Origin of the sequence: Methyloprofundus sp., assembly GCF_965251085.1 — a bacterium.
In the GTDB taxonomy this organism is placed as follows: domain Bacteria; phylum Pseudomonadota; class Gammaproteobacteria; order Methylococcales; family Methylomonadaceae; genus Methyloprofundus.
The window spans coordinates 3056589-3114259 of record NZ_OZ252594.1 but is presented as its reverse complement, the minus strand read 5'-3'; the positions used below and the strand labels follow the sequence as shown (position 1 = coordinate 3114259).

General features: G+C 42.3%; 42 protein-coding genes and 1 pseudogene (2 of these 43 cut by a window edge). 35 read left to right on the top strand and 8 right to left on the bottom strand.

The window, feature by feature from the left end:
* From rsxC (ACQY3F_RS14430) to ACQY3F_RS14415, 4 genes are all read right to left on the bottom strand, one after another.
* On the bottom strand, window positions 1-1123 hold the 5' portion of the coding sequence (gene rsxC, locus ACQY3F_RS14430) for an electron transport complex subunit RsxC (RefSeq protein ID WP_428355608.1). Its footprint begins 224 nt before the window's first position; 1123 of the gene's 1347 nt are visible here — the first part of the coding sequence; it begins with the start codon at window positions 1121-1123; its stop codon lies off the left edge, out of view.
* A gap of 100 nt (window positions 1124-1223) precedes the next feature.
* Window positions 1224-2570 (bottom strand): electron transport complex subunit RsxC, encoded by a 1347-nt coding sequence (gene rsxC / locus ACQY3F_RS14425; RefSeq protein WP_428355607.1) that lies wholly within the window; start codon window positions 2568-2570, stop codon window positions 1224-1226.
* Window positions 2571-3389: 819 nt separating this feature from the next.
* Window positions 3390-8420 carry a 2-oxoacid:acceptor oxidoreductase family protein gene (locus ACQY3F_RS14420; RefSeq protein ID WP_428355605.1) on the bottom strand — a complete coding sequence of 1677 codons (5031 nt, stop codon included), beginning with the start codon at window positions 8418-8420 and terminating at the stop codon, window positions 3390-3392.
* A 403-nt stretch (window positions 8421-8823) separates the two neighbouring features.
* On the bottom strand, window positions 8824-9708 hold the full coding sequence (locus tag ACQY3F_RS14415) for an RnfABCDGE type electron transport complex subunit B (RefSeq protein WP_428355603.1): 885 nt from the start codon (window positions 9706-9708) through the stop codon (window positions 8824-8826).
* Window positions 9709-10157: 449 nt separating this feature from the next.
* Here ACQY3F_RS14415 and ACQY3F_RS14410 point away from each other — a divergent pair, with 449 nt between their 5' ends.
* The 5 genes from ACQY3F_RS14410 to ACQY3F_RS14390 all read left to right on the top strand — a co-directional run bounded on the left by ACQY3F_RS14410 (window position 10158) and on the right by ACQY3F_RS14390 (window position 16396).
* Entirely contained in the window at window positions 10158-10406 is a 249-nt protein-coding gene (locus ACQY3F_RS14410; protein WP_428355602.1) for an OadG family protein, read from the top strand.
* A 62-nt stretch (window positions 10407-10468) separates the two neighbouring features.
* The gene (gene oadA / locus ACQY3F_RS14405) at window positions 10469-12259 is read left to right on the top strand and encodes a sodium-extruding oxaloacetate decarboxylase subunit alpha (protein WP_428355601.1); all 1791 of its coding nucleotides are present in this window, start codon (window positions 10469-10471) and stop codon (window positions 12257-12259) included.
* 262 nt (window positions 12260-12521) lie between these two features.
* Window positions 12522-13649 (top strand): sodium ion-translocating decarboxylase subunit beta, encoded by a 1128-nt coding sequence (locus tag ACQY3F_RS14400; RefSeq protein ID WP_428355600.1) that lies wholly within the window; start codon window positions 12522-12524, stop codon window positions 13647-13649.
* Between the two features lie 1575 nt (window positions 13650-15224).
* The gene (locus ACQY3F_RS14395; protein ID WP_428355599.1) at window positions 15225-15470 is read left to right on the top strand and encodes a hypothetical protein; all 246 of its coding nucleotides are present in this window, start codon (window positions 15225-15227) and stop codon (window positions 15468-15470) included.
* A 17-nt stretch (window positions 15471-15487) separates the two neighbouring features.
* A complete protein-coding gene (locus tag ACQY3F_RS14390; RefSeq protein WP_428355598.1) occupies window positions 15488-16396 on the top strand; it encodes a hypothetical protein in 909 nt (302 codons plus the stop codon).
* Between the two features lie 198 nt (window positions 16397-16594).
* Here ACQY3F_RS14390 and ACQY3F_RS14385 read toward each other — a convergent pair whose 3' ends face one another.
* Window positions 16595-17956 carry an IS1380 family transposase gene (locus tag ACQY3F_RS14385; protein ID WP_428352972.1) on the bottom strand — a complete coding sequence of 454 codons (1362 nt, stop codon included), beginning with the start codon at window positions 17954-17956 and terminating at the stop codon, window positions 16595-16597.
* A 79-nt stretch (window positions 17957-18035) separates the two neighbouring features.
* On the opposite strand from ACQY3F_RS14385, the gene ACQY3F_RS14380 reads away from it, so the two are divergent.
* Genes ACQY3F_RS14380 through ACQY3F_RS14360 form a run of 5 tightly spaced genes read left to right on the top strand, consistent with a single transcriptional unit; the run spans window position 18036 to window position 21768 of the window.
* Window positions 18036-18464: a hypothetical protein gene (locus ACQY3F_RS14380; RefSeq protein WP_428355596.1), complete on the top strand. Its 429-nt coding sequence runs from the start codon at window positions 18036-18038 to the stop codon at window positions 18462-18464.
* Window positions 18464-19120, top strand: a complete 657-nt coding sequence (locus ACQY3F_RS14375) for a hypothetical protein (protein WP_428355595.1) — start codon at window positions 18464-18466, stop codon at window positions 19118-19120. The genes ACQY3F_RS14380 and ACQY3F_RS14375 overlap by 1 nt, the downstream gene beginning before the upstream one ends.
* 1 nt (window position 19121) lies before the next feature.
* The gene (locus ACQY3F_RS14370) at window positions 19122-20117 is read left to right on the top strand and encodes a multiheme c-type cytochrome (RefSeq protein ID WP_428355594.1); all 996 of its coding nucleotides are present in this window, start codon (window positions 19122-19124) and stop codon (window positions 20115-20117) included.
* 2 nt (window positions 20118-20119) lie between these two features.
* Window positions 20120-21001 carry a hypothetical protein gene (locus ACQY3F_RS14365; protein ID WP_428355593.1) on the top strand — a complete coding sequence of 294 codons (882 nt, stop codon included), beginning with the start codon at window positions 20120-20122 and terminating at the stop codon, window positions 20999-21001.
* 23 nt (window positions 21002-21024) lie between these two features.
* Complete coding sequence (locus ACQY3F_RS14360) at window positions 21025-21768, top strand: 4Fe-4S binding protein (protein WP_428355592.1); 744 nt, start codon at window positions 21025-21027, stop codon at window positions 21766-21768.
* Here ACQY3F_RS14360 and ACQY3F_RS14355 read toward each other — a convergent pair.
* Window positions 21747-22751, bottom strand: a complete 1005-nt coding sequence (locus ACQY3F_RS14355; RefSeq protein WP_428353111.1) for an IS630 family transposase — start codon at window positions 22749-22751, stop codon at window positions 21747-21749. The genes ACQY3F_RS14360 and ACQY3F_RS14355 overlap by 22 nt on opposite strands.
* A gap of 116 nt (window positions 22752-22867) precedes the next feature.
* Between ACQY3F_RS14355 and ACQY3F_RS14350 the strand changes: the two genes are divergently transcribed.
* The 23 genes and pseudogenes from ACQY3F_RS14350 (at window position 22868) to ACQY3F_RS14240 (ending at window position 50037) form a co-directional block, all read left to right on the top strand.
* Window positions 22868-23179, top strand: a complete 312-nt coding sequence (locus tag ACQY3F_RS14350) for a hypothetical protein (RefSeq protein ID WP_428355591.1) — start codon at window positions 22868-22870, stop codon at window positions 23177-23179.
* Between the two features lie 28 nt (window positions 23180-23207).
* Window positions 23208-24695, top strand: coding sequence for a hypothetical protein (locus tag ACQY3F_RS14345; protein ID WP_428355589.1), 1488 nt, complete (start codon window positions 23208-23210; stop codon window positions 24693-24695).
* Window position 24696: 1 nt separating this feature from the next.
* On the top strand, window positions 24697-25521 hold the full coding sequence (locus ACQY3F_RS14340; RefSeq protein WP_428355588.1) for a multiheme c-type cytochrome: 825 nt from the start codon (window positions 24697-24699) through the stop codon (window positions 25519-25521).
* Window positions 25522-25640: 119 nt separating this feature from the next.
* Window positions 25641-26984, top strand: coding sequence for an NHL repeat-containing protein (locus tag ACQY3F_RS14335; protein WP_428355587.1), 1344 nt, complete (start codon window positions 25641-25643; stop codon window positions 26982-26984).
* A gap of 83 nt (window positions 26985-27067) precedes the next feature.
* Window positions 27068-28264 (top strand): ISAzo13 family transposase, encoded by a 1197-nt coding sequence (locus ACQY3F_RS14330; RefSeq protein WP_428352931.1) that lies wholly within the window; start codon window positions 27068-27070, stop codon window positions 28262-28264.
* Window positions 28261-29592: a cytochrome c3 family protein gene (locus ACQY3F_RS14325; RefSeq protein ID WP_428355585.1), complete on the top strand. Its 1332-nt coding sequence runs from the start codon at window positions 28261-28263 to the stop codon at window positions 29590-29592. Before ACQY3F_RS14330 ends, ACQY3F_RS14325 begins: the two co-directional genes overlap by 4 nt.
* Before the next feature lie 218 nt (window positions 29593-29810).
* The gene (locus tag ACQY3F_RS14320) at window positions 29811-30518 is read left to right on the top strand and encodes a superoxide dismutase (RefSeq protein WP_428355584.1); all 708 of its coding nucleotides are present in this window, start codon (window positions 29811-29813) and stop codon (window positions 30516-30518) included.
* A gap of 545 nt (window positions 30519-31063) precedes the next feature.
* A pseudogene (locus tag ACQY3F_RS14315) lies at window positions 31064-32560 on the top strand (ISNCY family transposase).
* Between the two features lie 426 nt (window positions 32561-32986).
* Window positions 32987-33712, top strand: a complete 726-nt coding sequence (locus ACQY3F_RS14310; RefSeq protein WP_428355583.1) for a hypothetical protein — start codon at window positions 32987-32989, stop codon at window positions 33710-33712.
* A 329-nt stretch (window positions 33713-34041) separates the two neighbouring features.
* On the top strand, window positions 34042-35724 hold the full coding sequence (gene gspE / locus ACQY3F_RS14305) for a type II secretion system ATPase GspE (RefSeq protein WP_428355582.1): 1683 nt from the start codon (window positions 34042-34044) through the stop codon (window positions 35722-35724).
* 1 nt (window position 35725) lies between these two features.
* Window positions 35726-36943 carry a type II secretion system F family protein gene (locus ACQY3F_RS14300; RefSeq protein WP_428355580.1) on the top strand — a complete coding sequence of 406 codons (1218 nt, stop codon included), beginning with the start codon at window positions 35726-35728 and terminating at the stop codon, window positions 36941-36943.
* Window positions 36944-36975: 32 nt separating this feature from the next.
* Complete coding sequence (gene gspG / locus ACQY3F_RS14295; protein WP_428355578.1) at window positions 36976-37401, top strand: type II secretion system major pseudopilin GspG; 426 nt, start codon at window positions 36976-36978, stop codon at window positions 37399-37401.
* Complete coding sequence (locus ACQY3F_RS14290; RefSeq protein WP_428355576.1) at window positions 37392-37919, top strand: GspH/FimT family pseudopilin; 528 nt, start codon at window positions 37392-37394, stop codon at window positions 37917-37919. Before gspG ends, ACQY3F_RS14290 begins: the two co-directional genes overlap by 10 nt.
* A complete protein-coding gene (locus ACQY3F_RS14285; protein WP_428355575.1) occupies window positions 37909-38313 on the top strand; it encodes a type IV pilus modification PilV family protein in 405 nt (134 codons plus the stop codon). Before ACQY3F_RS14290 ends, ACQY3F_RS14285 begins: the two co-directional genes overlap by 11 nt.
* The gene (locus ACQY3F_RS14280; RefSeq protein WP_428355574.1) at window positions 38310-38990 is read left to right on the top strand and encodes a prepilin-type N-terminal cleavage/methylation domain-containing protein; all 681 of its coding nucleotides are present in this window, start codon (window positions 38310-38312) and stop codon (window positions 38988-38990) included. Before ACQY3F_RS14285 ends, ACQY3F_RS14280 begins: the two co-directional genes overlap by 4 nt.
* 83 nt (window positions 38991-39073) lie before the next feature.
* The gene (locus ACQY3F_RS14275) at window positions 39074-40270 is read left to right on the top strand and encodes an ISAzo13 family transposase (protein ID WP_428352931.1); all 1197 of its coding nucleotides are present in this window, start codon (window positions 39074-39076) and stop codon (window positions 40268-40270) included.
* A gap of 63 nt (window positions 40271-40333) precedes the next feature.
* Complete coding sequence (locus tag ACQY3F_RS14270) at window positions 40334-41251, top strand: general secretion pathway protein GspK (RefSeq protein WP_428355572.1); 918 nt, start codon at window positions 40334-40336, stop codon at window positions 41249-41251.
* A 1-nt stretch (window position 41252) separates the two neighbouring features.
* Window positions 41253-42356, top strand: coding sequence for a PilN domain-containing protein (locus ACQY3F_RS14265; protein ID WP_428355571.1), 1104 nt, complete (start codon window positions 41253-41255; stop codon window positions 42354-42356).
* Window positions 42340-42921: a type II secretion system protein GspM gene (gene gspM / locus ACQY3F_RS14260; protein ID WP_428355570.1), complete on the top strand. Its 582-nt coding sequence runs from the start codon at window positions 42340-42342 to the stop codon at window positions 42919-42921. Before ACQY3F_RS14265 ends, gspM begins: the two co-directional genes overlap by 17 nt.
* Window positions 42921-43514, top strand: coding sequence for a hypothetical protein (locus ACQY3F_RS14255; protein WP_428355568.1), 594 nt, complete (start codon window positions 42921-42923; stop codon window positions 43512-43514). The genes gspM and ACQY3F_RS14255 overlap by 1 nt, the downstream gene beginning before the upstream one ends.
* Before the next feature lie 224 nt (window positions 43515-43738).
* Entirely contained in the window at window positions 43739-45820 is a 2082-nt protein-coding gene (gspD, locus tag ACQY3F_RS14250; RefSeq protein ID WP_428355567.1) for a type II secretion system secretin GspD, read from the top strand.
* 368 nt (window positions 45821-46188) lie between these two features.
* Window positions 46189-48243: a hypothetical protein gene (locus tag ACQY3F_RS14245; RefSeq protein ID WP_428355565.1), complete on the top strand. Its 2055-nt coding sequence runs from the start codon at window positions 46189-46191 to the stop codon at window positions 48241-48243.
* 111 nt (window positions 48244-48354) lie between these two features.
* Window positions 48355-50037 carry a glycosyltransferase family 2 protein gene (locus ACQY3F_RS14240; protein WP_428355564.1) on the top strand — a complete coding sequence of 561 codons (1683 nt, stop codon included), beginning with the start codon at window positions 48355-48357 and terminating at the stop codon, window positions 50035-50037.
* A 174-nt stretch (window positions 50038-50211) separates the two neighbouring features.
* On the opposite strand, the gene ACQY3F_RS14235 is transcribed toward ACQY3F_RS14240, so the two are convergent.
* Window positions 50212-50931, bottom strand: coding sequence for an IS4 family transposase (locus tag ACQY3F_RS14235; RefSeq protein WP_428355562.1), 720 nt, complete (start codon window positions 50929-50931; stop codon window positions 50212-50214).
* 35 nt (window positions 50932-50966) lie between these two features.
* On the bottom strand, window positions 50967-52394 hold the full coding sequence (locus tag ACQY3F_RS14230) for an IS4/Tn5 family transposase DNA-binding protein (RefSeq protein WP_428353744.1): 1428 nt from the start codon (window positions 52392-52394) through the stop codon (window positions 50967-50969).
* A gap of 331 nt (window positions 52395-52725) precedes the next feature.
* On the opposite strand from ACQY3F_RS14230, the gene recC reads away from it, so the two are divergent.
* On the top strand, window positions 52726-55881 hold the full coding sequence (gene recC / locus ACQY3F_RS14225) for an exodeoxyribonuclease V subunit gamma (RefSeq protein ID WP_428355561.1): 3156 nt from the start codon (window positions 52726-52728) through the stop codon (window positions 55879-55881).
* On the top strand, window positions 55868-57671 hold the 5' portion of the coding sequence (gene recB, locus ACQY3F_RS14220; protein ID WP_428355559.1) for an exodeoxyribonuclease V subunit beta. Its footprint extends 1715 nt past the window's final position; the window shows 1804 of its 3519 coding nt (coding positions 1-1804); the start codon lies at window positions 55868-55870; the stop codon falls past the right edge of the window. Before recC ends, recB begins: the two co-directional genes overlap by 14 nt.

Genomic DNA, 57671 nt, shown 5'->3' with positions numbered 1-57671 from the left:
TTATACATGGCAATATATCATCACGTTTCGTGGCTCGTTCATCAAGTACCAAAACTCCACCGGTGCCTTTGGTTATCGGCACATCCAGCGAGCGTATCGGAGTACCCATCATTGGTCCACCAAGAATCAGCCCGGCTTCATCACCCTTAAAACCAGCATGCTGCAGAATATAGCGTAAAGGCGTACCAATAGGTGCTAAATAATTCCCCGGGTTTTCTAAGCTATCACCGGTAATAGTGATAATGCGCTCAATCAGGCCATGCCCTTTAGGTAATAATGCACCGATTTTTGCCAATGTAGCGACATTGAAAATAGCTAAACCGGCTTCCGATGAGCGACTTCCTGATGGGATTTCGATACCCAATAAGGAATAGGCCAGCATTTTTTGTGCGCCCTGTGGATATTTAGTAGTAATGGCTTTAATGCTGATACTGTTATCGTCAGGCAAAAGCGGCTCAATCGCGTGTAACACGTCCATCTTATTGTCTTCTATGCCGATAATCGCCTTAGGCGCGTCCACACATTTCATGCTGATGCGAATGCCATGTAATAGGTCTTCTATTCTTTCTAACATCAGGCGATGGTCAGTGGTTAGAAAGGGTTCACACTCACAGCCATTCACCAAAACCGTGTGAATAGAGCAATCTTCTGGCGTCTGCATTTTTACATGAGTTGGAAAAGCAGCTCCTCCCAGGCCTACTACGCCAGTATTTTGTACCGCCTGAATAAGTTCCTCGCGGGACATCTGCTGGTAATCTTGATGTATTTCAGAGTCGATAATATGCTGCCCGGAGCTCAGCGAAGTAGTGATGATAATCGCTTCCTGTTTACCCCCCTGAGCTGTTTTAGCCAGACCAATTTCCTTAATTGTTCCAGTAACAGGTGCATGAATAGGTACCGACATAAAACCGTCAGCCTCAGCAATTAGCTCGCCGCGGTTAACCTGCTGGCCTTTGTACACCAGCGCTTTTGCAGGCTTGCCTACATGTTGTGCAAGAGGCACAATAATTTCAGGTGCGAAAGGCAGGCGACGAGTAGGCTTGGCATTGGTTTCGTCTTTAAACTCCTCAAGATGTATACCGCGAGGAAAGGTTTTTTTGCCAAATAGCTTTGATAAGATCATAAGTTCCCTTTATGCTTGGAAAATCAATATCTTGCACTATAATTTCGCGCTCAACTGATTTTTCTAGGTTTATTTATTGATTATTGTCACGTTTCCTGTACTAACTGTTTTGTAAGTGTCTCTCTCGATTTAAGGTTTTTGCTATTCTAAAATACTGAACTAGCGGGATATTGGAAGGGCAGACATAGCTACAACAACCGCATTCAAAGCAGTCATTCAGATGATATTGTTCTTCCATTACATCATATTGCCGCTTAGCGGCTAATAAGCCTAATTCTGACGGATTTAAATTAATTGGGCAAGCTTGTAAACATTGTGTACATTTAATACAGGGCAAAATATCATCGCGTTTCGTGGCGCGTTTATCTAATACCAGTAATGCCCCGGTACCTTTAGTAATGGGTACATCCAGCGTGCGTGCTGGCATACCCATCATCGGCCCGCCTAAAATAAGTTCTGCTTCAGCGCCGATAAATTCCGCATATTCCAGTAAAAAACGAACTGGGGTGCCAATCGGGGCCAGATAATTACCTGGTTTTTTCACGCCATCGCCAGTAATCGTAATAATGCGCTCGATTAAGCCTTGTTTAACGGGCAGTAAAGCGCCAAGTTCAGCCAGGGTTGCGACGTTAAAAATAGCCAACCCAACTTCAGATGGCAGACCGCCCGAAGGTATTTCTATATCTAATAAAGAATACGCCAGCATCTTTTCAGCGCCCTGTGGGTACTTGGTTTCAACTGCTTCGATACAAATAGTGCCATCATCGGGTAAATAAGGTTTGATAGCCTCTAATACATTTAACTTATTATCTTCTATACCAATAATAGCTTTCGGTGCATCGACTGTCTTCATAGCGATACGGATACCTAATAGCAGATTATCAATTTTTTCCAGCATAACCCGGTGGTCAGTAGTAAGAAATGGCTCACATTCGCAACCATTAACTAATACCGTATGAATCGACCGGTCGGGAGGAATGGCCATTTTTACATGGGTAGGAAAGGCTGCGCCACCCAGGCCTACAAGCCCGGTATTTTGTACTGCTTTAACCAGTTCTTCACGGGTCATTTGCAGATAATCATTACGCTCACCGGAATCCACAACCTGCTGGCCGGAACTTAACGAAGTAGTAATGATAATTGCCGGCTGTTTGCCTCCTTTTGCAGTAGACGCGATATCAATTTCTTTAACTGTACCACTAACCGGCGCATGGATAGGTACAGACATAAAGCCATCTGCTTCGGCAATAATTTCACCGCGAACAATATGCTGACCTCTAAAAACAATCGCTTTCGCGGGTCTGCCTATGCTTTGCGCCAAAGGCACGATTATTTCATCGGCAAATGGTAAGCGCCGAGTGATTTTAGCATTAGTCTCTTCCTTGTAGGCATCGGGATGAATGCCATGAGGAAATGACTTTTTGCCAAACAGGTTCAATAGATTCATAAGTTTTCTTGATTACCCACAACTCTCAGCTAGACTCCGTCATTCCAGCTACCATTTTAAAACGTAACCCAGCACTTTACGTATACGGGGCTTTGCTGGGTTACGTTTTTTTACTTCGTTAAAAAAATCTAACCCAGCCTACGGTGTCCCGTCTTAAGTGCGTAGCCGTCATTCCTGCATGCTTTTAGCAGGGATCTCGTAGGTTAAGCATAGATTCCCGATAAAAGACTTCGGGAATGACGAGTTTTTTAATATACTGTTTTTAATGTTTTATTCTCTTATGGCTGAGAGTTGTACGTAATCAGGTAAGTTTTTGTGCTCAATACCGAATGCAGAAAGACAGAATTGATATGCTTTCGTAGGCATTTGGGTATAAAGCGAATGCTTTTTATGACCTATTTTATACCATAAAGCAGCTTGCCTGATTTTTAATTAGGCGCTTGGGAAAAAATACGCATCCAATATTTGGGCAGGATTTTTGTTTATCATTAGTGCTGCAGCAGTAGTCGGATAGCTGGCTACGTTACTATTTCTACAGTGCTATGACGGACAAAAAGACCAGCAAAGTTGGATGATTATTTGTTTCCAAGTGCCTTATTTTAGGTAATAGGTTCATGCTGCGTCGGCCTTATTAGTAACCAAATAGCCAGCGATGACTCCCGCCAGGCTTAATTCAACTAAACCAGCAAACAACCAGTCCGATAGGCATATAACAATATGAACCTATGCCCATGGTAATACTAGAAGCAATGCCCAGAATAACCCCATACTTAATACCTGCAGGCTGAAATCACGCTCTATATTTAGATTATATTTTAGTTACTGAAACTTTTCCGCTCGTTTTATGAGTTTCTCCAGGTTCTTTTCGTCAGGATTCCACGGGGTGCCCGGATGAATAATCACGGCAGTACACTTTTCCGCAGCTTTTACGATATCTTCAAATGTTCCTGCAGTCGGATCTATGATGATGGCTTTTTTATCGTCGTTGTATTTGAAAATCTTTGGATTAATATCTACGCATTCATCACATGTAGTACAGTCTGGAGTTTCTATCCATACCGCGTCATGTCCTCCGGCCGCTGGTGCAGCAGCAGCTTCAGTAGGGCTAGCTGCGGCTTTTGGCGCAGCACTTTGCGTTGTTGTACTAGCAGCTGTAGCAGGTACGGGTACTTGTGGTGCATTTGCAGCGGGTGCTGCGGCTAAAACAGCGGCTAATGCACTGACATCTCCAGCGCCTTCGGCAGAGCCGCCGCTGGCCATAGTCATTAAATTAGAGGCAATGCTGGAGGCCATTTCTGCTTTGGCTTGCGCTGCAATGGCATCGGTATCAATCACTATTTTATCTACGCCTGCCAGGCCTTTTAAGGTGCGCCAGAAATTCCGCCGCTCAATAGTGGCATGGACAATTTCAGGATCTATGGCAACACGCACCAGGGTATTAGTTCCTGGGTGTACCGCATGCACATAGGCAGTATTTTCTGCCATCTCATCATGGTCCAGATCGATAAACTCATGGAGTGGCACCATATCATCGTGCCATTGTGACGGCGCGACAAATTTAAAGTGTTTCTGGAAACGACCTTCTGTCATGGCCCAGTCTGCAAAAGTCAAAGGTACGGTCATCGTGTCTTCTATACCGTACTCATCTACAAAATTAAGCTCGTAAGTCGTCCAGTCCTGATCTAGATCAGGGTTGCCTTTTAAGGACATGCTTTTTTCCCAGGTATCATCTTCACGTGGGTCATAAGTCATTAACGGATAGGCGCGCGCCTCAACAGCCAGTTTACTTTGCATAGTTGCTGCGTCATCAGCAACGCCATGCTCAGGCTGACATACCGCATAGATATTAAAAATAGCAGGGCCACGATAATTTAGTCCGTCGATATAACCTTCGATTAAATGATTCGGATGGGCAATCGAGCTTTGCAGGGTATAGGTGGTTCTATGCGCCATGGAAATTAAGCTCATTTCCTTGCGTCGTTCAGTTTTACCTTTCCATTCTTTGCCATACGGTGCCATATCGGATATTTGGCCGGTAAAGCCGGATGTGCAGGCCTGGCCTCCGGTATTGGAATACACTTGAGTATCCAGAATCAGGATTTTTAATGGCATGCCTGACATAATGCTACGCGATAGATTCTGGAAACCTATGTCATACATTGCACCATCGCCGCCAATTGTCACGACAGGTGGACAAAGCAGGTATTCTTCTTCGCTGAACTGGTGCCAGTCAAAATATTTGAAAAAATGATCGCTTTCCTGCTTATCGTATTTGCCGGCAATTTCCAGTTCGGCCATGCGCACGGCTTTAAAACCATCTGCCATTTTGACCATATGACCTTCAAATATCCCCATGGCTAATGAAGGTGCATCCTGGAATAAGTTATTCGCCCAGGGGAATGGGTAGGGGTTAAAGGGGAAAGTTGAGCCCCAGACTGAAGAACAGCCGGTACTATTAGTGATCCCCATTTCTACACGGCCATTACCAGTAACACCCTGTGTATATTGCCATTTTAAATGCTTAAGTTTGGCGACAATCTGCGAGGCCCATTTTAGCCACACGCTATCAATAGGATCACTGGCTTTACCTTCACTTAGAGAGCTGCTTAGCTTAGTCAGGGTTAAATCTACATTTTTATTCGCATCAATCGCAGCTTCAACCGCTTCTATATCACTAATATCCAGCTTTTCTGATAATTTCAGACGGATATGTTTTTCCATGCCAGTAATTAACTGGTCAATTTTAGCCACTTGTTTTTTAGCACGCGGCTGCATCAGTGCAGTCACGGTGCTGGTAAATAAATGGACAATGGTTTTTTCGCCGCAACCCAGGCAGGCTCCATCGCCACAGTTCATTGAAGCATAGGTGTGTTTATCCAGCAACATGGTGGTTAAAGCGCCGGCCTTTTCATCTAAATCATCTATACGCTTGTATTTAGGATTGGAGGTGGGCAAGTCGTTCCAGTATTCCCAGTCATTACGTAGCGTTTGTATACTTTCGACTGTTTGCTTTGCCGGTTCTAATGCTTCATCAGGGCAGACCTCGACACATTCCATGCAGCCTTTACAGGTCATGGGGTTTATGGTGATCGAGAATAGGCCGCCATTATTAGGTGTGCGCTTATTTACTGCGTCATGATAGGGTTTGGTAATGGCAAATTTAAAGTCGCCCATGGCTTCTTTAAACCACTCAAACTCTTGTTTGACCTCGGCTTGATCCGTTTCAGGATATTCCTTGATTGTTTCGCCTATGGATTTATTGAAGATCGGATCTAGCACCGTACCTTCTGATTTATCCGCAGTTAAAGCATGATATTTTTTCTCGACATTACGAATGGCGCGGCGTAAATGTTTAACCGTTTTGCCGGTTTTTTCGATGCGCTTGATATTGGTTTCAAACACTTCGTTAACGCTGTTGATTAAACCTGGAATAGCACTATCAGGGCAAGCGGTATAGCAGTCACCACAAGCGGTACAATTTTCCGGTATCCAAATCGGGTGCTCAAAGCGAACCTGAGTCATATCCCGATAAATTCCACTCGCTGCGGGAATGATGCTCATGGCCATAAACGGATCGGCCAGGCTGTCATTGGCACGGCCATTGATATAGTTGGTCCCTGTTTGCTCAAAGAAGCGATGTATATCTGATAAAGGATCATCATTCGCAGGTTTTTGTAGCAGCATCAGTGGCGCAGTATGTTCTTTTTTAACGGCCCAGGGAGCGACGTCGCCCACTTTCATTGCTTCAACAGGAAGGTGTTTGGTTTCACTAAAGCCACGTTTTACAGTACGGAAATTTTCTTCGACGACCTGTTCGCCTTTGTTGCCGAACTTGGTTTTGATGGTGTCATGGATGGCTTGCAGAATATCATCTTTACTTTTGCCTGCATTTTCGGCAATAGGTGAAGATTCAAAAAAAGCACCCTGAAAGGCGATACCTTGCATACGAAATTGTAAGTCAGGGTGATCCGTTTCCTCACGTGCGATTTTAAAGCCATCTAGGTAAGCGACCTTGATGTTTTTATCTACGATATATTGTTGCGAAGCTCTGGGGAAGGTGCGCCAGACTTCTTCATCTGTTTGTAGATCACTTTGAATAATAAATACGCCATCTTTATTCAGCCCTGCCAATGGATTCGAATGAGTGAATACATTGGGGTCAGGCGCAATAACCACATCCACATGTGCATATTCGCAGGTAATACGAATAGGCTCGGGTGCGGCAGATAAATAATAAGTGGTCGGCTGGCCTTTTTTCTCGGAGCCATATTTGGGATTTGCCTTGATATGATAATCAAGCAAATCAAATAAGGTCATCGCCAGGTTTTTACCAGTGGTAATCGCTCCCCAGCCGCCGACTGAATGCATGCGTACAGTCAGCGAATCTTTAGGCATAAGATTCGGATTCTCTGAACCTTTTAGAGCTAGATCTCGAATGGCAGGGTAGGCATCAACAACAGCTTGTTGTTGTAGCTCCTGTTTAGGAGAGAAAGCCTGGCTACGTACAAAGTCTATACCTAAATAAAAGAACTTCTTGCGCTTACCTTTGGGTAGCATGTTTTCTATGGCAGCTATAATACCTTCAGGCTGTAGGTCACGACTTCCTAAACCGAAGCAGGCAGAATATAGCGGCGAGGTATCTGTTACTTTATTATAAGAAGCATATTCCGGGAATGGGGTTTCCTTGGCATGGCCGTTTTCAAACGCTTTGGCCATGGCATTACGGATTTCCGAAATCAGCGGTAAATCTTCAGATAAAGGCTGGTCGGTACGCTCCATCACGGTTATACCTTTACGGCCTTTGGCAACAGCAGAAATCAGGTCTCCAGGAAAGGGACGGAAAAAGGTCATGTTGACTACGCCGACTTTAATATTGCGCTTTTCGCGTAAATAGTCAGCAGTCGCCTGTGCAGTATGAATAACACTGCCCTGGGCAATAATTAAATATTCGGCATCCTTACAGCGGTATTGACCAATACGTTGGTAACGCCTGCCCGTTAGCTCATACCATTCATCCATGCATTCATCTGCAAAATTCTGCACATGGTCGAAAAAGTAGGGGCGTTGTCCAGCAACCGATTGCATATAGGAATCTTGATTCTGTACCACGCCGGACATCATCGGTTTATCTACATCCCAGACTGTCGGAATTCTACGCCGGTTTTCACCATATAAAATACGTTGTGCAGGCGTTGGGCAGTTAATAATGTCTTCAGGTAGACCCAAGAATTCTTCAATTAATTCACGCTCTGGTAATTGTAGGTCTTCGATTAAATGTGATGTTAGAAAGCCATCCTGAGCTACAGCAGCCGGGTTTAAGCTGAGTTCGGCAATTTTACGGCTAATAAGGTTTAGGTCGGCTACTTCCTGATTATCTTTGGCAAAAACCTGGATAAAGCCGGTATCGTCCATGCAGTGATAGTCATCATGACCACAATGCACGTTTAAAGAAGCTTTTGTTATCGCGCGACAGGCGATATTGAGTACATAAGGCAGGCGTTTTCCTACCGCAGCGTAGAGAGACTCATGCATGTAGGCGATGCCTTGCGATGAGCTAAAATTTGTTGCACGTAAGCCGGTCATAGACATACCTGCAGTAATGGCAGCTGCAGCATGTTCGCCCTCAGGCTGGACAAATATCAGTGGGCGATCGGAGATATTAATATGCCCTTTGCTTTTTTGTTCTGCCCAATATTCGCCCATATCAGTAGAAGGAGTAATGGGGAAAGCACCGGCGGCATCGCTAGATTCGCGCTCACACATAATGACCGCTGAATTGCCATCCATTGCCTTGCGTATGCCCGGGTATTTAAATTGTTTGTCTTTATCTTTTTTGCCAAAAATAGCCATTTGGTTTCCTTCTAAATATGGATGTGCAGTACTGTGTGTAATCAGTCCCTGATTCGATAGCCCGTAAATATTACTTGCTTGTAGAGCGCGGCTTCAGCCCGCTAGTTTGATAAAAGCGGACTGAAGTCGCGCTCTACATTTGTATTTGAAGTGTGTGGATAAACCTGAAAAACCAGTTGCTCACGTTTTTTAGCACAAGCTCTTGATTCCATCGCACTTGCAAAAAATTTCCGCTTAAGCTATGGGTGCAGCTAAAATTTTTTGAAAGTGTTACATTAGTTCAATATCTTGCACTACAAATTCGCGCTCAACTGATTTTTTCTAGGATAATGACACTTTTATTTTCATAGACTAACTTGGGTATTATAATAATATTAGGGCTGAATACGAAAATTTAAAGTTATTATCCTACCGGCAGAGCAGTATCGCGATGTGGTTTCATGCCTTCTTTACCCTTACTGGCGTGAGTAGAGCCTAGTTTGCTATCTAACCAGACGATTGCTCCCGTTGGGCAGCGTTCTATAGGTGTACGGTCGATATCAAAATCCTGATATTTTTCATAGTCAATAACGGCCAGGTTGTTTTTAATTTCGATTACGCCTTTAGGCGCATCAACAACACATTTTTCACAGGCCGTACATGCTACTTCACACTCCTGTTGTGCGGTGTCGCCTTCATCCAGGCTTTTGCAAGCGACATATAGTTTCTGGCTGACTGGCATCAAAGTAAACAAATCTTTCGGGCAGACTACGATGCAGTCATTACAAGCCGTACATTTATCTTCAATAACGATGGGTAAGCCATGCTCATCCATATAGATAGCATCAAAATCACACACATCCGCACAATCCCCCAAACCTAAACAGCCCCAACTACAGCCTTTACCACCACCGGAAACAACTGAAGCAGCCTGACAGGATTTTAGACCCTCATATTTTGCCCGGGTATAGGCGACATGTGAACCACCCGCACAAGCAAGGCGCGCGACAACTTTTTCATGGTCGCCCATGCCTACGCCTAGATAAGCTGCAATTTCTGCATTACCTTCGGGAGTGTTAACAGTACAAGCGGAGGGGTTCTTGGTGCCTTCAACAACAGCTTCAGCAAACGGGCGGCAACCTGGTGTGCCGCAAGCTCCACATTGGGCTTGTGGTAACATATCGTCGACTTCTTCGATGCGTGGGTCTTCGTAGACAAAGAGCTTTTTATTAGCTATTGCTAAGATGATTGCCAGTACAGCGCCGAGAGCAACCATAAATACAGCAGCATTGATTATGGTTGAAATCATGGTAGTAGTATCAAACTAGGTCGTAAAGACAAGGTAAGCAGTGTGTCCAGTGGTGTGTGTGAAATTTTTGCGCAATAATGCAGATGCAGCGCAAGATAGCGCTTATTTGGGGTGATATCGCTTTTTCTAAAAAAAAGCGGAAAGTGTCGTCTAATAATTGTTTTCATTCCATTCCAATCCTTGGTGGAGTTGCGATAAAAAATATATTTTGTGGTCACTAATTCTACAACTAATTTAGGCTACGCAAAATAGCTTTTATTGTAAGGTTAACTAAGCATGCCTTTGTTAGCTCTTTATTTTAGCACAAGTGAGGCTAATTTAGATGGATAATACTTGACTGCCAGTCTAAAACATGAGAATTTTTAAGGGATCATAATGCAGATAGAAAGTTGTTAAATGCTCAATTTTTAGCGATAATGCTGACAATTTAAAAATAATGGTTAGTATTTATGAATGAAGAGATGACACAAGGAGTAGAGTTGATGCTCACGGGCATGGGCATTGTATTTCTTTTTCTGGTGATGTTAATTGGAGTCGTAAAATTAATGGCTTACTGTGTCACGACTTTTGCTGCTGACGTTAACGTAGCGCCGGTTAGCGCGACACCTGGTCAGGGTGTTTCTTCAAATGCAATTTCGCCAGATGTGACTGCAGCAATAACCGCTGCCGTTCATCAACACAGAGCGAAGCATAAATAAAGTCTATTACTCACAAGGTAAGAAAAACTACGGCTGAAAAGTCAGAGGAAATAACTAATATCATGACACAAATAAATAAGCCGGTAGGCATAACTGAAGTCGTCTTGCGAGACGCACACCAATCAATTCTGGCAACACGATTACGTGTAGAAGATATGTTGCCTATCTGTGAAAAATTAGACCAGATTGGTTATTGGTCAATTGAGTCCTGGGGTGGAGCAACCTTTGATGCGTGCATACGTTATTTAGGTGAAGATCCTTGGGAAAGATTACGTTTATTAAAAGCTGCAATGCCAAATACGCCTCAGCAAATGTTGTTTCGTGGGCAAAATATTTTAGGTTATAGGCATTATGCAGATGATGTCGTCGATAAATTTGTAGAGCGCTGTGTGGTTAATGGCATAGATGTATTCCGTATTTTTGATGCGATGAATGATATGCGTAATATCGAGCATGCGATCAAAGCCGTGTTAAATACCGATGCACATGCACAAGGTACTATTTCCTATACTTTAAGCCCGGTACATACGACAGCTAAATGGATCGAGCAGGGCAAGAAAATTGAAGATATGGGTGCGCACTCTATCTGTATTAAAGATATGGCGGGCCTATTAACGCCATATGATGCTTATGATTTAGTATCGCAGCTTAAAAGTGCTGTGGATATTCCTATACACTTGCATTGCCATGCGACGACAGGTTTAAGTGTGGGAACTTTAATTAAAGCAATTGAAGCTGGAATCGATAATGTTGATACTGCGATTTCATCATTAAGCATGACTTACGGTCATAGCCCTACTGAAACTATCGTTGCCACAATGGCTGGGCAAGAACGTGAGACGGGTCTTGATTTAGAAAAACTGGAAGAGATTGCCGCTTATTTTAGAACCGTACGACTTAAATATGCCGAGCACGAAGGCAGCTTAAAAGGTGTAGACGGACGTATTTTATTAGCACAGGTGCCGGGCGGTATGCTGACTAATATGGAGAGCCAGCTAAAACAGCAAGGTGCGGCTGATAAATTTGATGAAGTGCTTAAAGAAATTCCTCGTGTACGTGAAGATTTAGGCTTTCTACCTTTAGTGACACCTACCTCGCAAATAGTAGGCACCCAGGCAGTTTTAAATGTCATGACGGGTGAGCGCTACAAATCCATTAGTAAAGAAACGGCAGGGGTATTAAAAGGTGAATATGGTAAAACTCCGGCACCTGTTAATGCAGAATTACAGGCTATCGTTTTAAAAGAAGGCGGAGAAGTTATCTCCTGTCGTCCTGCTGACTTGATAGCGCCGGAAATGGATGCTTTGGTTGCAAAAGTTAAGGATAAAGCAAAACAGGAAGGCGTGACTCTAGCCGAAAATGTTGAAGAAGATGCTCTAATAAATGGCCTGTTTGTGCAAGTCGGATGGAAATTTATCGCGAATCGCGGTAATCCTGACGCTTTCGAGCCTGCTCCTAATCCACAAGCATTTGCCGCGAAAAATGCACCAAAAACTGAGGTGGAGAGTTATACCGTCAATGTAAATGGTCAGAGTTTTGATGTTGCCGTTGGTCCTGGTGGTGTCGGATTGGCGATTTCAACTGCAGCGACTCCTCAACCTGCAAATACTGCTCCAGCAATTACCCAGGCACCTTCTGCAAGTGGGGCTGTAGTAGAGTCTCCGTTAGCGGGAAATATTCTAAAAGTTAAAGTCAGTATCGGCGCGGTAGTTGCTGAAGGCGATGTGGTATTGATTATGGAAGCGATGAAAATGGAAACGGAAGTTCGTACTAGAGTTGCAGGTACGATTAGCGCGATTAATATTAAAGAGGGTGACTCTGTTTCCGTCGGTGATGTGTTGGTTTCTTTATAATTTTTTAGCGTTTTTCAACTCCTAAGTACCCAAGCATAATTAATTTAACAAATTTTACGCAGGATTTTTTTCATTTTCAAGGCGCATACACGGCGCATAGCAGGCTACGCAACTCTTTATGCAGCGCTGGAAATGAGAAAAAAGACAAGTGAAATGTTGGATTAATTATGCTTGGGTACTTATCTATGTAGGCACCCATCGATTAGCATTGATGGGTGTTTTTTCTAGTTTTAAACACACTATTTACAAATAGAGACATTCTATGGAAAATCTCACTCGCCTGTGGCAAAGCACGGGTATTTATAACTTTGAAGGGCCGCAGATCATTATGATGGTGGTAGGCTTCTTATTGCTTTATCTAGCCATAAAAAAAGAATTTGAGCCTTTATTATTAGTGCCTATAGGCTTTGGCGCAATTCTAAGTAATATTCCCCTAGCGGGTATTGCCGAGCCTGGAGGTATATTATATTACCTTTATCTTGGTATTGAGACAGGGGTGTTTCCCTTGTTGATTTTTATGGGCGTAGGCGCGATGACCGATTTTGGCCCCATGCTCGCCAACCCCAAAACACTGTTATTAGGCGCTGCTGCGCAGTTTGGTATTTTTACTACATTGTTAGGTGCATTAGCGCTTAACATGATTCCTGGTATAGACTTTGCTATGTCGGATGCTGCTGCTATTGCCATTATTGGTGGGGCGGATGGACCAACAGCCATTTATGTCGCTTCTAAATTGGCTCCGGATTTATTAGGTGCAATTGCAGTTGCTGCATACTCTTATATGGCTCTGGTACCTTTGATTCAGCCGCCAATTATGCGCGCACTAACAACGCCAGAAGAGCGTAGTATAGAAATGCATCAGTTGCGTTTTGTTAGCAGTACTGAGAAGATTATTTTTCCGTTGATACTTATTACTTTATGTACATTGCTGCTTCCCTCTGCAGCACCTCTGGTAGGAATGTTTTGCCTGGGTAACTTAATGAATGTTTGTGGTGTAGTTGAGCGCTTAAGCAAGACTTCGCAAAATGAGTTAATCAATATCGTGACTATTTTCTTAGGCTTGGCAGTCGGCTCAAAAATGAGTGCAGATAAATTTTTACAAGTGACGACTTTAGGTATTTTAGCGCTGGGAGCAATCGCATTCTGTATAGGTACGGCATCAGGTGTTTTGATGGCTAAAGTAATGAATAAATTTAGTGATACTCCGATTAATCCGCTCATTGGTGCGGCAGGAGTTTCAGCGGTGCCGATGGCGGCACGGGTGGCGAATAAAGTGGGTTTGGAAAGTAACCCGCATAACTTTTTATTAATGCATGCGATGGGCCCCAATGTAGCAGGTGTAATCGGATCTGCTGTTGCTGCCGGGGTGTTGTTAAGCTTGGTGAAGTAATTATGTAGAAACAGGCATGCTCTTGTTTTCATGAGCTGTGCTAGTGGATTTATAAAAAGCCCGGATTAGAGTTTTCTAGTCCGGGCTTTTTTGCTTTATGGATAAGGGCTACGCACTTAAAGTGGGGAAATAAGAGCCATGAAGCACTTGAACCTAGAAAATCAGTTGCTCACAGTTTCTAGCACAAGCTCCTGATTTCACCGCACTTGCAAAAAATGCCTGCTTAACCTCAGAACACCCCAATCTAATAAAGTCAAAAGCATAGCAATTCATCAAAGATAATAAGGTGAGACTAAAGCAGCATCCTACGAACCGTAATAAGTATCCTACTGTTTTCAGAGAGATCAGGTTATCTGAACCTGAGGGTGAAGTGGATATTTTTTGAAAGTATTAATTCAATATCTTGCACTATAATTCCGCGCCCAACTGATTTTTCAGGTTAAAGGATAGACTGGGTTGGTGAGGGATGACATCAATGTCGTTGATTTAAAAAAAGCTCCTTCTCCAGAGGGAGAAGGTTGGGATGAGGGGGGGTAAATGTATGATTTTGCTGTAACTACTCAGACATGCTGAGTAGTTACAGCAAAATAAACACTGTAGGATGGGCAAAGGGCTTCATCCGTGCCCATCAACGAAAACATGATGGGCACGTCGTACCTCCTTTGCCCATCCTACAAACCCTTGTTCCATCATGATATTTTTTATCAAATACCTGCTTCTCTGGTGCCTGGCTGGAAATATACAATCTATTTTGGTAACTACTCAGATACGCTGAGTAGTTACGATTTTATTCTCCTCACCTGGCCCAGCAAGAGCGGGCCTTAGTCAGCAGCATTGATGGGTGTCGTGGGGTAAATAGCATTACCGTGTGTCATATGCCGCACTTTTGGTTTTATAAGTTTAGGTTGATAAGTACCGTTATTACATTGTTCAATTTAGTGGAATGTTTTAATTTATTGAAATATATGAATATTAATTTATTTTTGGGTGTAGATGGACGGTTATATATTTAATGGCATACATAGTGCTTTAATGTATTGAACTACTGAGTACAAAAGTTTGTTTGTATGCAGTGGGAATGATTTAGTAGTTTGAGTGTTTTTAAATAAATAGATGTTTATTAAACAAGGAAAGCGCTAAAGGATAAAGCGTTTAATAAGGATGTTGGATTGGGATTGTGCAGAGCGGGATGCTTAATGCAGGGATTATGGAACTGTTTTGGAAACAGTATAAGCAGGGAGGCAGGGATAGCCGAATCAAAGTAAAAGGAATAACTTTGGCTTATTAGGATATTTAAGGAATCAGGGAGTTAAACAAGGAAATAGGGACGCGAAAGAATGCATGGATGCAGGCAAGGATGCAGGGCAAGAAGGTTTAACAAGGACTGAGAAAGCAAGTAATGTTTTAGCTTTCAGTAGGATAAGGATGTCGGATGGACGTTAATTATTAGGATATTAAATTGTTAAATGCTGGATCTATTTCTTTGCGTATTCTCGCAGAAGAAGGTCTATTTTTTCTAAAGGAGTGCCTGTAGTTTAGGCACTCCTTTTGTCGTTTATAAGGGAGGAAATATTAATGAAAAAAGTAGGTGAATTAAGTGAGCACTCTGAAGATGCCGAGCCGGTGACACTGCTTAATCAAAGTATGCCCTGGCTGTTCGGTGCGGGCATAGCGGCAGGTCATTTGTTAACGGCATCCAGTTGCACTATCCCGCAGCAGGGGCGGTGTGCGGTTTGTGGTGGATGCGTGGTAGCTTTAGGCTCTTTGGTTGGATGGGCTATGTTAAAAAAACGTCAAGGCGACGATTTCTATAATCAATAAAGCTGAAAGATATTTGCATGAAGGCAGCCCCGGTATTTTTATCAGTTGTATTGTTACTTCCCTTTTCTGATGCTTTTAGTGCATGGAACTGGAATGGTACTTTAAAAGCTAAGTTTCAAGGCGATAACCGATATACTCGATATGTAGACGATTCTCAGGTATTTGGTGAAGTATGGGGTAGTTTTGCTGCATATGATAACGATAGCTGGCGAGGGTCTATAGACTTTGTTGCTCGTGAAAGCAGTCTATTTGGATTCGAGGGTGATATTTATCAGTTAGTCATTGAAAAGCAGATTAAGGCGTGGAATACCACCCTGCAAGGTGGACGCTTTCAGCGTTCGGATAGTTTGGGGTTTTATAGCCTGGATGGGGCCTCGGTGCAGTATCAGCTACCAGAGCATGGCTTAACTTTTAATGTCTATGGTGGCCGTCCGACACGACAGGAAGATGTGCGTTCTGTCTCAGGCGACTGGCTCTACGGGCTTGAATTGATGAGTAATCAGCAGTTCGATTGGAACAATAAGGTGATGCCAGTTGATACCTGGCTGTTTCGCTTTGGCTTTCAGCAGTTCCATGATGATCATACCTCGACCAGGTTAAGCATGGGAAATACCATAGCAGGTCAATATAAACAAGGTTTTCTGCATGCCTATGAGCTTGCATTTATGGCGACCTTAGAAACGGAAACCGGGGTTTTTGAAGAGGTCTATAGTAGTTTAATGCTGGATGTGACTGAATACAGTCGCATACGAGTCAACTATTCTTTATATGAGCCAAAATCACCTTACCCCACTTTTAAAGAAAAATTTTATAGTGACTATCATCAAGGACGCCAGGATCTGTTAAGAGTCACTTTTGATCAGGAATTGACCGAAACATTTGCTTATCACCTAAATCCTGCAAGCCCATATTTTGACTCTCATTAACCTGTCTAGCTAAGTGGTTATTAGGTTTTTACTGCCGCTTTGCCAGCCCTCTTTGTCCAACCGATCAAAATATCCAGATTTAAATCATAAATAGAGGAAATTTTTTGTATCGTATGGATATCCCCCGAGCCCAAGGCAATAAACACCCTGCCAACGTGCCATGACCTTTTAATCAAAGTGACTTAACTTCGGTTAATGTTAAGCGAGTAACCCCACCTTAACCCAATCATCCCATTCCTGTGGATAGAGCGGATCTGCAGGTGTTCTGACTCTCAGCTGATTATTGCCTGTGAGTAATTTTCCAGCCACCCGAATCAGATAAGTACGAAGTGTATCCGGCTCCCATTGGCACAACGTTTTGTTGCCACTCAATTGAGCCATCCAGCGCACGGTATTGTAGGCAAGAACGGCGCAATGAAATAATGCGGCATTAGCCAGAAATTGATTCGTTCTGATTTTACCTAAACCCATTTGTGATTTTGCTTCTTCAATCCATGTTTCGCACGTCGCTCGTTCACCATACTTCTTATGTGTTTGCCAAGGCGATAGAGGTTCAGTTGTTACATAACAAAAATAGTCATATTCTGCCGTATCCCAAAGCTCGGACTGAGGTCCTGTCACTTGTTTAGGTTGCTTTATCCTGACCGCGACAAACTGACGAGAGCGAGACCAGCCACCACAACGATATTGAAACTCGCTCTGCTCCCAACCGGGTCGGCCTTGTATGGCTGTCCAGGCCTGTTTGGCCAGCAATGCGTTCAAATTCTTAAGTTTAACCTTTATTAGATACCCATGCCCTCTGGTATCGAGAAATTCAAGCAAATCACCGACAAAATAACCACTGTCACCGCGAAAAATAATGCGCATCCGATTGGGCAAGTGTGCAAGTAACTGTTTGGTAAATTCTACAACACCATTGCTTGTAAAGGCATTGCCTGTCCGGAACCAGGCTTGTAAAATTTCTTTTGTTTCCGCTAGAAAAGCGAGTTGTGGATGGTATGAACGGGCACCTTTCTTTTTGGGGTTGAAGCCTTTGGCACTTCCTTCTTGTCGACCACAAACGGTGTCCACAGTTGAATCGACATCGACCCACTGGACGGATTGTATGCCAGTTTTCGATTTTCCGGAACGAAGCAATCGCCGCCAGTGTTGACCACGCAAAGTATGCGTGAGCGTTTCAAACTGGCTTATCTGCCTATCACTTACTTCTTTAAAGATCCGTAAAATTGTGGTTTCAACAGGAATCTTTATCCAGCCAGCTACTTTGCGCAGTACGCTATCTGCCCATACGGTCGTCACCTTTGCCATTGATGTTGCTCCCCCCATCATGCCAACCAACGTCAATAGAACCACATCAGATAAGTGATGGTCTGCATTTTCACCCCGCCGATGTGGAACGCTTTGTTTTACGGTTTTTTCAAAACCTATCCTGTCTAAATATTTCACGACGGGAATCAGTCCCGCCTGGCTTGTCAATCCATGTGCTGTAGATGTCATTTTTACCGTTCGGGTACGGTTTCTTACGTGAGATGAGGATTTTGATACTTTAGAGGGCTTCATTAAAACAATGAGATAGTGAAATCAGGAAAATGATATTATATCATTGTTTAATAAGGAGTTTTGTGGATTATTATGTATAATGCTTGCAGGATTTAGGTATCATATAGGAGGTAAGCGAGCCGCAAGAAATACCGGGGAAGATATAGGTTGGGGCTTCGACCTGGGTGTGCGTAGTGATTATTTTAGAAATTTTGTGCTGAGTGCTGATTTTGATATGCTCGAATTTGGTACGAGCAGCACGTATAACCTGTATTTTGGCTCTGAATATTCCTTATCCAGAAAGTCATTGCTGGTGTTGAACATGGCGCTTTCATTAGATGAGAGTCCACTGTCTAGCGAGAATAAAGCAGTAGGAACGCAATTGAAATATCGATACAAGTTATATAGTGATGTATTTGTTGATGTAACGGGTATGTATATTGTTAATTCCCGTTTAAATAACGAATATCAGGCAGGTTTGCAAGTGACCTGGTATTTCGATAATTTTCAGCCAAAGGCTAAGTTGTAATGCGTAGTATTATTTATATTTTGTTACTGAGTTTGAGTACGCTATGCATGGCGGTAGAGCAGCCGTTTATCCCTACGGTGCCGGGACAGGAAAAGCAAAATCAGGGTGAGCCAGCCGAAGCAAAACCAGCTGAGGAAAAAGAGCAAACCTGGTGGGAAAAGCGAGATGAGCGTAGCGATATTTATTACCCGCACAAGGTTCATTATGAGGTGATGGAAGAAGAGGGTGATAGTTGTTTGCTGTGTCATGCTTTCCAGAAAAATGATGAGCATGATGAAAGCAAACGCAAGCCGCTTAATACCATTGCCAATGAGCCGCTAGAAGCCATTTGTCATGATTGTCATGTTGTTGAATTGCGTGGGCCATGGCGCTGTGATGTTTGCCATGATGACCCGAAAAAAATCTGGCCAGCAGATCATAACTCTGGCTATGTTCAGAATCATCAAGAAGACAGCAAGCAAGATACCGAAATTTGCGAAACCTGTCATCTGGATCAAAAGTTTTGCACCGACTGTCATTTTCGTCGGGACACGCTAAACCGTGTTTATCATCCCTTAAACTATATTAATCGCCATGGTTTAGAGGCGCGCATGATGCCTGCTAATTGCGCTCAATGTCATAACCCGTTTTATTGTCAGGATTGTCATAATCAATAATATGTATAAATTTCTTCACATATTTTCTGGTATTTTTTTGTTAGCCAGCTTGCTACTAGGAAGCCAGGCGCTTTATGCACGTGAGGTTTCCCTTGCTGACAATCAGATATTACTGACTAAAACTCATGGTGGCGATGGTAGTGCCTGGGGGCAGGGTGATTGTAAGGCTTGTCATGTCAGACGTAATATTCATCAGACAGAAGAAGCTGTACCTATACGCGATATTGTTTTACAAACAGGTTATGCCGGTTGTACCGGTTGTCATGGTCAGAATGGTACACAAGTAGAAAGGCAGTGTGTGCTTTGCCATAACGATGATTTATTACCAGCAAGCCCAATTATGGATGATATTAAAAACCATAATTTTAACGTAGATGAAGACAGTATTTTAAGCGATGAGCAGTGTATTGCTTGTCATGATAGCTCGGATATGGACGGTGAGTTTGAAGTTAATGTGGATTTAACGCATTACGTGGATCAAGGCGATCTGGATTTGCCGTATCGCAACCAGACTGATTTTTGTCTGCGTTGTCATAACCAGAATAAGCAACAACCAGGTTATGAAATGTCTGAACGTTTTCCCAATGATCCTTTAGTGAGGATGGATATAAATTATAAATTTATAGATAAGCATGGGATTCCCAAAGGCAGTGGTGAGCGTACCTATGCAGGTATGCGAGATAGCGCTTATGAATATGGCACCTTAGTAGAATGTACCGATTGTCATGTGATGCATGGTACGCATAATGACAAGTTAATTATGGATCGCAGTGATACGGGGGCGTTCTTATTGAATCCGGAATTGCGCGAACAACCTGTTTTTGCCGATGTCGAATCTGGAAATTATGCACAGCATTGCGTTATCTGTCATGAGTCTGAAACAGCAGTAGAAGATACTGAAGAAGATACCGGCAATGGCCTGAATGGCGTACACAGGGTGAGCGGTTCCTGTACTGAATGTCATACCCACGGTATGGCTGTGCAAACGGGGTTGTAACGATGCTACTGCGTATTGCTGGCTATATATTACTGTTGTTTTTAGCTACTTTGGTGCAGGCCGATGAAAAGCCTGAGTTACCACCATTTCATCATATCGTTGGTGTTAAACCTTCTAAAGCGATAGATGTACCTGAAAAATTTAAGCTAGGCGAAGAGGGTGAATTAATCTGTGCCACTTGTCATGGCTTAAAAGATATCGATAAAACGCCAGTTGAGGATGTCGATAGGAGTTCAGCGGATTTTTTAGTGGGTGGTAGCTATAGGCGAATTACCGGGTTTTGTTATCGCTGTCATGATGAAGAAAAGACCCAGCGAGACAATATTCACGTCATGCTAGATGAGCAAGGCGAGATTAAAAAAAAGAACTGTACTTTTTGTCATGAAGAAGTGCTGGATAGAGATAAAGACCTGAAGATTTCAGAAGTGAAGTTACGCTTGCCCATAGAACAGGTTTGTTATGGCTGTCATTTAAAAGATCCACATTTTAATGCGGTAGAACATCAGGTTGAACCAGCACAGCAGGAAATGCTGGACCGTATTAAAAAGCATAGCGAGGAATTGAATATCCTGATACCGCTTAGCGATAAGCAAGAAGTTATGTGTGTTAGTTGTCATACGCCGCACCAATATGGCGTGATTGACCCGGAAAAACCCGCAGGAAAACAGGTCAAAATAGAAGACCTGGATAAAGGAATTGAGTACCAGGAGCACCCCTGGGATAAGGTGTTTTCTGCAGATAAAGCGGTACGTTTACAAGAGTTTAATGAGCAGCACAAGATGCAAGTGCAGTTCTCCTATCAACGAATTACACAGGAAGCATTATTACGCTTACCTGCAAAAGATGGCCAACTGTGTCTAGTTTGTCATGACTTTAAAGATTAATAAAAACAAAAAAAGGAATAGCTATGCAAGTTATTGATAAATTAACAGCAATACCTAAAGTACAGAAGTATCGATATTTTATGATAATTCTTGCCAGTGCAAGCATGTTGGGGCCCCTGGCCTTTTTACCGCAACTAGTTGGTAGTGATGATTTGTGTGGTAGTTTGTGTATGCGCCGCTTCTATTTATACTTTCCTGGAATGACCTGGGATGACTTTTTTGTGCATGTGAATGCCGCTACAATTGGAGTGATAGCATTCAGCTTGATTTTATTAACGACCTTGTTTTATGGGCGCATGTGGTGTGGCTATTTATGCCCTGTAGGTGGTCTGGCAGAACTTAGTTCGCGCATGTTGAATGATCGCTGGAAAATTGAATTTCGTTCATTACCTCAGATTCAGATTCGCTACGGCTATTTTGGATTTTTCCTGGTGGCAATGCCTGCTCTGGGTATTAGCGCTTGTAGTTTATGTAATTTCATCACCATACCTCGTTTAATCGAAGCGATGAGCGGCGAATATCGAGGTATAGTTTTTCTGGTGTCTAGCGTGGGCTTAGTCAATCTTGGCCTGTTGTTATTACTCGGAGTTTTTGCCAGTAAAGGACGGGCTTATTGCCAGTTTATGTGTCCTATTGGCGCGGCAGATGGCCTGGTTAATCGTATTGCGGCAAACTTGCCTTTTGCGCATCGTATCAGAGTCGCCAAGGAGCGTTGTAAGTACCCATGCAAAATTAATTTAACCTTTTATGCAAACTCTACTTTGTAATTCTTTCCAATATTAGACAGCACCTTAAATAATTCTTCCTGAAGAGAGGCATAGGATTCATAAGCTGAAAAAGGAAGCCATTCGTATTTTATTTTACGCCATATAATCTCGATAATATTTAACTCGGGTGAGTATGGCGGTATACGGTAAATGGATAGGTTTTTTTCTTTCCACCTTTCAAGGTTTTCATTAAATTCATTACTCGTATGAGTCGATGCATTATCAATAATAAGAGTTGTTGGTTTTTTAATCTGTTTAGCAAATTCATCAATACAAGCCACAACAACCGAAGTGTTTACACTCCCTTCAAAAACAAAAGAATCAAACCTGCAATCTCTGTTAACAAAACCTAATACATTAAGACGCTTGCTGTTTGAGCTTGGTATTTCAATCGTCTCACCTGACTGTTGCCAAGCATAAGGAACACAGGGTTCTAGTGTAAACCCCGACTCATCAAAGTAGCACAAATCAAGTTCATTCTCTTTATGTTGTTGTATTAATTCTTTTATTTCATCGGTTGCCAAATCAAATTTATCTTGATTACGCTTTATCCTTAAGGATTTTCTAACTCGTTTCCAAACAAGATCAGCTTGTTTACAAATACGTTTTATAGTATCAATGCTAACTGAAATGCCTAGATCTTCTTCAAATTTTGCTAGTACTGATTTTAATGATCTAGGAGATTTTTCAACTCTCTGGACTAAGCTTATTTGTTGTTTTTCAGTTAAAATACCTCGCCGTCCTCTTCCCTGACAGTCAACCAATCCATCGATTCCATTCTTTTCCCAGTTAGAAAACCAAGTGGAAACAGTTTGGCGGCATACGTTATAAATAGAACAAATCATGGGAACAGAATGCTCTTTGAAACTTAATAAAATAGCATGAGCTCGACTTCTACTTAAATGAAGTGGATGGTTTTTATGCATCACATTTAAAGCAGTAATTTCTTCTGGGAGTAGGTGTTTTATATAGAGCACAAACATTTAGAGTCAGCAAAATAATTGTTTATTATGACACCTTTTTTCGTTAAATTAATTTTGCGTAAGTACTTACCGGCTGTAATATTTGCGCACGGGATTGTATGTGTGGCGCTATTAAAATGGTTGATAAAATTGCCGTTGTAGATCAAGTATCCTGCATGTCTTGTCATGAATGTGTTGATGTCTGTGACTGGAATGCTCTGGCATGGACAACGCCACCAAGACATGCGATCAACGACCCTAAAAGGGTTAAAAAGAATACTGAAATTTTACCGGTACCTGATTGGCAAGCCGTGAGTTTCGATACTAATAAAGTAGATGCTGTAGCGGGCGTGGCATCACGAGGACCGGCTATTAGCACGCTGAGTGTAATCAATGCGATGATAATATTGACCGTAATATCTATTGTTATTGTGGGTTCATTTTTATAACAGGCTGGGATTAGGGTAGATATTAAAGATGTTGCGTTATTTATTATTAACTGTGTTATTGCTAGGTAGCTTTAATGCTCTGGCTAATCCCCGATATAGCGACCCCGATGGGTGTCTATCCTGTCATGCGTATTCAGGTCTGAATTATATAGACGAAAATGGCGTTATGCGTAGTTCGACTATTGACCGTAGCCATTATGCTAGTTCCCTGCACGGTAGTGTGCCCTGTAAAGATTGTCATCGAGAAGTAGTTGACTATCCTCACGAAGTAGAAAATACCGAAGCCGATTGTAGTGAATCCTGTCATATAGAAGAACCGTCGGAAGGGGTTAAGTATTCGCATAATGTGATTCATGAAGAACTCGATAAGTCGGTTCATGGCGGGGGCTGGTTTAAAGGTCTCACCGGCGGAAACCGGCTGGAAGAAATCGAAACCGAGCAAGATCCTTCCTGTCGACGCTGTCATAGTAATACGCTGTATATCGCTGAAACACAGCTAGAAAAGTTCAAGGCAGACTTTGATCATGCGGAAACAGAATGTGGTAATTGCCATCAAGGTCAGGCATGGATGGGGCAATTTGGCGGACATATTTTAAGGCGTCTGGTCGGTCGGCGCTGGAATAATCAGGAAAATAATCAGATGTGTATTGATTGTCATGGCGACAATGAAAAAATGCGCGATGTCGAACAGGAAGACCCGGAAACAAAAGAAAAGTACCCACCGAGTGAGCGCTTTATTCATAGTGCCGATAGTTACGCAAAAACCCTGCATGGGCGTTTGATTGCAGATGATTCAGCCTGGGGAGCTTCGTGTATCGACTGCCATGCCCCGGAAGGCTGGAAGCATGAAATCCGCTCCTTTACCGACCCTGAGTCTGCTTCGCACCCAGATAATTTACCTGAAACCTGTGGCCAGTCAAACTGCCACGGTTATGCAAAAAAACCGGGTAATGAAGGCTTTACGATGACTGATATGCATGCCGTGTCCTTAGTTGACTTATCGAAAGTGGATAAACCATTTCAAATTGATGATCTACTCAAATCCAACTGGTTCTGGAGTAGCTGGCCGTTAATGCTAGGTGGGTTGGTGTTTATGCTGGGAAGTTTGGTTTGGTGGCTGTTTTATCGGCATGCTAAGAAAATTATCCCTATAGTCGGTGGAGATCGCTTTGAGCGAGTTATGATTGGCCGAAAATCCAAGGCGAAACGTAAAGCAGCTGCAAAAACAGCAACAGCAAATAAAGCGTCTAAGCCTCGTCCTAAGAAGGTAGAAAAGCCAAGCACTGAGCTGCCGGTAGTTACAACAAAAACGGAGCCTAATAAGGAAACGGAACAAGTAGCTACCGATACTGAGGAAAAACAAGTGCCGACAGAGGATGTACAAAAGTCTGTTACTGATAAATTAGATTTTGCAGTCCAGGCAGCAGAACAGGGTCAACAAAAATCGGAGACCTCAGACGAAGCAAAGACCGAGCAACAAAAGCCTAATGGCGATCAAGATAATAAAGGAGCCTAGCATGGTTAGTCGCGTATTATTGCTTATGCTGCTTAGCAGTATCACCAGTGTTGTATGGGCCGAAGGCTTGTATTTGCAAACCTTAAAAAACACCCAATTGACCGATGAGCAGGTACAAGAAACAAAAAAGTTACTGGACGAGTATAAAAAAATTACTTTGCGTGGCGAGTTAGAAGTCCCGCCTTTTCATAAGCGCGGCAAGGTGGATGACTCATTAGGCAATAGTTTTTGTACCACCTGTCATTTAACACCGCCGCATACTAAAAGTTTACGTACCCGTACTTTTATGAATATGCATACTCAATATGTAGCCTGTGAAACCTGCCATTTTCGTCCTGAAGGTGTCGCTTTAAGTTACCAGTGGCAAGATACTAGAGATGCCAGTTTAGTCATTGCACAACCGGATTTGTTTCGACAGACTGTAAAGCCGGTGAAACAAATACCAGGTCTATTGGCAAAAAATGTAGCCCCGGTAAAAGAGGCGCGCATTATTAATCCCTTTGTAAAAATCACCCCCTTTTATCAAGGCAAATCTGTCGGTCTGCGTAAAAATGCAGCCTTTGCCGAGGAAACCAAAAACATCTGGTTGCAGGAAGGTATAAGCCCTGAAAAAATACAGCGTAGAGCATTAATTCATGCACCCTTGTCGGAAAAAGGTCCGAAGTGTCAGGCTTGCCATACCGATGAAGATGCGTTACTAAATTTGACTGAACTGGGCGCGTCAGATTATCAGGCGAATAAAATTGAGAATAATATTGTCACTCAGTTCTTTAGTCGTTATAAAGATGAGGAACAACGTATCCGGATTCAGAGCCTGTTAAAATGATATCTAGTATTTTCTGTAGGGCGTGGCTTCAGCCCGCCATGATGGCGACTTGCCTGATTTTTCTTTGCGGACTCAACACAGCAGAAGCAGCGGTACAGCAAATCCCCGTTGCCAGGAAAATGATTGAACTAGCAGCTAACTATAATCAGCCTAGTGATATCACAACTGATGGGCTAGGCCAGGTGTATGTTCTGGATGCCATGAATTCACGCGTGCTGGTTTTCTCTGCGCAGGCCCAATTTATCCGTGAGATTAATACCGCCCAAACTGAACACAGTTTTAATCGAGCTATGGCTCTGGCTATTGATAAAAACGTGTTGTATATCGCAGACTCACTTCAGCACCGAATCAGACGCTTTACGCTACAAGGTAAGTGGCTGAGCGATATAAAATTAAACGCCCCGCCGCCACCGGTATCAAAACTGGATCCTAAAGACGCTGATAAGCCTAACAATAAAGTCCCGGTTGAAATCTCAACGGCATTACCAGAACCCGTTGCTCTATTGATTAAAGACGATGAATTAATCTATGCCGATCGGCGCTGGCATCGCATCTGTTATCTTGAACTACCCAGTGGTAAACAGAAACACTGCATGGGTGAGCGCGGTGAAATGGAGGGGCAGTTTGAGTATCCGTTTCAACTTTCTCTGGATCGGGATGGCTATTTGAATGTAGTGGATGTACTTAATGCCAGAGTGCAGGTCTTTGATCGTAGTGGCAAATATTATTCTCAGACCGGCCGTCTATCTATGCACCGTATGTATCGCCCGAATGGTAATGTATTTGATGCGCTGGATTTTCAGTATGTCAGCGATAGCTATCTGGGAACTATCAGTATTTATAAGCATGGAAGATTCCTGGGTTTATTGCTGGATAGTTCGGGGCATGAAGTTAAATTTTTAACGCCTACTCGATTGTATTACCATCCTTCGGGCTATTTGTATGTGGTTGATGCTCAGGCGCATAAGGTGCAAAAAATTGAGTTGGGCTATCAGGCTTTAAAGCATATTCCGGCAGATGGTAAGGACATATCACGCAAAAAGTGCGTTATCTGTCATTATACTTGGGGTAATGAGGATGATAATGACACGCTACGTGATAGTCAGGATGTACTACCCGTAGGGGCGCTGAATATGTGTTATAGCTGTCATCATGGCGCGGTACTGGATTCCAGGCAGGCTATACCCTTTGGTGATCAGCACCCTACCGTGTATGACCCGGAGAAGAAAAAACAGGATTATTATAAAAAGCCACTGCGTGAGGATGAAATCCCCGAAGTCTATCCGCATAGTAAAAAGAATGACTTGAATTGCACCAGTTGCCATACGCCACATAGTGATAATGAAGATCAGCCTACCCTGTATGTAGAAAACCATAATGCCTGGTTACGTGGAGCTGACTATGGCAGTGCGCAGTGTGAAGCCTGCCATGAATCAAATGCTAAGGGAGATGGAAAGAAATAATCATCCAAACGAAGTAAGCTTGTGTCTCAATAATTTATAATAATGAATTCTGAATTTATTCTCACACTAGGCAGATAAGCTTGTTGATATTAACAGATAGCATTATAGGTTGGATTATAAATACAGCCCATCGTTTAAAAGGCTCGGTACGTCGTATATTCATGGCTGAAACGGTGGAGCTACTAGGCTCAGGTGGTGCAAGTATTGCTGAAGAAAAACTAGGATGGAATAGAGGCACTATCCGAAAAGGACAATATGAACTTGAAACTCAGCCCATAGAAGATAATTTTTCAGCGAGAGGGCGTAATAAAAGTGAAGAGCATTTTCCTCATCTACTTGATGACATAAAAAAAATTGCTGAACCGGAGTGTCAAACGGATCCCTCTTTTAATTCCTGTCGATTATATACCCGGCTAACGGCTAAAGAAGTTAGAAAACGTTTACTGGAGATTGATTATTACGATGAAAAAACATTACCTTGCTCAAAAACTATCAATACAAAATTAAATGACCTGAGTTACCATCCAAAAAAGGTACAAAAAACAAAGCCTCATAAGAAAATCAAGGAAACGGATGCAATTTTTGAACAAGTTCATTCAGTCAATGGAATGGCAGATATCAACCCAAAAGAGATTCGTATATCAATTGATGCCAAAGCAAGAATGAATATAGGAAATTTTTCACGGGGAGGACGAAATCGGGTTTTAACAAAAGCAGAGGATCATGATTTAGATGTTAAGGAAAAGTTAACTCCTTTTGGTTTTTATCTGCCTGAACATGATGATTTTTTCCTTTTCTTTACAGCAGGCTATGCCAGCAGTGATTTCATCGTTGACCGATTGGAAGAAATTTGGCCAGAAATTCAAGAAAAATATGGAGTAGATATTCTGACAATTAACGCTGACAATGGTATGGAGAACAGTAGCTCCAGAACTCAGTTTATAAAAAGGCTTGTGGAGTTTGCTGAAAAAAGCAACATAAAGATAAAACTGGCCTACTACCCTCCTTATCATAGTAAATATAACCCAATTGAACGAGTATGGGGAGCCTATGAAAATCATATTAGTGGCGACATAATGGATACAGTTGAAACAACTTTAAAATTTGCCAAAAGTATGACCTACAATGGCAAAGCACCTATTGTTAAATTAACAGAAAAAATATATGAAACAGGAGTAAAGGTAGGTAAAAAAGCAATGAAGACGTATTATCAGTTTGTTGACCGAATGCCATCGTTGGAGAAATGGTTTTTGACCATTTCTCCTGGTTGTTCTGGATGATTATTTCTTTCCATCTCCCTAAAGACTCTGGTCGAGAAGATGCCAAAAAATTTGGTACCAACCATCCTTTGGGTGTGAAAATGTTGAAGCCCCCCCAAAAGGGGCAGCACTTATCCACCGATGATCCGCATTTACAAAAAGGCTTACCAAAAGTATTGCAAGCAGGCGGGGGTGTGCTACTGGAAAATGATGCTATTGGCTGTCAGTCTTGTCATCAGGTACATGAAGGGGCTACAAAAAACCTTCTGACGCAGACAGATGAAAGCAGTGAACTCTGTGCCAGTTGTCACAAACGTCAAGCACCTAAAGATAAAAAAGCCGCTCGTAAGGCAGGCGTGCATCCAGTTAATGTTGAACTGGAAGAGCCGGTTGAATTTCGGGGCGAGAAAGTAAAGACCGTGCAATGTGCCAGTTGTCATAGTGTCCATGATGGCACTCTGGATACCGCTTTATATCCGGACAAAATCAAGGATGCCGAGAAATTATGTATTGCTTGTCATGAGCGCCAGCATGCCAAGGATGAAGACGAAGCGGCCAAAAAAGGCATACATCCCATGAATCTGGAACTGGATGAAGCGATAAAAATTGAAGGCGTGGATGTTAAAAAAATCGGTTGTTTAAGTTGCCATGCCGTCCATTCAGGAAAGCCAAATACACCGGCATTATTACAGGATCATAAAAACGGCAAACTGTGTGAAAACTGCCATGCTGGTAAGCAACGCGTCGTAGGGACTGATCATGACTTTCGTGTGACTACGGATGAAACAGAAAACCAGCAAGAAGAAACGCCACATCAATCGGGTGTCTGTGGTTCATGTCATACACTGCACCGTGGTGAGGAAAAAAATATCTTTTTGTCAGCTGTCGTAGAGTCTGAAGTTAAAGACCGGGATAAAACAGCGCCTGGCCTAAAGGTCGATGAAATGTGTATGAACTGCCATCAAAAAGAAGGCATAGGTAAAGACAAAGAAATCGAGTTTTATGGCCACCCATACCAGGATATGGTGTTACGCTCTGATGAAAAAGTCATGCCGCTATTGGAGAAGGAGCACGAAGAGATAGAAGAACTGGGTGTGATAGCCTGTATCACCTGTCATGATCCACATAGCTGGAAGCCGGTTAAAAATCCCGAAGAGAAAAATTACCCTGTCCTGAATTATAAAAAGCAGGAAAATATTGAAGGCGATATCACCAATAGTTACTTACGTCATAAAGGTGTAGAGAAAACTTTCTGTGTGGATTGTCATGGCATCGAGGCTTTGCCTAAATATAAGTACTACCATCATGAAGATAAAGTGCGCGGGATCGGCGTAGATTATCTAAAATAAGCGCGTTGTTTTGTTATTCATTCATTCTTATGCTGCATTACTCGCTAAGAATGTGCACGAAATAAAGTCTACAGCAAGTAATGGAAGCGGGATCTTTAGTCCCGCCATTTCCATGCGGGACTAAAGATCTCGCTTCCAAGTTGCCTTAGTCTTAAATCAATCCTGATTTACCGATTGATTGGGATTAATCTGACAAACTTCACAGATAGGAAATACTAATGAATAAATACTCACGCCGGCAGTTTCTCCGTACATCAACAACTGCAGCAGTAGGAGCCATGCTGATTCCTGGGTTAGTCAAAGCCGGTGATCAGCAGCCAACCACAAGCACTGGTTTAGTGACCGGGCAGCCCAAACCATTATCTTACCCATCAATTCCAGGGTTCCTGAGTGCTGAGCAAATAGCACCGCATTACACAGCACACTATGGCGGCGCGTTGCGTGGCTATATTGCTGCTGACGACAAGCTTCAATCAAGCATAATGACAGGGACTACAATAGATTCCAGCGCCTATGGAGCAATTCAGCGTGCTAGAACAAAGAAAGCCAATAGTGTTTTACTACATGAACTGTACTTCGATGGAATGGCGCTCAAAACTAATCAGGCAAAAGCAGAAATTCGCGCAGCAATAGAAAAAAGATTCGGCTCAATGGATAAATGGGCAGAAGACTTCCAGGCCAGCGCCAAAGCCGCATCTGGCTGGGCAGTGCTGGCCTATGACCCGCTTAATGCTAAGCTCTACAATATAGTCAGTGATAAACATGCTACAGGGGTATTGTGGATGGCAACTCCGTTGTTGGTTATCGATGTTTACGAGCATGCTTACTATCTAGATTATAAAAATAACAAGGCTGGATATATAGCAAAGTTTATGGATCATATAGATTGGGGGGAAGTGAATCGTCGGTATGTGGCTGTTGGTTAGCCCAGTCGGTTTGCGGTTTTTGTAAAATTGACATATCTAGTTCTAGTAATTAGACTCTGGGTTAAGGTATTAGTCATCAGATCTGCCTGAATTGCAGGTTAGTATTGGCTTATCAGGGATAATTGACCTGATGTTTAAAAAGGCAGGTAAATGTGCTTGATAAGGATATAGTTATGTTTAAAAATAGTTAAATGATATTACTCAAATACGGTAATGAGGGTGGTGTGAAATGAACAAGCGGGTATTGGAGGTTTATGCTTTATCAGTATGCTTCGTTTCAGTTGGTTGTTTGAGTATATTTAGCGGTATTTTGCTATATAGTGCTTGAACGGAAATAACTAAATTCCCTTTAAAATCAGCTAACTATGCTATAATAACAGCTAATAAAAGGATTGAAGATTCAAAAACCGCCATTTTAGTATTTTTCATACAAAACAGATAAGTCACTGTTTTTAAATAGGTCTTTTTACCCAGAAAGTGCATTGGCAAATACCGAACCTTTAATTCCAGCCCTCTATTAGCAAAACTTCGCCGCAAAAAAAACCATGAGAAATGTCATATCATCACAACTGGAAATAGGACAAGTCGATATTGCCAACATCGTCATTGATGTCACATCACGCGATGATATTCCACTCATCCTGCTGGGCTTGCAACACATCTATACAACTGGCCCTTTAAAAGAAGCTGTTTTCAAAATTCTTCAAGAAGTCATCCCGCGCAAGAACAAAAAAGGCAGTGATGAAACAGCTGCCGTCTCATCAAATAAAGGTCGTCCCGGCATGGAACAGTGGCGTATTCTGGTATTAGGCACCTTACGGGTAGCACTCGGTGCTGACTTCGATCGTATCCAGGAACTCGCCAACGAACATCGAACGCTCAGAATGATGCTAGGGCACGGTACTTTTGATGACAAAAACTATCGCTTACAAACCCTAAGAGATAATCTAAAGTTATTTACACCTGAGATCATGGATCGCATTAATACTGAAGTCATTCGCTCGGGTTATCAGTTGCTTAATTTAGAGTCCACTGCATCCATTCAGGGGCGTTGCGATTCATTTGTCTTAAAAACCGATGTTCACTTTCCAACCGACATTAACTTGCTTTACGATGTGATGAGGGTCTTATTCCGTCAGTGTGTTTACTGGTGCCAGGAACACGACCTTCCCGATTGGCGGCAGCATAAACATAACCTCACTGAATTCAAACGACAATATAGACGGATTCAAAAGCTGCGTCATTCCACCTCGAAGGACGAAAAGAAAAAACGGGCTCAGGCCGATTTGATTTGTAACGCACATCAGGTTTATATTGATTTAGCTCAAAAGTACCTGAACCGAGTCACTCAAAGTTATGCGTTATTAATAAGCACCTATAAGGTTCCAGAAGTCCTATTGCTTAAGATGCAAACCTTTCTCCAGCATGGCGATCGACAAGTCGATCAGATCAGACGACGCGTGATTGAGGGAGAAACCATCCCTCATGATGAAAAAGTATTTTCCCTGTTTCAGCCACATACCGAATAGATTAGCAAAGGCAAGGCAGGGGTTCCCGTTGAATTAGGTATACGCGTCTGTATAGTTGAAGACTACCACGGATTCATACTGCATCATAAGGTCATGCAAAAAGAAACGGATGATAAAATAGCCATAGGTATGGTTGAAGCGACACAAGCGAAATTTCCAGCGTTCAATGCGTGTAGTTTTGACAAAGGCTTTCATAGCAAGAGCAATCAAAGTGGGCTGAAAGAGATACTTGATGAAGTGACTTTGCCGAAAAAAGGGAAGTTATCCCTCAAGGATAAGGAACGTGAATATGCCGAAGAATTTAAACAGGCCAAAAAGAAACACTCAGCTGTTGAGTCGGCCATTAATGCATTGCAGGTTCATGGATTGAGTCAATGTCGGGACCATGGAATTGATGGTTTTGAACGCTATACCGCACTGGCTGTATTATCAAGGAACATACAAAAAGTGGGCGCAATTAAACGAGATATGGAACGACAACGATTGGCCAAAGAAAAAAAGAAAGCCGCTTAAGTTTTTAAAGAAAGTGGCCTTACTGAGGGATTAGTATGTCTGAAAAGTGGCACAATAGCATTGTGCTGAGCAAATTCGTAATAATGGGTGGATTGTTATCTCAACTAAGCCAAATCGGAAAATATTATGGTAGATTGGGTGTGATGTTTTTTTAAAAAACTGACTTTTCGTTCAGGCACTAATTAGCATGTTAACAACCTCGTCATTCCCGAAGTCTTTTATCGGGAATCTATGCTTAACCAGGTAGATTCCTGCTAGAAGCATGCAGGAATGACGAAGTATAGCTGAGAGTTATGGGTAATCAGGAAATTCTATATATGAATATGTCCGGTCACTATGAGTCAATACATTTACGCTAGGTAATTATTACTTTAGGATGACTGCCACCAAGCCCACAAATCTTTTCAACAGAAAACACAAGGTAGCATGACACTTCATAAAATATTATCACTAGGCAGTTTTAAAATCCTTATGCTGTTTTTTCTGCCGCTACTCAATGCTTGTACGCACACGGTAATGCCAGTAAGGAAAAGTCCTCAGTCTGCTGAATTAATACGTAATGATCCCGATAAAGCCTGGTATGCAGCCCGGTTAAGTTTCAACTGGGAGCAAGGGCAGGTGCCGGATTGGTATCTCGGTACTCTTATTGCTGGTGAAGTGATCGCTCCTTTGTTACCACAGTATGTTCAGCAGATTACTTGCTGGCGCGTGCATCGTCGTGCGGTTCGTGATCAAACAGGCCATGTATTCAGCTTTATTTTTTATAGCTCGAAAGCGAGTGCCGCACTGATTTACCAGCAATTAAAAGAAAATAAAGTATTAGCTGAATTACAAGCTAGGCAGCGAATAATTAAAATCAGTTATGACCTTCCTGCGGTGGGTGCACCATCATTACTGGCTGATACGAGCGACCCGGTCTGGCCAGCAACTATGCGCGCAAGCTGGCCTTATTTTATGATGGGCGCAAGCCAGATGTGGATGGTTCAGCTGCAAAATATTAAGGATGAAACGACTGAGATTGATGCTGTTGAGCAGCGTTATCAAACAATACAAAATAAATTGACCGAACAGTGGCAGGAGCAAGGCCAGCATGCCTTAATTCATCATTTGAGTGCGCTATATGCCTACCAGCCTGTGCCAATGCGTTTTTAATGGTTACTTCGCTCGGCCCATATGCGGTTTTCTAGCGGCCGATTTTAACCAATAACCGCGATGCTAAAATCGTTTTGTAGCTTGCTATGCGTCTGTTTCAGCGCCCCCGTATCAAGTACGGGGCAGGCTTTGCTCTCGACTAAAATCAACTCGCTATAAAATCGCATCCGTGATCGCGCGAAGTATAGCTTGGGATTAATTCCTTTATGTTGCTAATTCCCGGTATAAGAGCTTTTTTTTGTTATACTTGTCCGCGATACAAATAAAGTTAAAGAAGTCTCAATGTCAACTACGCAAGTTATTGTATTTGCAATGCTAAAAAATCCTGTATGAGTCATCAGAAATTTATAGATACGCTAATTGCTCAGCAATCACTGCGTGAAAGTGATTTGAATAAAGTCACAAAAATCAAAGAACAAATGCAGGAAACAGGACTGCCTTTATTATTGGTTAAGTTGGGCTTGTGTTCTGAGAAAGACGTGGCGAATGCTCTGGCAAAAGTGGCTGATTTACCCGTAGTGGCACCAGAAGAGTACCCAGATACCCCGATGTTGCCCGAGCAAATTCCATTGCGATTTTTAAAAGAGTTTCATTTAGTAGGTATAGCAGAGGATAAAGATAAGGTTGTTATAGCGCTCATGGATCCTGAAAACAGCTTTGTACTGCAATCCTTACGCTTGGTATGTCAGCTTGAGATTGAGCCAAGGGTTGGCGTTTTATCTGATATCGATAAGGCGATAGAGTCTCAATATGATGAAGGTAAGTCCCAAATGGGACAAATTACAGATAATCTGGATGCTAATGAGGATCTAGATGATATTGAGCATTTAAAAGATCTGGCCAGTGAAGCTCCGGTTATTCGTATGGTAAACCTGATATTTCAGCGCGCTATGGAAAGTAAGGCATCGGATATACATTTTGAGCCGTTTGAAGATGTTTTAGTTATCCGCTTACGTATTGATGGTGTATTGCAAAAAATAGAAGGACCACCGTCAAACGCGACTGCGGCGGTTATTTCTAGGATAAAGCTGATGGCCAAATTGAATATCGCAGAGCGCCGCTTGCCTCAGGATGGACGTATTAAAATCCAGATGCAAGGAAAGGAAATTGACCTGCGGGTATCGACGACTCCGACTATGTACGGAGAAAGCGTAGTGATACGGCTATTAGATAAGGAAAACGTGGTCTTTGATTTTGCTTCACTTGGTTTTGAAGAGTCAAATCAGCAACAATTTATCGAAGTACTGAATAGGCCGCATGGCATTATCTTGATTACAGGGCCAACCGGAAGTGGTAAATCGACAACCTTATATACTGCTTTAAGCCAGTTGAATACTCCGGAAAGAAAGATTATTACCGTCGAAGATCCGGTTGAGTATCAATTAAACGGGGTGAATCAGATACAAGCCAAACCGAAAATTGGCTTAACCTTTAGTAGTGCACTGCGCTCTATTGTGCGGCAGGATCCTGACGTGATCATGATCGGGGAAATGCGTGATATAGAGACAGCTCAAATTGCCGTCCAGTCTGCATTAACCGGACATTTGGTATTGTCCACTCTGCATACTAATGATGCTGCGGGCGCGCTAGCGAGGTTGCTTGATATGGGGCTGGACGATTACCTATTGACCTCTACAGTGAATGGGATTCTAGCGCAGCGTCTGGTGAGAAAATTGTGTATGCATTGCCGTGAATCGTATCAGCCTCCAGCCGAAGTAATAAAGGAAAAAGGCCTGAGCCGCTTCTTGAAAAATGGTGAATTAACACTATATCAAGCTACTGGATGTAAAGAATGTGGTGGTATTGGTTACAGTGGCCGTTTGGCCATTATTGAGTTTTTAGTGATGAATGATAGCATAAGAAAAATGGTTATGGAGCATAAAGAATCTGGATTAATTCAGGAGGAAGCCGTGCGTGGCGGCATGCTGTCTATTTATCAGGATGGTCTGGCGAAAGCGGTAAGAGGCTTAACTACTTTAGATGAAGTGTTACGTGTAGCGACGGAAGTTTAACGTGACTATATTTGCTTATAAAGCCGTAAATCATGAAGGTGCTATACAGGAAGGCACCAAAGAAGCAAAGGATGAGGCTGCTGTCGTAGGATTACTGCAAGCTGAAGGTTTAATCCCGGTTAAGGTATCTCAGTCAGGTCTGAAGTCTGCTTATCAGCTGTCTTTTAAGCAAGATAAAAAAGGCCTGACGCAAAAAGATATCGCCCTGTTTACTAAAGAACTCGCTACTTTGCTAGAGGCTGGTTTGCCGATAGATCGCTCATTAGTGGTGTTAATGGATCTGATAGAAGAAGATTCAAAAATCCATGAGTTAATTAAAAATGTACTGCATCAGGTAAAAGGTGGAGCCAATCTAGCTGATGCGCTGGAAGCCGAATCCAGTGCATTTTCAAGGTTTTATATTAATATGTTACGCGCAGGTGAGGCTGGCGGTAGTGTCGATATAGTCCTGGGGCAACTATCTGAATATATAGAAAAATCCAAAGAATTAAAGGATACGGTAAGTACCGCTATGATCTATCCGATTATTCTAGTCGTGATGGCGGTAGGTTCTGTATTTTTATTACTGACTTTTGTAGTACCTCAATTTACCGAAATGTTTGAAAGCGCGGGTAAAGAGCTGCCCATATCGACGCAGATCGTAGTGGGTACTGCAGAATGGCTACAGAGTTACTGGTGGTTTTTATTAATCGTTGGTACGGGGACTTACTTTACCCTGCGTTATGAAATGACTATCGGGCCGAGAAAAATGCGTTGGGACGGGGTTGTTTTAAAAATTCCCTTGCTAGGTGAAATTATTCGCAATATGAGTACCACTAATTTTACGCGCACTTTAGGGACGCTTTTAACCAACGGCGTGCCTATTTTAACCGCACTCGGAATTGTTAAAGGAACTATAAGTAACCTGGTTTTAGTGCAGGCTTTATCTGAAGCGGAAGAGAATTTGAAGCAAGGAAAAGACATGTCCAGCGCCTTAATTGAGTCAGGACAATTTCCTAAAATGGCAACCCAGATGATCAAAATGGGTGAAGAAACAGGTAAAATGGAGGAAATGTTAGAGCGAACAGCTAACACTTACGATAAGCAGCTTAAAACAACGATAGAGCGCATGTTGGCAATGATGGAACCTATTTTAATTGTAACCTTAGGTTTGTTAATTGCCGGGATTATTATTTCCATATTGTCAGCCATTTTAAGTGTTAACGATTTGGCGTTTTAGGACAGAAATAAACAATACAGATGAGAGCAAGCATGAAAAAAACAAAGACAGCGATACGCGGATTTACCTTAATAGAATTATTGGTGGTTTTAGCCATTATCGGCTTATTAGCCGGTTTGGTTGGACCCCAGGTGATGAAGCATTTAGGGGGTGCTAAAACCAAAACAGCGCGGGTGCAAATAGAAGACCTGGCAGGTGCGCTGGACATGTACAAGATGGATGTAGGTCGCTACCCAACGACTAGTGAAGGTTTGCAAGCCCTTGTTGAAAAACCTTCAAGTGCGCGTTCATGGAACGGACCATATCTACGTAAAAACAAAGTTCCGCAGGATCCGTGGATTTACGATTATCACTATGTTTCACCTGGCGAACATGGCCGTTTCGACGTGTATTCATTTGGTTCAGATAATGCGGCAGGTGGTGAGGGTGAAGATCAGGATATTAATAGTTGGGAATAATCAACAAAACTTATCCGCGTAGAGCAGACTTTAAACTGCGGTTACTTGGATTACGCAGTGGCGGACTGAAGTCCGCCCTACCTAGGCAAGGGTTTACGCTAATAGAGTTACTATTAGTGATTGTGATAATAGCTATTGGAGCCGCTATTGCTGCGCCAAATATTGGATCAGGAAACCAGACTGCCAGTTTGAATGCCGCCGCAAGAGAAATTTCATCGGGATTACGTTTTGCGCGAGGACATGCGCTGACCCATCGTAAAGAAAGTGTATTGTTAGTTAATTTAGCAGACAACAGCTATCGAATTACCGATAGAAAAAAAGTCTTTAATATATCTAAAGATATTACCGTGATACTCGATATCGCTCAATCGCAGATTATTGATGAAAATGAGGGGGGAATACGGTTTTTCCCTGATGGGTCCTCTTCGGGCGGGCGAATAACTTTGGAGATAGGGGAAAACAAGCGTCAGCTAGATGTAAACTGGTTAACTGGACAGGTTGAAATTGATGATTGGTAAACAGAATTTACAGCAAGGATTTTCTTTGCTGGAAATATTAATAGCATTTTCAATTCTGGCTTTCTCCTTGACGATTTTATTAAATATATTTTCCAGTGGGTTAAGGCGTACGATTGTTTCTGAAGAATATCAGCAAGCGGTAATTATCGCACAGTCCAGACTGGCTGCTGCAGGTGTAGAAGAGTCTCTGGAGGATGCTAGTCAGCAAGGTGAGGAACTGGAAAAGTATGTTTGGTCTGTGTATACGGAAGCCCTTGATCTGGATAAGCTGGGTGTCGATGCTGAACAAGTTAGCGTATTGGCTTATCAGGTGACAGTGACTGTGGAGTGGTTGGCGGGCAAGAATAACCGTCAGCTTGAATTGAGTACCATTAAGCTGGCTAAAGCTGAATGAAAATAGGGCAAAGAGCAAGACAGAAGGGCTTTACTTTATTAGAAGTCTTGATTGGTATGAGCCTCATGAGTATTATGATGTTGCTGTTATTTGCCAGTTTGAGATTGTGTGTACAAAATTGGAATGCGGGAGAGAAGAAAATTGCTCAGATAAGTCAGGCGGCGATTATTCAGAATTTTTTACAAAGTAAATTGCATTCTGCTGTGCCTTTGGATGGTAGTTTTTTAGAAGAGCCGCAATTCTCATTTCAAGGAGAAGAAGATTCTATACAATTTGTTGCGGGTATGCCGGCCAGTGCAGGGCGATTGGGTTTGCAGCTGTTTAAAATGAGTTTGAAGGCAGCCAAAAGCTGGGAGCAAGGCAGTGATTTACAGGTAGAAATACAGCCCTTTTTTCCTCAAGGAGAAAATGATGAGCTATGGGATGAAAAGCCGGTCGTTATTTTAACAAAAATAAAAAGCCTGAAATTTGCCTATTTTGGCAGGGATGTTGTTGATGTAAATAGCGATCCAGCCTGGCAGGGTGATTGGGTAAGAAGGCATAATTTACCCCGGCTTGTAAGCATTGAAATTGAGTTGAATAATGGTGAAATCTGGCCGCAACTGATTGTTGCACTAAAAGTTAATAGTACATTTGAATCGGGCGGTACTTCATCTAAGGGAGATGGAAAGAAATAATCATCCAAACGAAGTAAGCTTGTGTCTCAATAATTTATAATAATGAATTCTGAATTTATTCTCACACTAGGCAGATAAGCTTGTTGATATTAACAGATAGCATTATAGGTTGGATTATAAATACAGCCCATCGTTTAAAAGGCTCGGTACGTCGTATATTCATGGCTGAAACGGTGGAGCTACTAGGCTCAGGTGGTGCAAGTATTGCTGAAGAAAAACTAGGATGGAATAGAGGCACTATCCGAAAAGGACAATATGAACTTGAAACTCAGCCCATAGAAGATAATTTTTCAGCGAGAGGGCGTAATAAAAGTGAAGAGCATTTTCCTCATCTACTTGATGACATAAAAAAAATTGCTGAACCGGAGTGTCAAACGGATCCCTCTTTTAATTCCTGTCGATTATATACCCGGCTAACGGCTAAAGAAGTTAGAAAACGTTTACTGGAGATTGATTATTACGATGAAAAAACATTACCTTGCTCAAAAACTATCAATACAAAATTAAATGACCTGAGTTACCATCCAAAAAAGGTACAAAAAACAAAGCCTCATAAGAAAATCAAGGAAACGGATGCAATTTTTGAACAAGTTCATTCAGTCAATGGAATGGCAGATATCAACCCAAAAGAGATTCGTATATCAATTGATGCCAAAGCAAGAATGAATATAGGAAATTTTTCACGGGGAGGACGAAATCGGGTTTTAACAAAAGCAGAGGATCATGATTTAGATGTTAAGGAAAAGTTAACTCCTTTTGGTTTTTATCTGCCTGAACATGATGATTTTTTCCTTTTCTTTACAGCAGGCTATGCCAGCAGTGATTTCATCGTTGACCGATTGGAAGAAATTTGGCCAGAAATTCAAGAAAAATATGGAGTAGATATTCTGACAATTAACGCTGACAATGGTATGGAGAACAGTAGCTCCAGAACTCAGTTTATAAAAAGGCTTGTGGAGTTTGCTGAAAAAAGCAACATAAAGATAAAACTGGCCTACTACCCTCCTTATCATAGTAAATATAACCCAATTGAACGAGTATGGGGAGCCTATGAAAATCATATTAGTGGCGACATAATGGATACAGTTGAAACAACTTTAAAATTTGCCAAAAGTATGACCTACAATGGCAAAGCACCTATTGTTAAATTAACAGAAAAAATATATGAAACAGGAGTAAAGGTAGGTAAAAAAGCAATGAAGACGTATTATCAGTTTGTTGACCGAATGCCATCGTTGGAGAAATGGTTTTTGACCATTTCTCCTGGTTGTTCTGGATGATTATTTCTTTCCATCTCCCTAATTCGGATTTTGGCATAGTCAATGGAAAATTTGTCGGTGTAAATGATGGCGACTAAAGGTTTTGCGCTGATAGTTGTATTATGGGTGGTTACTTTATTAACCATTATGGCCAGTAGTTTTGCTCTGACGATACAGCGAGAAGCAACAATTACCGGAGGCTTAAAGGAAAAAGCACAAGCCGCTGCATTAGCTGAGGCAGGCATTAATTTTGCCATTCTAATGTTGTTAAATAATGATGCCGAGCAACGCTGGAAGGCAAATAGCAGCCTGTATGAAATTGAATTTTCAGGTAAAAGAATCCGTATTTTGATTGCTGATGAGTCTGGCAAAGTAAGTATGAATAAGGCTAGCAAAGAACAGTTAAAACAATTATTTGACTCTTTGGCGGTGGAAGATGAGTTGGCAGATAATTTAAGCGATGCCATTCTGGATTGGCGTGATAAAAATGATTTACAGCGACTTAATGGTGCTGAAAAGCAAGATTATGAAGATGCCGACTTAAAATATTCACCCCGAGATGGCTTATTTAAAAGTGTCGAGGAAGTACAGATGGTAATGGGAATGACAGCAGAAATTTATAGTCAGATAGAAGGGAAAATAAGTGTTTATACACAAAGCAAAAATATTAACCCTGCAACTGCGACACGCGAGGTTTTGTTAACTTTGCCAGATGCTAATGAAAGTCTGGTTGATGAATATTTACTGCTGCGTGTAGAAGCAGAACGCAATGGCGAGGATGCTCCCAAGCCAGACTGGTTTAGTGGAAATAGCAGTAGTAGCAAAGTGTATATGATTGTTGCAGAGGCATTGATTGCAGAAAATGTTAGCGAAAAGATTATGGCCGTGATGAAGCAAGGCCAGGCACAAGATGGAGCACCTTACAAACTACTAAAATGGTCTGAGAATTACCCTATGCCTTCTTTATTTTCGCCTACCAATGATCAGTGGGTTATCAACTAATATGATGAATCTGGACAGTGAAATTGATGTTTCACTTTTTTTTAAATGGTGGTGGCAGCAGTTAAATTTTCTGGTGCCGCAAAAATTTCTTGATGCTTTGGCGAGAGAAAAAAGCCTTTTAGTCGTCGAAATTAACAAGGCGACTGCAAGCGTTAATTTCGTCAGCCAACAACAGGAAACTTTCCTGGGCGAGTTTGAGTTTAATGAACTGGCAAAAGAGGAGTTACAAAACCTGATTGCCAGCAACAAGCAATACAGTGAAGCCAAAATTGTCTTACGTGTTCCTGCGCAGTTGTCTGTTACTCAGGATGTTTTCTTACCTGCAGCGGCGGAGGGGGATCTGCGCCAGGTGATGACCTATGAATTAGATCGATATACTCCTTTTCGTGAAGAACAGGTGTACTTTGATGTGATTAAAATAGGTCCGGCAAATAATAAAGCCTTGATTCGTTTGCTATTAGTGCTGGTACAAAAGGAAAGCCTGGAAAGCATGTATAAGCATTGTCAGAGTTTAGGTTTGCAGCCTTCTTATGCAGATTCTGCTGCGCAAATAGTCAACCCTGATCAAGCTGATAGCAAGTACAATTTATTACCTAAAGAGCAATGTCAGAAAGCAAATAAAAAGCCGCTGTTTATTATGCTAGGTTCAATAGTGCTAGTATTAATCTTGTTAGTTACCTTAATGGTTTTACCGATTAACAGTGCGACTGATCAGTTAGAAGAATTAAAACAACGGGCACGAAAAGTCGAAAAAATAGCGCTTAAAATAGAAGACTCTAAAAAAAGTATCGACTATTTATTTCAGGCAACTCAGACGCTAATTGATAAAAAACAGGCCAATCCGTCCATGGTTGATCTGATGAATACAGTGACAGAAGTTTTTGGGGATGATACCTGGATCTCGAATTGGCGTTATTTTAAGAACACGCTACAGTTAACCGGGCAATCGGGCAGTGCCTCCAATTTAATAGCGTCGCTGGAAAAAACAAAGTTATTTAGAAATACCAAATTTATCTCCCCGGTAACCAAAGACCGCCGGTCGGGTCTGGAGCGATTTAAAATATCCACTGAAGTAATAATAGAACATAATGCAGACGCTGAATAACTTACAACAACGATGGCTAGCGCTGGGCTTATTATTCGCCATTATTATTAGTATCGCGATGCTTATTATTATGCCGTGGCTGGGTGCCTTGGGAGAAATTAATGACGATATTGATGAACAGGTGTTTAGGATTAAGCGCTATCAGCGAGTTATCGCAAGTCGTGATGAAGTACTGAAAGATGTTGAGCAAGGGCGTAAAGATATAACGGCTCTGGGCTATTTTAATAGCCAGAAATCTTCTTCACTGGCTACAGCTGAATTACAAAATACAATCAAGGCGTTGGCTGTTGATTCGGGTGGCGAACTAAGTAGTTCTCAGGTGTTACCGAATAAAGATCTGGATGGTTTGTTGCGTATTGCAGTTAAAGTCAAACTGACCGGTAGCATGGAGATGCTAAGAAGTCTTTTATATGAGATAGAAATTGCCAAGCCATTAATGATTATTGAAAATATTACCGTGCTTCCTGCACCAAAAAAACGCAATAGAAAAACGCGTAAAACCGAACAAACAGGAAATGTAGTGGTTACTCTGGAAGTATCTAGTTACATGAGGAAACAAATGTAATGAAGCAACTTAAATGGGAATACACGCTTACTCTATTATTTGCTGGCTGTAGTCTTTTAATACTTATTCTGATCGTTTTACAGGGCAGTTATAGTAAAAGCCAGCGAGCAGAAGTTTTGCGAGAAATAGACAATGTAAAAAGCTCGGGGTTTACTTTGCAAGAAGTGCCGGTAGATGACTTTAAAGCGGATCCAGTGGCGGATTATAACGAAATGCTGGAAAGGCCTTTGTTTTTTTCAGAGCGCAAACCGATCGAGGTGGAAGATCCTGAAAACCCGGAAACTGCAGCCGTCGAAGTTATGCCAGCTGAAGAAATAAGTATGGCTTTAATAGGTATTCTTAATACGCCTGTTGGTGCCTATGCTTTATTTCATAACCCAAAGGCCAAACCTGATGAGCCAAAATTTAAACGCTTGAAGCAAGGTGAAGACATTAATGGCTGGACGGTTAAAGAAATAAAACATGACCGTGTGGTTATCATTGCAGATAACAATTCAGATGAAATATTGTTGGCAAAGCCGCGCAAGCAAATTAAAGCTAAGCGCGGAAGAAAACGTTCAACAAATCCTTTTAAACAAAAAATTAAGAAATAAGAATGAATTCTTATAGTAAACGTATCAGCTTTTTCAGTCTGTTAGTGATAAGTAGCCTTACCCTAACGGGCTGTGAATCGCTTAGCAAATTTCATTTAGGTCCTAAATTAGGTATTAAAATACCGATTCAAGAGGAGGGAATGGAGCTGGAAGATACCAGTAAAGACCCAATTCAGCAAGGAGAAGGTGAAAGTACTTCCAGGCAAGCAGAGCCCAGCGATAATGTGGTATTTACACAATTAGATAATGATGAAAATATCAAAACCGAAATACCGGCTATGCGGAATGAAGAGTATATCGGTTCTGGTGAGTTTATGGCTAAACAGAAAAAATTGGGAGTTACTCAATCTAGTGTCGATGGGAAATACTCTATCAACTTTGATGCTGCAGATCTAGGTGAAGTCAGTAAAATTATACTTAGCGATATGCTGGGGGAAAATTATATTCTGAGTCCGGCCGTTAAGGGCAGTATTACCTTGCAAACAACAAAGCCACTGCACAAGGATGATTTGCTACCCACCCTGGAAATGTTATTACGCGCAAATGGTGCAGTATTAATAAAGCGTGCTGGAGTATATAGAATAGAGCCGGATGCCAAGGGCGCGCATACTGCAGATGCTTCTATATTAGTTAACGAACAACTGGGCGCTGGCTATCAGGTAAAAGTCATTCCTTTGCAATATGTGGGTGCAATTGATATGGCTGAAGTCTTAAAGCCAGTCGTACCGGCTAATGCTATTCTTAGAATGGATTTGTCACGTAACCTTTTATTTGTAGCAGGAAGCAAGGCAGAATTAGAGAAAATAATAAACCTGGTTAATGTTTTTGATGTTAATTATATAGCTGGTATGTCGTTTGGGTTATACCCTTTAGAAAATACCGAAGTCGGTAGTACTGTTGCAGATATAGAAAATATATTTAATAAAGGAGTGCAAAATCCACTATCAGGGATGCTGCGGTTTATCAGTATCAAGCATCTCAATGCTATTTTAGTGGTGACCCAGCAAAGAGAATATTTAAAAGAAGCAAAGAAATGGATAGAGAGGCTGGACCAACAAAATGGTGTGATTGGCGAAGGCGGTGTGATTGTTTATAAAGTACAGCATGTTGATGCGACTGAGTTGGCTGCGACATTAACTTCAGTCATTAGTGGTATTGCGCCCACTAAAAGTAAATCTGTTTCGGTTGCGCCTGGGCAAAGTTTAGCGAGAATTGATAATCGAGTTAATAAGCCTGCAAAAACAGCAAAAGTAACGACTAGTCGTGCGCAGGGAAATGCGTCTTTAGAAGGAGTGAATATTATTGCCGATGAGCCTAATAATGCCTTAATTATTATGGCTGAACCACAGCAATATAGAACTCTGAGTAAAATTATCAAGCACCTGGATGTGATGCCTTTGCAAGTATTGCTTGATGCGACTATTGTTGCTGTTAATTTAACTGATGATCTGTCATACGGTGTGCAGTGGTTGTTTAAAAATAGTGGGCCTGATGGTTTACAGGGTGGTGGGACGTTAGGAGGAGGACTAGCAGGTTTAGTTGGGGGAGCCGCATCTGAAGGGTTTACCTATGGTCTTCTACGTAACCAGAGTGATGTTCGTCTAATATTTAGTGCACTAGCAAAAGATAAAAAAATTAACGTGCTTTCAGCACCTTCATTAATGGTGTTAAATAATCAGGAAGCGACGATTAAAGTAGGTAACTCGGTTCCTATTAGAACTTCTGAGTCAACCAATACGAATGCATCAATTAACCCAATTCAGACCAGTAATATTGAAATGCTGGATACTGGGGTGATTTTAATAGTAAAACCCAGAGTAAATGCTAGTGGACAGGTGGTGTTAGAGATAGACCAGAGCGTTGATACTGCTTCACAAACAACAGCGACTAATGGAGGTTCTAATATTGACTCACCCACTATATTAAAGCGACAGATTCAAACTACAGTTACGGTCGTCGATGGTGAAAGTGTTGTATTGGGTGGATTGATTAATGAAACACATACCTATACAAATAACGGTATACCTTATTTAAAAGATATTCCCTATGTGGGCTGGTTATTTGGTACGGTAGGTAAAAATGTAATAAAAGATGAGTTGATTGTTGTTATAACGCCTACTATCGTAGCAAATAAGTTTGATGCGCGTAAAGTTACAGATGAATTTAAGCGCAAGCTGACCGGTATCTATTATGATGAAGATATATGGACACCAGGCTCTGATCAAGCCTTAAGAGACTATGATGGCCTGGAAATACAGACCGAAGAACAGAGAGAAGAGTCATTGGTAAATGAAGAAGAATATTAATTTCTGATTATGATCGGGCATAACGTTTATTTGAGCCCACAAACATTCCTGCGCTGTTAGCAGAAATTCATGCAGGGGAGTAGGCTTTAGCCTACATGATTGCTTACCTGTGTAGGCTAAAGCCTGCTCCCCGGTAAAATTAATACACACAAGCGAGGATTTAATTTAAACTGAGAGTTATAGACGCATCTTTAGCGTGTGATGCGCTTCGTTCCTCAGCACATCCTATGTCTGTTTTTTTAACTGACTTTCAGTGTGTTTTGAGCTGAATTGTCGGGCTACTGTGCGTTTCTGCTTTTATAAAGTCTCATCATGTTTACCATGCATCAGGTTTTCACTGACCATTAGCAATAAGAGGCAGTTAACTTATGGATTACTCAGCAGGTTTTTTACTGGCAAGTATTTGGGCCGCTTGCTTTAGCATGCTGTTCTTTGGTTTGCCTGGTGTGCTATCTATAGCGTTGTTAGGTATCACCAAGCGTAATTCTTCCGTGCTATTGCTTGCACCTGCACTTGGGCTGTGTACATTTGGGCCTTTTGCCTTATTTTTCACCTGGTCACTGGGTTATTCGCTGTTGAGCGTATTAAGCGCCTGGTTAATTTTTCAGTTTGGCGCACTGCTGATTTTATTCAGGCAGCAACAGCAGTGGTATAAACAATTCGTATCAGTTAATAGTGCATGGCTTATTGCGGCAATAATGCTATGGGCAACGATACCAACAGTTAATATATTCCCCTTTCTATACGAAAGTGGATTATTCGTTAATATACAAATTTTCGATCATATGAAAATTTCTATTATTGATAGCATCGTACGTGAAGGCTTGCCTCCTCTAAACCCCTATTATGCGCCTGAAGGTGAGCGTATTCCCCTAGTCTACTATTACGCCTGGCATTTTGATGTCTCTATGATTAAGCTGGTAACCGGTGTTTCCAGTTGGCAAGCAGAAGTTGCGTTTACCTGGTTTACAAGTTTTACGACACTCGGGTTTCTTGCTGCAATAGCAATTCGGATAACTGGCAAACAGCTTGCAGGTTTTTTTGTCTTGCTACTGGCGTTTACCGGGCCACCCGCTGAAATCCTGCCGAAAATAATTGCTCATGATTGGGTACAATGGTTTGGGTTACCAGATATACATCCATTAGAGGTGCTTTGGGTACAACTAAGCTGGGCTCCACAACATGTATTCTCTGCACTAAGCACAATAGTGCTGCTATTTCTGCTAAGTCATGCGTTGGTCAACAAGCATTTGCGTTGGCAACACGCGGTTCTAACGGGGTTGACAGCAGCTGCCGGGTTTGGAGCCTCAGCGTGGGTGGGGGGTATTGCGTTAGCGTGTAGTGCCCCTTTGATATTGCTGGCACTGCGCTTGTTTGCTGTAGACTACTCGAAAATGGTCTGGCCTTTATTGCTTGCTGTGCTGGTATGTATTTGCTTTGCAATACCTGTGCTTACATCAATTACTTCGGGTCCTTCAGGTACAGGAGAAATACCACTAACAATTAAGCCCTACTTATCTACTCGGTTGATTGATGCTGACTCGGTATTAGAAAAAATAGTGCATATTATTTTATACTGGATACAGTTTTTACCTTTGAGTTTAGGAATTCTTTATATTTTAGGAGTTCTGGCAATAATTACTTATTGGCCTAAGCAGGCGGAAAATAGAATATTTTATTACTTGAGCTACGTTACTATTTTTGCGTATCTACTTCTGGTTCAGTTTGTGCAGAGTGATATTGTAAATAATGATTTCGGCTGGCGATCTGTTATGATTCCTATTATGCTACTATCGATTTGGGCGGCAGTTTTATTAACAGAATTGCCTTTGAATGTGGCTAACTGGACACCTTTCGCAGCAAGGTTTAGTCAAAAATATTACTTTATCCCTTTGATCGTGACAGGTGTTTGTTTAGGCCTGGTTGTTACATTTTCTGCGCTATATTGGGTTAGTAAGCCTTATCCGCTAGGTAATGCGCCATCCGCTGAAGCTCTAGCCGCGCATCAAGATTTTTATCGACTGGATAAAGCTTGGCAAGCGGTGCAACAATATACTGCGGATGATGACGTTGTGCAAAGCAATCCCGATAGTTATACTAAAGTCGTGACTCTATGGTCAGCACCTGCACCTTGGGTCTTATTTAGTAATCGGGCTAGCGCTTTTGCAGAACCCGAAAGTGTCAATGTTTTTGCTCATTCCTATGATAAGCAGCAAAAACATAGACAATATCAGGCGACACAGGCTATTTTTTTAGCAAACCCGACTGCAGAAACTTTACGCTATGCCCGAGATAAACTAAAAATTAAGGCTCTGTTAGTAGATCCTCAAGATCCGGTTTGGGCAACTCAGGCTTTGGAAACTTCGGGTGTTTATCATCTGGTTGAACAGCAGCCAAATTATAAAATTTATCTGGCCAATTAGAATTTTTCTAGGATTATTGGACAGAAATGTAACAAACGAAAGGTAGGGAAGCATTTATAAGAGGTAGGGATATATTATTTTAGCTAACTCAGTTGAACAAGCACTTGCATTATGGAAAAAACACATTGGATGCGCCGTGGTTTGCGTAAGTTTTTTAAATGTATTCCTACCCAATTTTTAAACGCTAATTCGTCATGGCAATGGCTACGATTTTACCCCGCAATTATTCCAGCCCCACAATGTTTCAAACAATGGAATATTGCCAATGAAAAATTATGTCCAGGTTACCAGGCATGGATAGATAAGCACAGTCTGACATCGCTGGAAGATTGGCAGGCATTAAGACAACAGGCTTATGATTGGCAGGCACCTCCTAAAATTAGCATCGTCACGCCTGTTTATAATGCCGATGCGAATGTGCTTTATGAGTGTATTATTTCACTACGCGCTCAAGCCTATCCTTATTGGCAATTAGTGTTAGTCGATGATGGGTCTGCGCAGGTTGAAACTCTCAATATGCTAAAGTCGGGAGTTTGTAAAGATCCGAGAATTCAGGTTTATTTTAATCAGCAGTCGCAGGGAATTTCAAAAGCAACTAATAAAGCTATTGCAAATTCTCAGGGAGATTACGTGGTTTTTTTAGACCATGATGACCGCCTGGCACTGGATGCCTTATACCTGATAGCAGAGCAAATTCAAAAGTACCCTGAAGTTGATATTATTTATAGCGATCGGGATATGATCTCACCGTTGAATAAACGCTATATGCACTTATTTAAGCCCGATTGGTCGCCTGAAACGCTGTTGTCTGGAAATTATATTTTTCATTTAATGTGTTACCAGCGTAGTCTTATAAATAAACTAGGTGGTTTGCGCACAGAGTTAGATGGTTCACAGGATTATGATTTAATCCTGCGTGCTGCAGAAACTGATCCACAAGTAAGGCATATACCGAAAGTGCTTTATCACTGGCGGCAATATGAAGGTTCAGTATCGCTGGATAGTGGCGCTAAAAACTATGCGTTTGCAGCTGGAATTAAGGCATTAAACCAGGCCATGCAACGGCGTGAAATCGCGGGAACTGCAACAGAAATAAAATCACTATGGCGCGGTAATTATCAATTAGATTTAGTTTGCGTTGATATAAGTGACATTGCTGTTATCAGGCTAGATACAGAATTAGAAAATAATGCTTATACGCAGTTTGTTAATCAGGCTGTTCAAGAGACTGAACAAGCTTATATTGCAATTATTAGTGAGGTGCTGGTGCCATCTGATGAAAATGCTTTAGGTCAGTTAGCCGCATGGTTACAGCTAGAGGGTGTCGGTTTGGCCAGTGGTAGTATTATCACTGATAATCAGCAAATACACTATGCAGGTGCTACGTATCAGCAAGATGGCAGCTTACTTATTCCTTACCAAGGTGCTCCCGTTAGCGAGGCAGGCTATATGGCGGTTACTCATTTGACTCGAAATATCAGTGCCCCACACCCGTATTGTGTGCTTATTCGTCGTGAACTTTGGCAACAATTGAATGGATTAAATGCAGATTATCAAGGTTTTTATAGTTTACTGGATTTTAGTTTAAGAGCCTTGGCGGCTGATTGGCGTTGTGTCAGTGTACCGCAAGCGCAATATATATCCAGCCGGCAGAGTTTATTAATGCAATTCCCAGAGCAGGATAAAAAGTTGTTTTATCAACAATGGCAAGCCTGGCTAAAAAAGGGTGATCCATACTATAACCAGAATCTGGCTAGAAATAATCAGGATAGCTTATATCATTTAGCTGCCTAGGCCTGCCTATTACCCATAAATCATGACACACAATATCACCCGCCTTCCAGTAGCAAGAACCCGGCACACAAAAGCTGCAAAGCTGCGTACCCTCGCCACATGATTTGATGACCGGGCGGGGGATCTTTTTTCCGCCCCAGATGTCCTCCAATTCTTGCTACCAATTGTACAGCTTCACCTAGTAACAAAGGGGGGTTTAATCTTTTTTTTTGCGTAGGCGTGCAGGGTACGCAATTCAACATCAGAAAATAATATTTCAGCAGGAAGCTCAGGCGTTTCTCTACCCAGAAGCGTCATGAGCATGATCCGCCAGGCGATAACCAGATTGATACCAATCGCCCGACGCAACCGCTCAGCCGTTTCATGAGCAAGATCGTCAATTTTACAGCCTGATTTTAGCACACGATGCCAGTCTTCAATTCGCCAGCGCAACGTATACCAACGCAAACACTTTTCAATGTCCTTTGCGGATTCAATTTTAATCGTTGTCAGTAAAAACCACTCGACGGCCTTTGTGCCTTGAGGCGGGTTTTCTTCTAGCGCATGGATAAGCTGTATTTCAACCGGCTCTTTGTCATGATAATAGCTGGGAGCAGGGAGTTGTATGGCTAAGTGACGCAATGCCAGTTCTGCCCGCCTTCCTGGTCTTGCTGCTTTGGCTTTTTGCTTGCTTTTTTTAGGCCGGGCACTTTGCTGGGGAACATTGACGCTAACTCGACTTTGTACTCTGGTTTCACGAATGGCTGCGAACAGCTTGAAGGGGGATTCATTAATATTACGGTCGTGCTGAGCACGAATAAGCAGTTCAACACAGGGATTTTTTCTTTGTTCATCAAACAATTCAAAAAAATCAGCTTCCCGGTCACAGACATTAATCAGTTGTGTTTGCGGCATGGTTGCCGCTAATTCAACCAGGTCACGGTGGTGCTCTATCCAGACAAAGGTCTTTTTTCTTCAATCGGTATTTTTGATGGTTTACGTTTGTCATCGGGCAATCGGGGGTGCGGAGCAATACACTGTGCTTTTAGGACGCCCAATGGCAAGCCATTGGGCGCAATGGCGAAGCTTGAGTGTAAAGTCAGTCCTTTGGTTTTTGCACCGGTCTGGTTGGCTTTCAACTCTCCTAAGCCACTGCATTTATCCAGGTTTGTGTAGTTGAGTTCACTGCCATCTTGCAGGCATAGCACCGTTTTTTGCCCCATCATCCGTCGCGCTGTCCGTTCGCGGTGAGGTTGCAAGATATTTTCCAGATTAACGGCTGAGCCTTCTGGCTGGTCAATCATGCGATAGTAGGCCTTGGTGGCGGGCCAGTCACCTTCAACTGTCCCTGAGAAGGCACTGCCAGGATTCTGGGCTTTAGCATCAGCGACGTTGACGAGCCTTTTACTTAATCGTTTATCGCCCAGTGGCGCACCGCCAAATTCATGTTCGGCCCATTGCTCAGCATCCAGTCCTTCACTGATAGTCAGTGCGCCCAGACCTGCATTGGCTGATAATCCCAGCTGTTTCCTGAAAGAGGTATCGAGTGGGTACATATAAATCGTTTTTTGACTTAATGTCGAGTCATTATGCCGGTCCTGGCGTCCCCGCCCTTTGGTTTTTCCGATGGCCAACCAGTTTGAAGCCTTATAGCAGGTGCCCGAATAGTGCTCGGTATCAACAAAGCTTTCAATGAGCAAGGGTGAGTATCCATACTGCCGGTTAAAATCTTTTGCTATCGTTGCCATGCTCATGCCTAGTACTTTCGATGCCAGGTTTTTGCAGTTGACACTGGGACGGATCAAAAAACGACTCATCCCGACGATCATATGGAGCTGTGCTTGATGCTCTTCTTGATTCCAGCCTATCCATTGATCGCGGGCGGATAATTGCAAAGCCGGCGCGGCATACCCAATCCCTCCTAACCAGCCATGCTCGGAACGAATCAGGTAGCGCATTTGCCTGCCCACCAATATTGCTGCTTTCAGGTAGTGTTCTGTAAGCATCAGTTCATTCCAGGTTCGCATCTGATCTGCCTCTTGTACTAGTACCAATTCAAGCGCTGCAATGTGCCTGACTTCATCGGGTACATCAACAGGATGTGGTACGGAGTCCGTTAAACGGCGGGGTGATTTTGTGCCCGTTTTGTGTTGCACCCTGGGTAGCTCAAAATGCCCCGATGATTCTAGAGCACGGAGTGCTTTCAGGCAGCCACTGGTTTGCATTTTCCCGCGTGCATCGTGAAATTCAAAGTGTGTACAGACTTGTTTGGCTAAATCGCTTCTATGTGCAACTCCCTTGCCTTCCAGTAATTGTTTGATGTATTCTATATTGCTTGATAAGGAGAGTGTTCGTTTGATTTGGTTTTGTTTATTCATGCCTTATAGCATGCAATAATTATTCTTGATTGTCCAGCTGTAATTTATGGGTAATAGGCAGTGCTAGGCTTGCAATCTGCGTTACACTTTTTTGTACCATGCTTCACCCATAGGTTAAGCGGACATTTTTTGCAAGTGCGGTGGAATCAAGAGCTTGTGCTAAAAACCATGAGCTACTAATTTTTCTAGGTTTAAGCCCTCTCTTGCTGGAGAGGGTTGGGTGAGGAGGATAAAATCATGCATTTAAATCCCCCCATCCCAACCTTCTCCCTCTGGAGAAGACATTTATTCTTAAGTTAACAGTATTGAATTATTACCCAGTCAGGAACTCATGTTTATTCTACACAGCTCCAACAAAACGGAAAACCTGCTTGAGCACCTCAGTGCTATTATTAGTCATGCGCCTTTAACGGACTCATTTGCCAAAGAGGTTTTTTTAATTCAAAGCCAGGGTATGGAGCGGTGGCTATCGCAGCAACTGGCAACTAAATTTCAAGTGTTCGCTAATTTCGAATTTTTATTTCCGGGAAAATTCTTTAACCAGATGGCGCAACAAGTTAATCAGCATATTCAAACCGATGTGTTTGCACGTGAATTAATGTTGTGGCGCTTTGAAAGCTTATTGCGTGAGTTGGATGAACCGGTGTTTTTAACACTCAAACAATATATTAGTGGCGAAAATACCGATCTAAAGCGCTTTCAACTGGCAACTCACCTAGCGCAAGTGTTTGATCAATATCAAATGATGCGGCCTACCTTGCTAAATGACTGGCAACAGGGGAAGTTACATTATTTCACCGATACTGAAAAATGGCAGCAAGCCTTATGGTTAAAACTCACTGCTCAAACGGGTGAACAACATCGAGGCGCTTTATGGTTGCAAAGTATAGCTAGATTAAATGAACTAGGAGATGGTGATTTAGATGGGAAATTGCCTGAGCGCATTTCTATTTTTGGTTTAAATGCCATGCCCCCCTTGTTTATGGAATTTATTCAGGGGCTGGCGCGACATACTGACGTGCACTTTTACCTGCTAAATCCTGCTCAAGCGTTTTGGGCGGATATCGTCGCCAGAAAGCGTGCTGATCTAGAAGAGTTTGAAAATGGACATCCGCTATTAGCTAGCTTAGGGCAGCAAGGAAGAGAGTTTCAGCAAATGCTACTCGATTGTGCTTTCGAATTGGAGCTGGATAGCTTTGAGCCATATGCAGCAGAATCAATCAGTAATTTGCAACAATTGCAAAATGATATGCTGAATAACTTAACCGCACTAACAGCGCTTGAAAATGATCGCTCCATCAGTATACATTCCTGTCATTCTCGTATGCGTGAAGTTGAAGTACTAAAGGATCAGTTATTACACGCGTTAGAAACGGATCAGACACTGGAATTACGCGATATCGTGGTGATGGCCCCTGATATACAGCAATATGCGCCATTTATCAGTGGCGTATTTGATGATATTCAACATGCCATTGCAGATCGTAGTCTGCGTAGTAGTAATAGTACTTTCGATGCATTTCTGCGCTTTATCCGTTTGACGCAAAGTCGTTTTGGCTGGCAGGAAGTGATGGATTTACTAAGCCAGGAGGAAGTTTATCGGTGTTTTGGTTTAAGCGAAACTGATGTGGAATTAATCGCTCACTGGGTAGCAGATACTCATATACGCTGGGGGAAATCAGGCGCATATAAGAAGCAGTTGAGCTTACCTGAATCACCCGAAAATACCTGGCAAGCGGGACTTGATCGGCTATTAATGGGCTATGCAGTCGGTACAGAAGATGATTTTTTTGCCGGAATCCTGCCATATAGTGAAATTGAAGGCTCGTCAGCTCAAGCATTAGGCGGTCTCTACGATTTTCTGCAAGTATTATTTGCTGCCAGTAGCAAACTTGGCAAAAGCCATACCTTAAAAGAATGGGCTAAGCATTTACTGGCTTATGCTGATTTATTATTCCCAGCGGAAAGTATAGACTCGGCAGCGCAACAAGCCGAAAAGTTGCAGATGAATGAAATTTTTCTGGAATTGAGTGAGCAGTTTGCAGCCGTCCATGAACAGCCTGTTCCCATAGCCGTTATTTTAGCCTGGCTGGAGGGGCGCGTTGAAGAGGTTAAGTCCTCGAATGGATTTTTGCGCGGGCAACTGACTTTTTGCTCGATGTTGCCGATGCGCTCTATTTCCTTTAAAGTCATTGCCTTATTAGGCATGAATGAGGGCGAATTCCCGCATATTGATCATCATCTCACCTTTGACTTATTACGCAATGACTTTCAGCCGGGAGACCGCTCCAGGCGGGCCGATGATCGCTATCAATTTCTGGAAATTCTGCTTTCCGCGCGCCTGCAGGTGATTATCACTTATATCGGTCAATCCATCAGCGAAAATGAAATGATACCCGCTTCTGTCGTCATTCATGAATTACTGGATGTGATGCAGGAATATTATCAATTAGATGATCTAGTGATTAAGCACCCATTACAAAGTTTTAGTCAGCGTTATTTTAGCGGGGATACTAAGCTATTTAGTTACAGCCAAAGCGATTTTGCAACGACTCGAGCTCTAAGCAATAAAGAAATACAGAGCAATTCCTGGTGGCAAGGAGAGATTAAAGCTGAGCAACAGGAAATTATAGAGATACAGGACCTAATACGTTTCTATAGCCACCCGCAAAAGTATTTTGTGCAACAGCGGCTGAATATTCGTCTAGGGGGCGTTGAGGGTGATGAACAAGAGCACGAGCCATTTAGTATTGAGGGAATGGATAGTTATCTGCTAAATCATCAGTGGATTGATGCCAAATTACAGCAGAATAATTTATCACTGGCTAAACTTAAAGCTCAAGGGCGATGGATTTCTGGCGAATTGGGCGTGATAGCTTTTAATGCACACGAGCAGGAAATAGAAAAATTTGTCGAGAAGATTAAATCAAAAAATGCAGGGTTGAGTACCGATCCTGTAGCGATTGATTTAACGCTAGGCTCTGTGCGTCTGGTCGGGACTATCGCGCATCAATACACTGATGCGAGTTTAATCTATCGGTATTCAGCGTTAAAAGGGAAAGATTTTATCGTTGCCTGGTTACAGTACTTAATACTCAACCGATATGGTCCACATACAACCCACCTAATTAGCCTGGATGACTATATTACTTTTTTGCCAGAACATATTCAGGGTGATGAGCTTGAGCAATTTCTGAGTCTTTATCAACAAGGGCAAAGCCAACCGGATGTGTTTTTTACCGAAGCGGCTTTTGCTTATATTAAACAGCAATATGCATTAAATAAACCGGGCAGCAGGAGTTCTACACCGGCGCTGGATAAAGCAAAAGAGATTTTTAATAAATCTATTGAGCAATTCTATGAACCTGAGTTACAGCTACTTTATAAGAACCTGGAAAATGTAGAGGATTTATTGAATAGCGAGTTTGAGCAGTATTGTAATGATTTATTACTACCTGCATGGGAGGCTGCAAGTGCAATCAACTAAACAAGACTTCAATCCCATTGCTACCGAGCTGAAGCCTGGCGTTAATTTATTAGAAGCCAGCGCCGGAACAGGTAAAACTTACGCTATCGCCATGCTTGCCTTACGTTTTGTGGTGGAACAGAATTACACTATTGATCAGCTACTGATAGTCACTTTCACTAAAGCCGCAACCAAAGAATTAAAGGAGCGTGTGCGTGCACGCCTAGTCGAAGCAAAACAGTTTTTAACCGGGCAATTGCCTGTCGGGCTTGATGCAAATATCAGCACCTGGGCAGAGGCACTACTGGAAAGCACTGATATCGATCAGCAGCTAGCTGTACAGCGCTTAAACAATGCTTTATTAAGTATCGATCAGGCAGGGATTTTCACTATTCATGGCTTTTGTCAGCGCTTACTTAAAGAACATGCTTTAGAAAGCGGGCAGATGTTCGATGTGGAGCTAAGCGATGAAACCTTAGCGGTACGCCAGCAAATGGTTGAAGATTTCTGGCGTAGTCAGATTTATCCACGTAATGCCTGGGAAGTTTCATTGCTTTGCCATCTATATGATACGCCAGATAAATTAATGGCAAGCCTGGGCTTTTATCCTGCAACTTTAACTATCTATCCCGAGCTTGAAGATTTAGACGATTTGTTAGTCGCGTTGAAAGCGCAGGCATTACTTGCAAAAACTGCGCTGGATCAACAGGGGGAGTTAATAATAGCCGCTGTGGATTCCGACTATTTTAAAAAGTCATTTACAGAAAATTTTGCAGAAGTTTATCAGTGCTTAAACCAATGGCTAGTAGCGACAGTGGAGAGCACCGAACATTTTGATTGTCCTTGCCCAGGCGAGTCCGGATTTAAGTTCCTTAGTGGTGACAACTTAGCCAAAGAAATTCGTGTTGCACATAAAGGCAAACTGGATTTTGATAGCACAACTTTTGATTTATTGTATGTCTATAGTCAGAAAGTCAGCTTGACCTTACGCCGCGCATTGGCCGAAGAACTGCAGCATAACCTGGAGACACGCTTGCTGCAACTCAATATCATGTCCCATGACAGCCTGATTACTCGTACTGCAGAGGCTTTATCTAATCAGGGTGGAGAGTTGCTAATCAAGGCAATTAAGCAGCAATATCATGTGGCATTAATTGATGAATTTCAGGATACCGACCAAAATCAGTGGCATATTTTCGCGCATCTTTTTGCTGACCCAGAACAGTATTTATATTTAATTGGTGACCCAAAACAGGCGATTTATAAATTTCGCGGAGCAGATATTCATTCCTATTTGGAGGCCAAGCAGCAGGCGAAGAATCACTATACTTTGGGTCACAACTGGCGCTCTCACCCGGACCTGGTACAAGCGATTAACCAGCTTTTTAGCCTAACTGATAATCCTTTTGTATTTTCAGGGTTAGAGTTTAACCCGGTGAAGCCTGCCTTAGATGCTGCACAGGGAACTCTGATGCAGAATAATCAGCCACTCGCGCCGTTAGTTTTATGGCAGTTAGCAGAAAGTGAGAGTACTAGCGGTTACTGGACTAATGGCAAAGCGGCTGAAGAAATTAAACGGGCAGTGACCAATGAAATTTTATATCTACTGCAAGGAGAGGTTAGCATCCATAGCGATGGTGCATCTCACGCCATACGAGCTGCTGATATTGCTATACTGGTGCGTACCAACGCGCAGGCCGCGCTGTATCAGCAAATATTAAAGCAAGCAGGCATTCCTGCGGTAATCAACAGCACCGACTCGGTGTTTGCCAGCAGTGAGGCGCTGGATTTGTATAAATTGATGCAAGCCC

Coding starts and splice junctions, on each gene's coding strand:
- ACQY3F_RS14230 (WP_428353744.1), bottom strand. CDS start 52,394: ATGAATAAACAAAACCAAATCAAACGAACACTCTCCTTATCAAGCAAT.
- ACQY3F_RS14320 (WP_428355584.1), top strand. CDS start 29,811: ATGAATAAATACTCACGCCGGCAGTTTCTCCGTACATCAACAACTGCA.
- ACQY3F_RS14380 (WP_428355596.1), top strand. CDS start 18,036: ATGCTTGCAGGATTTAGGTATCATATAGGAGGTAAGCGAGCCGCAAGA.
- ACQY3F_RS14265 (WP_428355571.1), top strand. CDS start 41,253: ATGATGAATCTGGACAGTGAAATTGATGTTTCACTTTTTTTTAAATGG.
- ACQY3F_RS14415 (WP_428355603.1), bottom strand. CDS start 9,708: ATGATTTCAACCATAATCAATGCTGCTGTATTTATGGTTGCTCTCGGC.
- ACQY3F_RS14350 (WP_428355591.1), top strand. CDS start 22,868: ATGGTTGATAAAATTGCCGTTGTAGATCAAGTATCCTGCATGTCTTGT.
- ACQY3F_RS14325 (WP_428355585.1), top strand. CDS start 28,261: ATGATTATTTCTTTCCATCTCCCTAAAGACTCTGGTCGAGAAGATGCC.
- ACQY3F_RS14235 (WP_428355562.1), bottom strand. CDS start 50,931: ATGCCGCAAACACAACTGATTAATGTCTGTGACCGGGAAGCTGATTTT.
- ACQY3F_RS14370 (WP_428355594.1), top strand. CDS start 19,122: ATGTATAAATTTCTTCACATATTTTCTGGTATTTTTTTGTTAGCCAGC.
- ACQY3F_RS14345 (WP_428355589.1), top strand. CDS start 23,208: ATGTTGCGTTATTTATTATTAACTGTGTTATTGCTAGGTAGCTTTAAT.
- ACQY3F_RS14375 (WP_428355595.1), top strand. CDS start 18,464: ATGCGTAGTATTATTTATATTTTGTTACTGAGTTTGAGTACGCTATGC.
- rsxC (WP_428355607.1), bottom strand. CDS start 2,570: ATGAATCTATTGAACCTGTTTGGCAAAAAGTCATTTCCTCATGGCATT.
- ACQY3F_RS14310 (WP_428355583.1), top strand. CDS start 32,987: ATGACACTTCATAAAATATTATCACTAGGCAGTTTTAAAATCCTTATG.
- ACQY3F_RS14385 (WP_428352972.1), bottom strand. CDS start 17,956: ATGAAGCCCTCTAAAGTATCAAAATCCTCATCTCACGTAAGAAACCGT.
- recC (WP_428355561.1), top strand. CDS start 52,726: ATGTTTATTCTACACAGCTCCAACAAAACGGAAAACCTGCTTGAGCAC.
- ACQY3F_RS14285 (WP_428355575.1), top strand. CDS start 37,909: ATGATTGGTAAACAGAATTTACAGCAAGGATTTTCTTTGCTGGAAATA.
- ACQY3F_RS14400 (WP_428355600.1), top strand. CDS start 12,522: ATGGAAAATCTCACTCGCCTGTGGCAAAGCACGGGTATTTATAACTTT.
- ACQY3F_RS14240 (WP_428355564.1), top strand. CDS start 48,355: ATGGAAAAAACACATTGGATGCGCCGTGGTTTGCGTAAGTTTTTTAAA.
- ACQY3F_RS14410 (WP_428355602.1), top strand. CDS start 10,158: ATGAATGAAGAGATGACACAAGGAGTAGAGTTGATGCTCACGGGCATG.
- oadA (WP_428355601.1), top strand. CDS start 10,469: ATGACACAAATAAATAAGCCGGTAGGCATAACTGAAGTCGTCTTGCGA.
- ACQY3F_RS14365 (WP_428355593.1), top strand. CDS start 20,120: ATGCTACTGCGTATTGCTGGCTATATATTACTGTTGTTTTTAGCTACT.
- gspG (WP_428355578.1), top strand. CDS start 36,976: ATGAAAAAAACAAAGACAGCGATACGCGGATTTACCTTAATAGAATTA.
- ACQY3F_RS14335 (WP_428355587.1), top strand. CDS start 25,641: ATGATTGAACTAGCAGCTAACTATAATCAGCCTAGTGATATCACAACT.
- ACQY3F_RS14280 (WP_428355574.1), top strand. CDS start 38,310: ATGAAAATAGGGCAAAGAGCAAGACAGAAGGGCTTTACTTTATTAGAA.
- ACQY3F_RS14270 (WP_428355572.1), top strand. CDS start 40,334: ATGATGGCGACTAAAGGTTTTGCGCTGATAGTTGTATTATGGGTGGTT.
- ACQY3F_RS14245 (WP_428355565.1), top strand. CDS start 46,189: ATGGATTACTCAGCAGGTTTTTTACTGGCAAGTATTTGGGCCGCTTGC.
- ACQY3F_RS14355 (WP_428353111.1), bottom strand. CDS start 22,751: ATGTTTGTGCTCTATATAAAACACCTACTCCCAGAAGAAATTACTGCT.
- ACQY3F_RS14420 (WP_428355605.1), bottom strand. CDS start 8,420: ATGGCTATTTTTGGCAAAAAAGATAAAGACAAACAATTTAAATACCCG.
- ACQY3F_RS14390 (WP_428355598.1), top strand. CDS start 15,488: ATGAAGGCAGCCCCGGTATTTTTATCAGTTGTATTGTTACTTCCCTTT.
- ACQY3F_RS14340 (WP_428355588.1), top strand. CDS start 24,697: ATGGTTAGTCGCGTATTATTGCTTATGCTGCTTAGCAGTATCACCAGT.
- ACQY3F_RS14395 (WP_428355599.1), top strand. CDS start 15,225: ATGAAAAAAGTAGGTGAATTAAGTGAGCACTCTGAAGATGCCGAGCCG.
- gspE (WP_428355582.1), top strand. CDS start 34,042: ATGAGTCATCAGAAATTTATAGATACGCTAATTGCTCAGCAATCACTG.
- ACQY3F_RS14360 (WP_428355592.1), top strand. CDS start 21,025: ATGCAAGTTATTGATAAATTAACAGCAATACCTAAAGTACAGAAGTAT.
- ACQY3F_RS14255 (WP_428355568.1), top strand. CDS start 42,921: ATGAAGCAACTTAAATGGGAATACACGCTTACTCTATTATTTGCTGGC.
- gspM (WP_428355570.1), top strand. CDS start 42,340: ATGCAGACGCTGAATAACTTACAACAACGATGGCTAGCGCTGGGCTTA.